The organism is Singulisphaera rosea (assembly GCF_054877945.1).
Genome location: NZ_JBTYIP020000020.1, coordinates 115,344 through 173,014 on the forward strand (window position 1 = coordinate 115,344; position 57,671 = coordinate 173,014).

The 57,671-nt window shown below is 64.0% G+C and carries 36 protein-coding genes, 1 pseudogene and 1 CRISPR repeat array (2 of these 38 cut by a window edge); of the genes and pseudogenes, 21 read left to right on the plus strand and 16 right to left on the minus strand.

The genetic code is table 11. The annotated features are described in order from the left end of the window. The 5 genes and pseudogenes from ACYOEI_RS27725 to ACYOEI_RS27745 form a co-directional block, all read left to right on the plus strand. On the plus strand, positions 1-112 hold the 3' end of the coding sequence (locus tag ACYOEI_RS27725) for a carboxypeptidase-like regulatory domain-containing protein (RefSeq protein WP_462852897.1). The gene continues 353 nt to the left of window position 1, outside the view; the window shows 112 of its 465 coding nt (coding positions 354-465); its start codon lies beyond the left edge, outside the window; the stop codon is at positions 110-112. An 89-nt stretch (positions 113-201) separates the two neighbouring features. Further along, positions 202-1,278 (plus strand): DUF1559 family PulG-like putative transporter, encoded by a 1,077-nt coding sequence (locus ACYOEI_RS27730; RefSeq protein WP_462852898.1) that lies wholly within the window; start codon positions 202-204, stop codon positions 1,276-1,278. A 133-nt stretch (positions 1,279-1,411) separates the two neighbouring features. Next, positions 1,412-2,515, plus strand: a complete 1,104-nt coding sequence (locus tag ACYOEI_RS27735) for a permease (protein WP_462852899.1) — start codon at positions 1,412-1,414, stop codon at positions 2,513-2,515. A 95-nt stretch (positions 2,516-2,610) separates the two neighbouring features. Continuing rightward, positions 2,611-3,042 (plus strand): annotated as a pseudogene (locus tag ACYOEI_RS27740) (SMI1/KNR4 family protein); the annotation flags it as partial. 212 nt (positions 3,043-3,254) lie between these two features. After that, positions 3,255-3,824 carry a PH domain-containing protein gene (locus ACYOEI_RS27745; protein ID WP_462852900.1) on the plus strand — a complete coding sequence of 190 codons (570 nt, stop codon included), beginning with the start codon at positions 3,255-3,257 and terminating at the stop codon, positions 3,822-3,824. Positions 3,825-3,871: 47 nt separating this feature from the next. Here the strand turns inward: ACYOEI_RS27745 and ACYOEI_RS27750 are convergent, their stop codons facing one another. The 4 genes from ACYOEI_RS27750 to ACYOEI_RS27765 form a co-directional block, all read right to left on the minus strand. Continuing rightward, entirely contained in the window at positions 3,872-4,792 is a 921-nt protein-coding gene (locus ACYOEI_RS27750; RefSeq protein WP_462852901.1) for a nucleotidyl transferase AbiEii/AbiGii toxin family protein, read from the minus strand. Between the two features lie 87 nt (positions 4,793-4,879). After that, positions 4,880-5,503, minus strand: a complete 624-nt coding sequence (locus ACYOEI_RS27755) for a DUF6088 family protein (protein WP_462852902.1) — start codon at positions 5,501-5,503, stop codon at positions 4,880-4,882. A gap of 326 nt (positions 5,504-5,829) precedes the next feature. Next, positions 5,830-6,267, minus strand: a complete 438-nt coding sequence (locus tag ACYOEI_RS27760) for an Hsp20/alpha crystallin family protein (RefSeq protein ID WP_462852903.1) — start codon at positions 6,265-6,267, stop codon at positions 5,830-5,832. A 422-nt stretch (positions 6,268-6,689) separates the two neighbouring features. Further along, positions 6,690-9,152: an ATP-binding protein gene (locus ACYOEI_RS27765; protein WP_462852904.1), complete on the minus strand. Its 2,463-nt coding sequence runs from the start codon at positions 9,150-9,152 to the stop codon at positions 6,690-6,692. 455 nt (positions 9,153-9,607) lie between these two features. Here ACYOEI_RS27765 and ACYOEI_RS27770 point away from each other — a divergent pair, with 455 nt between their 5' ends. The 5 genes from ACYOEI_RS27770 (at position 9,608) to ACYOEI_RS27790 (ending at position 18,645) form a co-directional block, all read left to right on the plus strand. Next, entirely contained in the window at positions 9,608-10,978 is a 1,371-nt protein-coding gene (locus ACYOEI_RS27770; RefSeq protein WP_462852905.1) for a Gfo/Idh/MocA family protein, read from the plus strand. A gap of 277 nt (positions 10,979-11,255) precedes the next feature. Next, positions 11,256-12,911: a dipeptidase gene (locus ACYOEI_RS27775; protein ID WP_462852906.1), complete on the plus strand. Its 1,656-nt coding sequence runs from the start codon at positions 11,256-11,258 to the stop codon at positions 12,909-12,911. Between the two features lie 306 nt (positions 12,912-13,217). Then, entirely contained in the window at positions 13,218-14,240 is a 1,023-nt protein-coding gene (locus ACYOEI_RS27780) for a KpsF/GutQ family sugar-phosphate isomerase (RefSeq protein WP_462852907.1), read from the plus strand. A gap of 8 nt (positions 14,241-14,248) precedes the next feature. Then, positions 14,249-14,788, plus strand: a complete 540-nt coding sequence (locus ACYOEI_RS27785) for a KdsC family phosphatase (protein ID WP_462852908.1) — start codon at positions 14,249-14,251, stop codon at positions 14,786-14,788. A gap of 74 nt (positions 14,789-14,862) precedes the next feature. Further along, positions 14,863-18,645 carry a hypothetical protein gene (locus tag ACYOEI_RS27790; protein WP_462852909.1) on the plus strand — a complete coding sequence of 1,261 codons (3,783 nt, stop codon included), beginning with the start codon at positions 14,863-14,865 and terminating at the stop codon, positions 18,643-18,645. A 151-nt stretch (positions 18,646-18,796) separates the two neighbouring features. Here ACYOEI_RS27790 and lysA read toward each other — a convergent pair whose 3' ends face one another. The 5 genes from lysA to ACYOEI_RS27815 all read right to left on the minus strand — a co-directional run bounded on the left by lysA (position 18,797) and on the right by ACYOEI_RS27815 (position 24,014). Further along, positions 18,797-20,068: a diaminopimelate decarboxylase gene (gene lysA / locus ACYOEI_RS27795; RefSeq protein ID WP_462852910.1), complete on the minus strand. Its 1,272-nt coding sequence runs from the start codon at positions 20,066-20,068 to the stop codon at positions 18,797-18,799. Positions 20,069-20,447: 379 nt separating this feature from the next. Next, positions 20,448-21,578, minus strand: a complete 1,131-nt coding sequence (locus ACYOEI_RS27800) for a tagatose 1,6-diphosphate aldolase (RefSeq protein WP_462852911.1) — start codon at positions 21,576-21,578, stop codon at positions 20,448-20,450. 752 nt (positions 21,579-22,330) lie between these two features. Then, on the minus strand, positions 22,331-22,807 hold the full coding sequence (locus ACYOEI_RS27805; RefSeq protein ID WP_462852912.1) for a hypothetical protein: 477 nt from the start codon (positions 22,805-22,807) through the stop codon (positions 22,331-22,333). Next, complete coding sequence (locus ACYOEI_RS27810; protein ID WP_462852913.1) at positions 22,804-23,370, minus strand: hypothetical protein; 567 nt, start codon at positions 23,368-23,370, stop codon at positions 22,804-22,806. Before ACYOEI_RS27810 ends, ACYOEI_RS27805 begins: the two co-directional genes overlap by 4 nt. Positions 23,371-23,429: 59 nt before the next feature. Further along, complete coding sequence (locus ACYOEI_RS27815) at positions 23,430-24,014, minus strand: RNA polymerase sigma factor (RefSeq protein ID WP_462852914.1); 585 nt, start codon at positions 24,012-24,014, stop codon at positions 23,430-23,432. Positions 24,015-24,508: 494 nt separating this feature from the next. Between ACYOEI_RS27815 and ACYOEI_RS27820 the strand changes: the two genes are divergently transcribed. From ACYOEI_RS27820 to ACYOEI_RS27870, 11 genes are all read left to right on the plus strand, one after another. Further along, positions 24,509-25,186, plus strand: coding sequence for a hypothetical protein (locus tag ACYOEI_RS27820; protein ID WP_462852915.1), 678 nt, complete (start codon positions 24,509-24,511; stop codon positions 25,184-25,186). 295 nt (positions 25,187-25,481) lie between these two features. Continuing rightward, positions 25,482-26,012, plus strand: a complete 531-nt coding sequence (hpt, locus tag ACYOEI_RS27825; RefSeq protein ID WP_462852916.1) for a hypoxanthine phosphoribosyltransferase — start codon at positions 25,482-25,484, stop codon at positions 26,010-26,012. Between the two features lie 252 nt (positions 26,013-26,264). Continuing rightward, positions 26,265-27,449 carry a glycosyltransferase family 4 protein gene (locus ACYOEI_RS27830; RefSeq protein ID WP_462852917.1) on the plus strand — a complete coding sequence of 395 codons (1,185 nt, stop codon included), beginning with the start codon at positions 26,265-26,267 and terminating at the stop codon, positions 27,447-27,449. Positions 27,450-27,548: 99 nt separating this feature from the next. Then, positions 27,549-28,667: a glycosyltransferase gene (locus ACYOEI_RS27835; protein ID WP_462852918.1), complete on the plus strand. Its 1,119-nt coding sequence runs from the start codon at positions 27,549-27,551 to the stop codon at positions 28,665-28,667. Between the two features lie 533 nt (positions 28,668-29,200). Then, entirely contained in the window at positions 29,201-30,145 is a 945-nt protein-coding gene (locus tag ACYOEI_RS27840; protein ID WP_462852919.1) for an alpha/beta hydrolase family protein, read from the plus strand. A 372-nt stretch (positions 30,146-30,517) separates the two neighbouring features. After that, positions 30,518-32,938, plus strand: coding sequence for a beta strand repeat-containing protein (locus tag ACYOEI_RS27845; protein ID WP_462852920.1), 2,421 nt, complete (start codon positions 30,518-30,520; stop codon positions 32,936-32,938). Between the two features lie 295 nt (positions 32,939-33,233). Further along, a complete protein-coding gene (locus ACYOEI_RS27850; RefSeq protein WP_462852921.1) occupies positions 33,234-33,731 on the plus strand; it encodes a DinB family protein in 498 nt (165 codons plus the stop codon). Between the two features lie 407 nt (positions 33,732-34,138). Then, the gene (locus ACYOEI_RS27855; RefSeq protein WP_462852955.1) at positions 34,139-34,354 is read left to right on the plus strand and encodes a VOC family protein; all 216 of its coding nucleotides are present in this window, start codon (positions 34,139-34,141) and stop codon (positions 34,352-34,354) included. A gap of 287 nt (positions 34,355-34,641) precedes the next feature. Continuing rightward, positions 34,642-35,568, plus strand: coding sequence for an FAD binding domain-containing protein (locus ACYOEI_RS27860; RefSeq protein ID WP_462852922.1), 927 nt, complete (start codon positions 34,642-34,644; stop codon positions 35,566-35,568). Between the two features lie 22 nt (positions 35,569-35,590). Beyond that, complete coding sequence (locus tag ACYOEI_RS27865) at positions 35,591-36,091, plus strand: (2Fe-2S)-binding protein (protein WP_462852923.1); 501 nt, start codon at positions 35,591-35,593, stop codon at positions 36,089-36,091. Then, positions 36,088-38,421 carry a xanthine dehydrogenase family protein molybdopterin-binding subunit gene (locus ACYOEI_RS27870; RefSeq protein WP_462852924.1) on the plus strand — a complete coding sequence of 778 codons (2,334 nt, stop codon included), beginning with the start codon at positions 36,088-36,090 and terminating at the stop codon, positions 38,419-38,421. Before ACYOEI_RS27865 ends, ACYOEI_RS27870 begins: the two co-directional genes overlap by 4 nt. A 107-nt stretch (positions 38,422-38,528) precedes the next feature. Further along, positions 38,529-49,086: direct repeats of the CRISPR family, unit length 37 nt; unit sequence GTTTCAATCCTTGTTGTGATGGACCTTTCCGCTCAAC. Positions 49,087-49,259: 173 nt separating this feature from the next. Here ACYOEI_RS27870 and cas4 read toward each other — a convergent pair. The 7 genes from cas4 to ACYOEI_RS27905 form a co-directional block, all read right to left on the minus strand. Further along, positions 49,260-49,853 carry a CRISPR-associated protein Cas4 gene (gene cas4, locus ACYOEI_RS27875; protein ID WP_462852925.1) on the minus strand — a complete coding sequence of 198 codons (594 nt, stop codon included), beginning with the start codon at positions 49,851-49,853 and terminating at the stop codon, positions 49,260-49,262. A gap of 12 nt (positions 49,854-49,865) precedes the next feature. Then, a complete protein-coding gene (gene cas2 / locus ACYOEI_RS27880; RefSeq protein WP_462852926.1) occupies positions 49,866-50,156 on the minus strand; it encodes a CRISPR-associated endonuclease Cas2 in 291 nt (96 codons plus the stop codon). Further along, the gene (gene cas1, locus ACYOEI_RS27885) at positions 50,134-51,291 is read right to left on the minus strand and encodes a CRISPR-associated endonuclease Cas1 (protein WP_462852927.1); all 1,158 of its coding nucleotides are present in this window, start codon (positions 51,289-51,291) and stop codon (positions 50,134-50,136) included. Before cas1 ends, cas2 begins: the two co-directional genes overlap by 23 nt. A 339-nt stretch (positions 51,292-51,630) precedes the next feature. Continuing rightward, entirely contained in the window at positions 51,631-54,171 is a 2,541-nt protein-coding gene (gene cas3, locus ACYOEI_RS27890) for a CRISPR-associated helicase Cas3' (RefSeq protein WP_462852928.1), read from the minus strand. Further along, positions 54,054-54,935, minus strand: a complete 882-nt coding sequence (gene cas5, locus ACYOEI_RS27895; RefSeq protein WP_462852929.1) for a CRISPR-associated protein Cas5 — start codon at positions 54,933-54,935, stop codon at positions 54,054-54,056. Before cas5 ends, cas3 begins: the two co-directional genes overlap by 118 nt. 3 nt (positions 54,936-54,938) lie before the next feature. Beyond that, complete coding sequence (cas7i, locus tag ACYOEI_RS27900; protein ID WP_462852930.1) at positions 54,939-55,844, minus strand: type I-B CRISPR-associated protein Cas7/Cst2/DevR; 906 nt, start codon at positions 55,842-55,844, stop codon at positions 54,939-54,941. Between the two features lie 17 nt (positions 55,845-55,861). Next, positions 55,862-57,671: the 3' portion of a hypothetical protein gene (locus ACYOEI_RS27905; protein WP_462852931.1), read on the minus strand. The gene runs 119 nt beyond the window's last position; the window shows 1,810 of its 1,929 coding nt (coding positions 120-1,929); its start codon lies beyond the right edge, outside the window; it ends in the stop codon at positions 55,862-55,864.

Here is a 57,671-nt window from a genome sequence, read left to right on the forward strand (position 1 = left end):
GCTCATCCCCAAGCTCAAGATTCCCAAGCGATTCATGGACGAAGACACCTCCGGCATCCTCGTCACGATCAAGCCAGGCGTCGAGACGCTCGAACCATTCCGATTGAAGTGATCTCGTGGCCAATCTCATCGAGATGTCCCATCGCCCTCAACGATCCATCCACTCGTCGCATTCCCATCCAACGCAGAAGAGGAAGTCTCATGAAATTCGACCGATTCCGAGGCCGAGGCTGGCGCCCGGGCTTCACCCTGATCGAGCTCCTGGTGGTGATCGCGATCATCGCCGTCCTGATCGCCTTGTTGCTTCCCGCCGTCCAGAGCGCCCGGGAAGCGGCCCGACGAGCCCAATGCACCAACAACCTCAAGCAAATGGGGCTGGCGCTCCACAATTACGAAAGCGGCAACGGCAGCTTCCCCCCCGCGGGGCAGGGCTCGGCCTATGACGGGCCGGTCCCCGGCAACCTCTTCGCCGACGGCGTCGGCCTGATGCCCCGCATCCTCCAGTACATGGAGCAAAAGGCCGTCTTCGAAGCCTTGAACTTCTCGCTCGACTACAACCACGTCTCGGGCGCGAATTTCACCGCCGCCACCACCGTGATCTCGGCGTTCCTCTGCCCCTCCACCGCGCGGCAGGGCGACTCGTTCCGCGACGCCATCGACCCGCTCGATACCATGTCGGTCTCGACCAAGATCGGCTACGCCTATCAGGACTACGGCGCGACCTGCAGCACCGACATCGACCCCCAAGGCCTGACCGGGCAGACCGCCTCTTCGCGGATCACGCCCTATCGGAACCGCCTGACCTGGACCGACGGCCTGCTGAAGGCCCACCTCACCCGCATCGCCGAGGTCACCGACGGCCTCAGCAATACCATCGCCATCGCCGAGGACGCCGGCCGCGACGCCCGATACTGCTCGGGGGCGACCGAAAACTTCTACTCGCCGGCCCTACCCAACGTCCCGCGGAACGTCTTCGGGCCCACCTTCTACCGGAGATTCTGGCGTTGGGCCGACCCCGATGGGGCCTACAACGTCTCCGGCCAGGTCAACAATCGTGGCCTTCCCGCATATGCCACGACCCCCTACGTCTTCCCCAACCCGACCTCGGCCAACAACGCCGGCGCGAACGACGAGATCTTTGCCTACCACCCCGGCGGGGCCAACGTCCTGATGGGCGACGGCTCTGTGCGATTCCTCAAGGACTCGACCAACGTCGTCGTCCTCCGGAAAATCATCACCCTACGTGGGGGCGAAGTCATCTCCTCCGACGCGTACTGATCGTCCGCCCCGTCTCCCGACCGCGACGAATCGAGATCCGTCGGCGTGCGTCTCAAACCCATCGACGTCGCGCCGACGGATCGTACCGACGAGGACAGGACCCACCTCCCCCTTTCGAAGAAATCGAGGCAAGATGGCGACCGCGAGCACGCCCCTTCGCGCTTCCCGGATCCAATGCTACTGGCGGCCAATGATCCTGGGCGTCACGGCCTGTTTGCTCCTCGGCCTGTTCTGGTTCACCTCGCGCTACCCGCAGCTCTTCAAGAAGGCGGAGCACCTCGGCCGACCGGTCGCGAGCATGGCCTTCGGCAGCGCCCTGATCACCGTCGCCCCCGACGCCCCGCTCTGGCGGAAGGTCCCCGCCACCATGATCAACTGGCTCGACGGCATGAAGATCGGCATGTCGTTCGGGGTCGCCTTCGGCGCACTCCTGCACACGACACTCCGCTATTACCCCATGAAGATCGGTAAAAATCTCTATCTAAACTCGATCAAAGGGGCCCTCGTGGGCGTGCCGATGGGCGTCTGCGCCAACTGCGCCGTGCCCGCCGCGTGCGGGCTGACCCGGGGGAACGGCAAGGTCGAGACGGCGCTCGGGTTCCTGTTCAGCTCGCCGAATTTCAACCCAGTCGTCGTGATGATGACGTTCACCGCCTTGCCACTTTCGATGGCCCTGACGAAGTATCTCGTCCTCCTCTTCGTCATCGTCGCGCTCGTCCCGACTTTGATCGCCTGGCTCGAGCGCCGCAAGCCGCTGCCGGTGGTCCTGACGGACGACCCGGGCCTCGCGTGCGCGATCCCGACCGACCCGCCGCCCGACTGCCGCGAGCCGTTCACCTCGGTCCTCAAGGAGTTGACCGGCGACCTCGCGAAGAACGCATGGATGCTGCTGAAGCCGACGCTCACGATCATGGTTCTGGCGAGCTTCGTCTCGGCGGTTCTCCTCACGCTCGTCCCCTGGGACACGCTTCTCTCCCGCGCCACGCCGCTCCACCTGGCGATCGCGAGCGTCCTCTCCGTCTTCATGCCGGTCCCGATCGCGCTCGACGTGATGTTCGCCTCCCAACTCCAGAACCAGGGGGTCCCGCCCGGGTTCGTCATGCTGTTCGCGATGACTCTCGGCACCTACAGCATCGTCCCGAGCCTCTACCTCTGGCGAGACGTCTCCCGACCCCTCGCAGTGCTCCTCTTCCTCTTCTTCGTCCTCTCCGGCTGGCTGCTGGCGATGGCCTTCTAACCCCGACGGAGGGCAGACCGACGGACTGCACCGTTTCGACCGGCTACGATATCGCTTGCCGCAGTTCGTAGACGGAGTGCGTCGGCTGCTCGCCGGATGAGGTGAGGGCAATGGAGTCGCGATACGCGGTCCGGCTCCCCGACACCTATCGGTCTTTCCTCAAGGCCATGGGCCACCGCTCGGGCCGATTGTTCACACATGACCACCTGGCCGTCTCCTACGAACACGTGCTGGCGATGACGGCCGACGAACGGCGGCGATGGTCCGAGGAGCGGGGCGGGCGGCCTCCCGAGTTCGTCCTGCCGCCCGACGCTCTGCTGATTGCCGGCAGGCTCGGGGAGCAGTTCGAGTTCACCCGATGCATTGAGCCGGACGACTCCCCAGTGTGGTACTACAACACCTGGGATTGGCAAGTGAGCCAAACCGAGACGTCGTTCTTGGGATGGCTCGAGAGATGGTGCGAAGAGGCCGAGCACGCCATCGCCGACGGGTACTTCAGCGAGTTCCCCAACGGCACGACGCCGTGAGCGACCCCGACTCGATTTGGCCTCACGACCTGATGACACCCCATGAGGCCGACGACGCAAGGCCCCAATACATAAACATTGACTTATCCGACGAATTGGTAGATCGGATCCTCTCTGGGCATTCCCCCATGGCCGAAGCGTATAATGGACCTTTCGAAGACCAGCCCATGAGTTGGTGATGCGAGGCCTGGCCATCAGCCAGGACATTTCGAATGGACGATTCACCGGAAGACGTGATCCGCCGGGAACTCAGCCCGTCCGAGCGGTTGCTCTGGGCCGGACGACCACCACTCGGGCTTCGGCTCCGCGCTATCGATGCCTTCCTGATCCCATTCAGCCTCCTCTGGGGTGGCTTCGCCATCGTCTGGGAAGGGAGCGTCATCACGATTGGCGCCCCCAAGCTCATGGCCTTGGCGGGGATACCCTTCGTCCTGGTCGGCCTCTATGTCATTTTTGGACGTTTCTGGGTCGACGCACGGCAACGGTCGGCCACGGTCTATGGGATCACGTCGGAGCGGGTCGTGATCGTCTCGGGTGTGTTCTCCCGCAAGATCAAGTCCTTGAATATCGAGACCCTTTCCGACGTCTCGCTCACCGAGCGAACCAACGGCTCGGGCACCATCACATTCGGGCCGACGCCGCCCTGGTATATGACGAATTTCGGTGGCGGATGGCCAAGCCCGGGCCAACCCGTGGTCCCCACGTTGGAGCACTTCGCCAACGCTCGAGATGTCTATGAAATCATCCGCCAGGCCCAGCGAGCAGTGCGACAGCCTGTGTAAACTCGCCGACGGGCGTGGTATTCGCGAGGCACTCTTTGCCGAGGCAGCTACCCGTTGATCCGCTCTTCCAGCGCGGTGAGCCGACCTACGACCTCGTCGAATTTGGGCGGTTCGTATAAATACATGATTCGCATCGTTTGATAGTCCCTCCTAAGCTCTGAGATTCGCTCGATACCGGGGACAAGTCGGAAGGTCCCCGGCTTCGCGAGGTCGTATCTCGCCCAGGAGCTCCCGAAGGAGCGGGCCTTCCATTCGACGACCTGATCCCGGAGCTCGGCCTGATTCAACGCAACATTCGAGTTGGGGTGTACCGCGAGTGCGGCCGTATCTGCGTAGTGACGAGAGAAGCGGTTGGGCATCGACTTCTCGACTGGGCGGTGACACTCGGCGTGGAGGATGGTCGCCTTCTCCCAGAAGGTCCGCTCGGCCTCGAGTGAGACGACCTCGCATGCCCAGTCGGGGAAGGCCTCGCCCAGGATTTCCGCGATCCAAGGCTTCACCAGGTGGCGGCCCACTGGCCGCTGATCGGCGAGCGATCCGAATTCGAGCTTTACGGACCGCTTGAGATACTCAAAGCCCGCCGGCTCGATGGTCGGATAGTGGAATAGGAGCACTGGCGAGTGCGTGGCCGGATCCATGAGGAACTCGAACCACCTTCCCGTCCGATCGCCCAAAACGACCGAGACGAGTTGCTCGAGTTCGGGGGCAATCGTTGTCTCAACGGTTACCCCACACGCGGTCTCTGCCTTCGTCATCCACTTCGCGGCCTGGTTCCGGCTCTTACCTGCGTCCTCGAGCCCAAGGAACCCTGGGGAGAGCGAGAGGTCGATGTCCTCCGAGAATCGATCGATCACCCCGAACACCTTCGAGAGTGATGTACCACCCTTGAACACGAGGTGGTCGGCAAACTTCGAGTGAAAGAGCACCGCGAGTAGCCAGCAGACCCAGAAATCCTTCTCAATGACCACCGGCGACGGGCCGCGTCGGGCCGCAGCCTCTTCGATGTAGAGCCGCCGATTGTCGCTCGAGAGTTCGAGGTTCGAGGAATGAGAGTCTCATGCGTCCTTCGCGACCTGACGGAGGTATGGGTGCATCCAGGCCGGGGCCACGGCGATGTCTTCCAGGAGTTCGCGTCGCTTCTCGGGCGGAATGGTGCGCCTCAAGTGATCGATCTTCTCGGATGTGATGTGCGTTTCCCCGAGGGCGCGGAGAGCCTGGATGACGAGCCCGCTCAGTTTTCCGGCGGTCGCCATGTTCCGCGGCGTCGTGCGCCTGAGCCGAATCGTCGTCTTCCCTACCTGCACCGTCCGGCTTGGGCCGTCTGTCAGGAATTCGGCTCTGGCCGGCACCTGCTCGGAGAGGCCGAGCGCGTTCGCCGCATAGGCTCCGGCCGGTTGGATGCGAGTCCGATCCCGCCCGGCGAGGGCCCTTGCGATCGCCTCCGCAGAAGGGGTCAGGGGCCCAAGAACCGGATGCGCTTTGGGGTAGTCGTAAAGCCCGCGAGCGAGCCTGCGGATCGTACCCTTCTTCTCAAGCCGGTGGAGCGCGACATCGACGGCCTCTCGACTCCCAAGATCCAGGAAATCCCCCGGAACGAGCACAGCACCACGGCCTCGCCCGCGGATTCGAGCAAGGAGCCTGGAATCAACGCTCTGGGTCTTCTCTTTAGTCCTCTCCATGTAAGATTTTTTAGCCAGTTTTTCTTACAAGCTCAATGCAATTCTTGGTGAGCGACCAGGAGGAGTTGCGAAACCTGGTCTCGGGCTGAACCATCTCGGCTCGACTGGAAGGATCCCGAGACCATCGGGGCCTGGTACCGAATTTCAACCCGCGAGAATGCAAGGCAATCGGACAGGAAAGTGACGGCAGTACCTATCCCCGCGCCGTGGAGATGCCGACGCGGGACCAGGATCGACTTCGCTATTCCCTCGAGATGTTTCGCGGCCGGAGGTGGCCGCGATGATGTCCGAACGGGGTTCGGGTACCCAGAAAGAAGTCGAATCCATCAGACCGACTTGATCTCGATCTTTTTGGGCTTGGCTTCGACGGCCTTGGCGAGCTCGATCTGGAGGACGCCGTCCTTCAGGGTCGCCTGCACGGACTCGGGGTTGACCGACTCCGGCAGCTTGACGACGTGCTCGAAGCGGCCATACGCTCGGCTATCGTAGAGATAGCGACGACCTTCCGCCGGCTTACGCTCGCCGCGAACGGAAAGCGTCCCCTTGTGGACGGTCAACTCGAGGTCCTTCTCCGCCACGCCGGGGAGCTCGGCCTCGATCCAGACGTGGTTGTCGTCTTCCCAGACCGCTACCGGGGCACCGGGCCTCGATCGGGCGGCGAAACCACCGTCCTCGCCGAAGACGCGGTCGAAGTGAGTATCGAGCCGATTGAACGAGACCGCAGAGGCGGGGACGAAGCCGTTGTGTCGCAGCACCGGACGCATGTATGAACCACCTCTCAAGAATTCACGGGCAACCATTGCGAAGATATTTGTCAGCTCAAGCGAGAGAGGTCCTGGACGGTGGCCCGTGGATCACCGGCCGAGGTGACCTTCGCGTTTCCAGGGAAATGCAAGGCTCGGGCCAATTCAATTCAGAATCCGCAATCCCAATACAGAAAACAGTTTACACACAGCCTCCGGAATTGGACGGCGTCCGTCCTGCCAAAATGGCGTCTCTTGCGAACTTCCGAAAAATGCCAAAATGGCATCCCGGTCAGATTCGCGGTTTCACGGAGAAGGCTTGGTAGATTCAGGTCGTCGCTCCATCCACGACGCGGCAGTGGTCGAGGGAACAAGATGAGCGACGTTGATGGTCTGCCGCCTGCGGAAACGTCTCGACGGCACCGGCGTCCCGGGCCGGTCGTTCATTTCCAGGCGGGGAGGGACGTGCCGTCGGGGAGGGTCCAGGAGGGGGCCCAGACGAGGGCAACGAGCTTGGGGGTGATGTTGGTCTTCTTCGGGCGGAGGACGACGGGCTCGAGGGCTTCGGTCAGGGGGTCGTTGGTGCGTTCGACGCGCTGGGACTCGGCCAGGAATTCGGCCTCGAGCGCGGCGTATTCTTGACGGAGCGAGTCGACGGCCTCGCGGGCGCGCGAGACGTCGCCCGTCTCCTTCACGGTCTGGCCGATGTTCCGGAGGGTCGTGCCGGCCTTGTCGATGGTCGAGGCGGAGAGCGTCTTGCGCCCCATGATCGCCCCCATCACGGTCGTCCCGATGCGGATGAGGCTGGAGAAGCCCGAGTCCTGGGCCTGCGCGCGTTCTCGCTCGACTGCCTGCTCGGCGCGTCGGATCCTCGCCTCCAGGGCCGAGAGCTTCGGCGCGTACCGGGCGCGGAGGAGGTCGAGGTCTTTGTCTCGCGACTCCTTGGCCGATTGTTGCAGGCGGAGGCGGAAGTCACGCTCCGACTCTCCGGGGGCCGACCACGCGCCGACGCTCGGGCTCTTCAGGAACTCCAGCGACTCGCCCCGGAAGAGGGCGTCGACCCAGGCCTTGCTCCAGGCGGAATAACTCTTGGCCTTCGCGGCCGAAGGGGGTAACGGTTGGTAGCGGGCCGGCGCCGTGTCCGAGGGCGTGTTGTCGAGCTCGTCGGGCTCAAGGTCGACCTCAACCGCCTCGGACCAGTCGGGGGAGGTCGCCTCGGGGGAGAGCGGAGCGAGTCGTGCCGTCGGCTCGGTGAGAGAGACGCCGGACCTGGTGTCATGGAAGTAGACGTCGCCGGAGCCGAACACCATCGGCTGATAAAGGAGCGTCGCCCCCTCGGGCCGCCTTCCCCGAACCGGGAGGAAGTGCTGGGAGATTTCGGGAGGGAGCAGGGGAGGCCCCTCGGTCGTGTCCGTCGGGGTGATGGGAGCCTGGGCCGGGGCCGGGGACGGCCCTTGAGGCGCAGGGGAGGCGGCGGCACGAAGCGAGGAGGCAGAGGACTCGGCCGTCTTGAGCGGGTCCATGAGGGTCTTGATCTGTTGGCGAGTCAAGGGGCCTCGGAGGTACGAGAGGACCCAGCGGGACTGGAAGACCTGGGGATGGTCTTCGTGGACGTTGTGCATCAGGAAGGTCCGCTTGGCCAGGCCGGAGAGGAGCGTATCCATCCGCGAACGGTCAAACGCCGCCGATTGGCTCGCCGAGGCCCCTTCCAGCCCTTCGAGTACGCGGAGCTTGTCCCGCTCGGCCTGGAGCCGGCCGATGAACCACGTCCCCGTGTTCGAGAGCCCCTTGTAGTCGAGGTCGGCCGGGTTCTGGGTGGCGAGCACGACCCCGAGGCCGTAGGCGCGGGCCTGTTTCAAGAGGGTCAGGAGCGGGCGCTTCGACGGCGGGGTCGCGACGGGAGGGAAGTAACCGAAGATCTCGTCCATGTAGAGCAGGGCACGCAGACTGCTCGTGCCCGACTGGGCCCGGACCCAGCCGAGAACCTCGTTGAGCAGGAGCGAGACGAAGAACATCCGCTCGGATTCTTCGAGGTGGGCAATCGAGATGATCGAGACCCGAGGCTTACCGTCGGGGGCGTTCAGGAGCGAGGCGACGTCGAGCGGCTCTCCCTGGAGCCACGCCCCGAACTTCGGGGACGCCAGGAGGTTGTTCAGGCGCATCGCCAGCGCAAAGCGGTCCTTGGCGGGGAAGAACGACTCGAGGTCGACGACGCCCACGCGGCGGAAGGGCGGGTTCTGGATCGTCGGGATGAGCGACGAGACGTCGAGGTCCACGCCGGCTTTCCAGGACTCGGCGAGGAGGTTGGCGAGCAGGATGTGCTCCCGGCTCGTCAACGGGTCGGCGTCGACCCCGAGCAAGCCCAGGAGGCTGGTCGCCGTCGTCCCGGCCCGCTCGGCGATCGCCTCGGGGTCGTCCCTGATCGCCTCCGGCGGGGCGGCGAAGGACTTGAGGATCGAGAGGGGGAGCCCCGCAGAACTCCCGGGCGTGTAGATGCGGAACTCGGCCGCTTCGCGGAGCCGCTCGATCCGGGCCCCGTCCTGGCCCCAGTCGGCGAGCCCCTTCCTCCAGAGGTCGGCCTGGGCCTCGGCGAATTCGGCCGTGGAGAGCCCCGCCTTGCGGGCTTCCCCCTCGTCGACCCACGGGGCAAAGTCCTCTCCTCGCAACTTCGGGAAGGTCAGCAGCAGGTCCGCGATATCCCCTTTCGGGTCGATCGCGATCGCCGGGACGTGGTCGATCGCCGCCTCCTCGAGCAGCCCGAGGCACAGCCCCGTCTTGCCGCTCCCCGTCATCCCCACGCAAACGGCATGCGTGACCAGGTCGCGCGAGTCGTACAGGACCAGGTCCCCGCCGTCCTCATCCGACCGGCCGAGATAGAACAGGCCGAGCTTTTCGAAGTCTTGCATGGTCGCTCCGGGCGATGAATGGAAATAGCTTCGGATGTCCTGGGCACGGATGGAAGAGACTCGAGATCATTTTAGCCACGGATGGAGCACGGATTAAATCAATATTTTTAATGAAATCCCATATAAATACAATTAAATCTTAACCTCCCGTTCACCCTCGCTTTCTCTTATCCGTGTTCCAACCGTGGCTAAAAAATCCCCCCGAATCCATCCGTCAAAATCGCCACAATCTCCAATGCGGCCATAATCCTCCAGGAGACCGTGGTTGAGCCATCCTGCCGACATGCTATGCTGGAAGTAACGGCCATGACGGCTGGCGCACGGGGCAGGCGCACAAGTGGGTCAGGCAAGACCCGGACCGTCGGTGTTCGCGCGAAGTGGGCTGGATATCCAGGCTTCTTCACCCGACGGGAATCCCTCCGAAGCAGACTCTCCCCTCAGAAGGAGCCGATTTCATGACCGAGTCGAAGACCGGCGCAACGCGACGAGACTTCCTGAAGACGACCGGGCAGGTGGCCACGGCCTCGGCCTTGTCGGGGATCGCCATCCCGGCGGTGCACGCGGCCGAGGACAACACGATCCGGGTCGCGCTGGTGGGCTGCGGCGGCCGCGGCACCGGGGCGGCGGGCGACGCGCTGGTGACCAAGAGCGGTCCGATCAAGCTCGTCGCCATGGCCGACGTGTTCAAGGATCGGCTCGACGGCAGCTACGACGAGTTGTCCAAGGCGTTTGCCGACAAGGTTGAGGTCCCCGACGACCGCAAGTTCGTCGGCTTCGACGCCTACCAGAAGGCCATCGACTGCCTGAAGCCGGGCGACGTCGTGATCTTCGCGACCCCGCCGGCCTTCCGCTGGGTCCACTTCGGGTACGCGATCCAGAAGGGGATCCACACCTTCATGGAGAAGCCCCTCACCGTCGACGGGCCAAGCACGAAGAAGATGATCGCCCTCGGCGAAGAGGCCAAGAAGAAGAACCTGAAGGTCGGCGTCGGCCTGATGTGCCGCCACTGCGAGGCCCGCGAAGAGCTCCACAAACGGATCGAGGACGGCCAGCTCGGCGAGATCCTCATGCTCCGGGCCTACCGGCAGACCGGCCCGGTCGGCTGGGCGCTCACCGAGCCCAAGCCCAACGACGTCAGCGAGCTCGCCTACCAGATCCAGCGGTTCCACGGGTTCCTCTGGGCCAGCGGCGGGTGCTTCAGCGACTTCCTCATCCACAACATCGACGAGTCGTGCTGGATGAAGAATGCCTGGCCCGTCAAGGCCCAGGCCACCGGGGCCCGCACCTATCGCGGCAACTACATCGACCAGAACTTCGACACCTACTCGGTCGAGTACACATTCGCCGACGGCGCCAAGATGTTCCTGGAAGGCCGGAACATCGAAGGCTGCAATCAGGAGTTCGCCAGCTACGTCCACGGCACGAAGGGCTCGGCGGTCATCTCGTCGAACTCGCACACCCCGGCCAGGTGCCGGATCTACTCGGGCCAGAACATGTCGAAGAAGAACCAGACCTGGGCCTTCCCGCAGCCCGAGGCCAACCCCTACCAGCTCGAGTGGGAGCACCTGATCAACGCCATCCGCAAGGACAAGATCTACAACGAAGTCCAGCGCGGGGCCGAGGCGAGCCTGGTCACCTCCATGGGCCGCATGGCCGCCCACACCGGGCAGGTCATCACGTTCGACGACATGCTCAACTGCACCCACGAGTTCGCGCCGACCGTCGACAAGCTGACGATGGAGAGCCCCGCCCCGCTGCAAATCGACCCCGCCCTCGGGCACTACCCGTACCCGCAGCCGGGCATCCTCCGCGACCGCGAGTTCTGAGCCTGTCCGTCTCTCTTCCACGATCACCCCAACCGGCGGCCCGGGTCCTCGACCCGGGCCGCCGTCGCGTTTGGCTCGACTCTCGCGAGGCCCTTTAAGGCCGGGGAACCTCCATCGGCCCCGTGGTGCATCCGCGGGCGTCGAGACGTATGATGAGAGCGACGAGCCCCCCCCCTCACGGACGACGTCTCGAAGGCCGAGCGTCGAGGTCCGACCCTCGAACGACCCAGCCCCTCGCGTCTCGAATCACCTCGCCGAGAAAGGATCCAACTCCGCCATGAGTGCGTTTGGCCTGAAGAGTGTCGCTCGCCTCTGTGTCCTGGTCGTGCCGTTGGGGACGGCCCACGCCTGCACCAGCATCCTGGTCAGCCGAGGGGCCTCGGCGGACGGCTCCGTGATGAACACCTACTCGGCCGACGCCCCCTTCATGCCCAGGCTCCTGAGGGTCTCGGGGGGGACGCATCCGGAAGGGGCCATGGCGGACGTCCGGGGCTGGGAGGATGACAGCGTCCGAGGCAAGATCCGCCAGGTGCCGAAGACGTACAGCGTGGTCGGCATGATCAACGAGCACCAGCTCGCGCTCGGGGAAACGACGACCGAAGGGCGCGGGGAGCTCGTCAACCCGCAAGGCCTGCTCGACTACGACGCCCTGATGTTCCTCACCCTGCAGCGGGCCAAGACGGCGCGAGAGGCGATCCAGGTCATCGACGACCTGACCCGCGAGCACGGCTACTCCAGCAGCGGCGAGAGCTTCTCGATCTCCGACAAGAATGAAGCCTGGTTGATGGAGCTGATCGGCAAGGGCCCGGGGGTCAAGGGGATCGTCTGGGTCGCGGCCCGGGTCCCCGAAGGGGCGATCACGGTGCACGCCAACCAGAGCCGGATCACCACGTTCCCGCTCGACGACCTGGAGAACTGGAAATACTCCCCCGACGTCGTCAGCTTCGCGGTCGAGAAGGGGTTCTATCGCAAGGATTCGGGCAAGCCGTTCAGCTTCCGGGCGGCCTATCACCCGAACGACGACGTCTTCCACCGACGCGCCAGCGGCGGCCGGGTCTGGAGCGTCTGCCGACGGGCCGCGCCGAGTCGAGGATTCTCGGACGACTATTTCCGGGGGGTCGAGGGGTCGACCGACTACCCCCTCTTCGTGAAGCCGGACAAGCCCCTGACGGTCCACGACGTCATGGCCTTGATGCGCGACCACTACGAAGGGACACCCTACGACATGACCAAGGGGATCGACGCCGGCCCCTTCGGCAGCCCGCTCCGCGCCCGAGGCCTTCGATGGTCGCTCGACGGCAAGAACTACGCCTGGGAGCGGCCGATCTCGACCCAGCAGGCGGGCTTCGTCACCGTGACTCAGAGCCGGAGCTCGCTCCCCGACCCGGTCGGAGGCGTCCTCTGGTTCACGCCCGACGAAGCCTATACCTCGTGCTTCACCCCGCTGTACTGCGGGATCAACGCCTTGCCCGAACCCTACGCGAAGGGGGACTACAAGAAGTTCTCGAGGGACTCGGCCTGGTGGGTCTTCAACGTCGTCTCGAACCTGACCTACGACCGCTGGTCCCGGGTCCTCCCCGACGTCCAGAAGGCCCAGTCGGAGCAGGAGCAGGCGCTCTTCCAGATGCAGCCGGTCATCGAGGAGGCCGCGACGAAGCTCGGGAACAGCGACGAGGCCTTGATGCGTACCTTCCTCACCAACTACTCGGTCTCGACCGCCGAGTCGGTCTTCCGCCGCTGGCGTGACCTGTCGGAGGCGATCGTCACCAAGCACGTCGACGGGTATGTCAACACCCCGGGCGGCTCGGCCGAGGCCGGCTATCCCCAGGAGTGGCTCCGCAAGGTCATCGCCGAGAAGCCCGACCAGTTCCGGCTCGACAAGGGGGCCGGCAAGACGAAGTCGACTACCCCCACCGACCCGCCTCCGTTCTGACCATCTCACCTCGACGAGAACGGCCGGGGCACCTCGCGCGGGTGCCCTCCGGTCGCCAAACTCCGTCCTCCCGACAACCCGCACACTTTACCCATTATTCCCCACTTTCACCAATCTCACCGATCAGAGATTGCCGAGATAGGAATAATGGGTGAGGTCCCCATCCTGCAAAGGAATTGGGGGCTGGAAGTGGTCGAGGCTTGCGTTGACGAGGAGGGGGGGATGGGCTATGGTGCGATCCCCAAATCGTTCAGCAGCGTCGGACCCTATCTTTCGACGACTCGCGGCGGGCATGGAGGCCCAACGATGGCGATGACCACGGATGCGCCCCTGGCGCTCGAGACGGAGGCCGAAGGCCTGGCCTTCGCCCGAGAGGTTTTGCGCATCGAGGCCAAAGCCCTCGAACGGGTCCGCGACCGGCTCGGCGTCTCGATCGCGAGGGCGGCCGACCTGGTCTTCCGATGCCCGGGGAGCGTGATCGTTACCGGGATGGGCAAGGCCGGTTTGGTCGGCCAGAAACTCGCCGCGACCCTGGCCTCGACGGGCACACGTGCCTTCCCGCTCCACCCCGCCGAGGCGATCCACGGCGACCTCGGGCGGATCCGGGCCGGCGACGTGGTCATCGCACTGTCGCAGAGCGGCGAGACCGACGAGGTTCTCCGGCTCCTCCCCGCGCTCCGGCAGCTCGGCGCCAGGCTGATCGCGATCACGGAACGGGCCGCCAGCACGCTCGGCCAGGCGGCCGACCTGTGCATCGCCCTCGGGCCGATCGAAGAGGCGTGCCCCCTGGGACTCGCCCCCTCGGCGAGCACCACCGCGTTGATGGCCGTCGGCGACGCCCTGGCCTTGCTGGTCAGCCGGCTCCGCGACTTCCGCCCCGAGGACTTCGCCCTCTATCACCCCGGAGGGAGCCTCGGACGCAAGCTCGCCCGGGTCGAGGACGTCATGCGGACCGGCGAGCAGATCCGCCGCGCCCATCCCAAGGAAACGGTCCGCGAGGTCTTCGTCCGACTCGCCGGCCCCAGGCGACGCTCGGGGGCGATCCTCATCGTCGACGACGAGCAAGTTCTCATGGGCATCTTCACCGACAGCGACCTGGCCCGCCTGTTCGAGCGTCGCAAGGAGTCCGACCTGGACCGACCGATCGGCGAGGTGATGACCGCCGAACCGAGCCGGATCGCCGTTGGCGCGACGATCGCGGATGCGGTCGAAGCCCTCAAGGCCCGGAAGATCAGCGAGCTCCCGGTCGTCGACCGGGGAGGCCGGCTGGTCGGCCTGATCGACCTTACGGACCTGATCGGCCTGGTCCCCGCCGAGACCGAGGAGTGAGCCCCCCCATGAGCCCCCCTCCCGACCTCGCCGCCCGCTGCGGACCGGTCGAGCTCCTGCTGGTCGACGTCGACGGGGTCCTCACCGACGGCGTCATCGCCGTCGACGACCTCGGGGTCGAGACCAAGCATTTCCACGTCCGCGACGGGGCCGGCTTCGACCTCTGGCACAAGGCGGGCAAGCGTTCGGCGATCCTCTCCGGCCGCAAGGCCGAGGCGGTGGACCGTCGGGCGAGGGAGTTGGGGATCGCGCCGGTGATCCAGGGGGCGTCGCGAAAGGCCGAGCCGTTCCGGGCCCTGATCGCCGAGCTCGGATTGGACGCGAGCCAGGTTTGCTACGTGGGGGACGACCTGGCCGACCTCCCCGTGCTCGCGGCCGTCGGCCTGGCCGCCTGCCCCTCGGACGCTGCCGACGAGGTACGCCAGGTCGCCCATCTCGTAACCCGGGCCGCCGGAGGGCGGGGGGCCGTCCGCGAGATCATTGAAGTTATCTTGAAACAGAAGGGCGTCTGGGACGGCCTCGTCGCCCGATACCAGATACCGGCCTGAAAAACGTCGCGTCGAGCCGATGGACCTCGGACCGGCCCCGACCGGTCTTCTTCCCCGAACAACGGATATCGACCGTGTTCAAGAAACTGCTCCAGGTCGTGACGGCATTCAGCCTCCTCATGGCGGGGTATGTCGGCTACGTCCGGGGCTTCGCGATCCTGGCCGTGCACCTCGCCCCGAAGGAGCGTCCCAAGCTCGTCCGGTGGACCCGAGAGAAGTCGTCGAGCGAACTGGGGGCGGTGGACCTCGCGATCAAGGCGTTCGGCAAGGACCATTGGACCGCCGACAAAGAACTGCCGCAGCGCTACTACAATAATGAGCACGGCTATTGGATCTACACCAAATCCAGCGAGAAGAGCAAGGATGGCAAGCAGTTGACGATGAAACCGTTCGCCCTCATCTGGAGGTCGAAGGGCAAGGTCGACGAGTTCAAGGTCGTGACCAGCGACGAGGCGGTGATCGACCTCGATCGTCCCCTCGGCCTGGCGTCCAGCAAGCAAGGGTCGTTACGCGTGGTCCACGCCAGGATCCAGGGGAACGTCCGGATCCGCGACAACAAGGGCACCCTGAAGAACACCGATGACGACCTCGTCATGGGCCCCATGCCCTACCTCGAGTACGACGAGGCGACCCTTCAGGTTAAGAGCGAATCCGACGTCGTGATCAAAGATCGCGACATGAAAATTACCGGATTCGGCCTCCAGATTGACCTCCGGCCCAAGAACGAGTCCGGCATTCCCGGCGGCCCTTCGGGCTTCGAAGGGGCGAAGACCGCGATCCTGAAAAAGAATGTCCACCTGATCATGAACAACGCCGGGTCCGCCGGGCCCCTTCCGGGCAAGGCGGCGGCCTCGAAGAAGGGTGAGAAGTCGAACGGCCCGCTCGACGTGCGCTGCGTCGGGCCGATGCAGGTCGACTTGCCCAAGCCGAAGGAAGCTGTCAAAGTCGGGCCGCCGGCCCCGGCCTCGCCGACGATGGTGTATTTCTCGCGCGACGTGGTCGTCCTCCAGATCAAGCCGGCGCTCCCTCCCGACCAGTTGAACTGCGACAATCTGCGGCTCACCCTCGTCTCGGCGTCCAAGCCCCCCGTCCCGGCCGCAGGGCAGGGGCAAGGACAGTCCTCGGGCGGCAAGGCGGGCGCGGCCGAACTGAAGCCGGCGCAACCCAAAGCGCAGGTGAAGGAGCAAGCCAAGGCCGAAACGGGCGAGGCGCTGGCGGACGCCGATCAAGAACCGGCCGCCGAGGGGGGCCCGGGCTCCGAGTTGACGCTCCGCGAGGCCATGGCCACCGGCCACGCCGTCTGGCTCCAGTCGAAGTCCCAGGGCCTGACGGTACGCGGGAACGAGCTGATCCACTCCAAGCTCCTGTCCCGGGGAGAGTCCGACAAGACGTTCATCCGCAGCGACCCGACGACCCAGCTCTGGATCGAGAAGATCGACAAGTATCAGGACGGCCCCAAGAAGGGGGAGATCCAGGCGGTCAACGTCATCAGGGCCCCCGACGCGACGATCTTCGACGACGGGAAGGGGACGGAATACGCCCTCGTCGTCACGCGAGGCCCCGGCATCCTGGAGACCCGCTCGGGCCGCGACCAGCCGGTCGAGCGCAGGGCGACCTGGAACGACTCGCTGGTGATGGAAACGAACGAAGCCCCGAAGAACCTGCTCCAGCGCGTCATCACGTTGAAAGGCCGTCCCAAGCTCTTCGACATCAAGCAGGAGACGACCCTCGACGCCCGCACCACGATCGTCGCCTTCCTCAAGCCGAAAGAGGCGAAGGCCGAAGCCGGTGCTGCGGCCAAGCCCGCGCCCGCCAAGGGAGCGTCGGGCTCCGAGGCCCCGTCCCCCGCTTCGGGGGGCTTCCAGATCGAGAAGCTCATCGCCCTGGAAGACGTCAATTTGAAGTCGCCCGGCAAGGTCATGTATGGGCGTGACCGGCTCGACGTGGACTTCGTCGCCCCGCCGCCGCTCGCGATAGCCAAGTCCGACTCCCAACCCTCGGCGCCCCAAGCGGTCGCCTCCTCAGCGAAACCCGCGAACACCGTCGCGAGCACGGATGCGGCCCCCAACGGAGGGTCGGAGACGAAAGCCGACGCCAAGACGCCGGCCAAGCCCACGGACCCCGATATTCGTGTCCGCGCGAACCGCGTCTGGGCGTTGATCGCGCAGCGGCCGGCGAACGGAGCCGTCCAGCCCAAGGGCGACGGGACGAGCGGGGCCGACGTCAAGGAAGTCCGCCTTCGAGGCGGGGTCGACTTCCATCAAGATCCCGCCCCCGGGAAGACCCAGGGGACCGACGTCGTGGGCGAGGCCCTCGACCTGGTCAACCTCGGCAACGGCAAGTCGAAGTTCCAGGTCCACGACCGCGAAGACTCCGCGTCCCCGTACCCTCGCGAGTTGGCCTCGGCCATCCCCCCCGCGAAGGTCACGACCGAGGACATGACCATCGTCGGCCCGAGGATCAGCCTCGACCAGTCGACCGACTACGCCACCGTCATCGGGCCGGGCTCGCTGCTCCAGATGGCCGAGCGAGGCCTCTTCACCGACAAGGGGCTCGGCGAGGAGAAGCCTGCCGCCAAGGATCCGAAGGCCCCCTCGACGAAGCGACCGCTCACGATCACCTGGAAGAAGGAGATGCGGTTCTACGGGCACTCGGTCAACCCGAACAAGGAAGCCGTCGCGAAGGCCGAGTTCTTCGAGGACGTCCGGGCGACCATGGAGGACGCCTACCTCGAGTGCGAGGAGAAGATGGAGGCCTTCATGGACCGGACCGTCGCGCTCGCCCGCCCCAAGCGCGACGACAAGGCCAAGGCCGCGGACGCGGAAGGCAGCGAGCCTCCCGCCGAGCCGAAGCCTCAGATCGCTTTGATCATCGCCTACAAGAAGGTGCTGGTCGTCACGCGGAAGGTCGACCCGACCAATCCTCGCTGGCTCTTGCAACAGCAGCAGATCGAGGGCGAGAAGCTCGCCTATGAGAAGGCGTCGGGCGACTTCTTCGTGGAGAGCGCAGGCCGGGTCCACCTCTGGAACCGCGAGGGTGAGGACGAAACAGGCACCGCACCGGCCGCTGGCGCCCCAGGGGTCGCCCGGAGGACGGTGACTCCGACCTCGAACGTGGTGCCAGGCCCTCGAGGAGCCGGGGCGAGGGCCCCGCAGGTGGTCGGCCGGGCCGGGAACCCGAACCAGGTGCCGAAGGCCAACGCCCGTCCCGGCGCGAAGGTGAAGGGCCCAGCCCCGCTGAAGCTCACCGTCATCGAGTTCAGCAAGTCGATGAAGGGCCGATACATCGCGGGCAAGGACGCCGACAAGGTCGAGCCGCGCTGGGCCGACTTCGAAGGCGACGTCCAGACGCTCAACGCCAAGGTCGCCGACGAGAAGGTCCGGCTCGATTTCGACCGCCCCCCCGAAGACGGCATGTTCCTGACGGCCAATACCTTGCGGGTCATCAGCGAGCCGACCATGGACCCCGCGAGCCCGACGCGCAACTTCCTCAAGGCCCGCGAGAACGCCCAGGCCAAGACCCGGACCGAGGTCATCCAGGGCGACGTGATCACATACGACTCTCTGAAAATGCTCTTCTACGCTTATAGCGACGAGGGCCGAGACGTCGTCGTGGCCCACACCCCAGGCCCCGGCCAGCCCGCGTCGAACACGAACGCTCGGGCCGTCCAGTTCAACCGCAAGACGGGCGAGTCGCAGATCATCGACCCCGAGAAGTTCCTGCTCGTGGACGACAACACCGGCTCTCGCCCGGGCCTCGTGAAGGAAGGCCCGCTCAAGCCGTATAAGCCGCAGCGGGCTCCGCTCCGCCTGCCAGGCCGCAGCGTCACCGAGCGTCGCGGGATGAACGGGCGGTAATCGCGCAGGGCTTTGATACTGGCCCGAAGCGCCAGCGAGTGAATCTCTTCACAGTCAATCAAAAGAGATTCACTCGCTGGCGCTTCGGGCTTGTAAAAAGCCATTCACTGAGCAATCTGGGCGTGAACCGCTCCAGGAGCGGCGATTCCGATCAGTCGCGCTTCGGGATCGACTCACCGCGGACCAGGTCGTCGAACGTCTGGCGCCGCCGCACCAGATGAGGTTGGCCGTCGACGATGAGCACCTCGGCCGCCAACGGCTTGGAGTTGTAGTTCGAACCCATCGCGAACCCGTAGGCGCCGGCGCAACCGATGATCAAAAGGTCGCCGACACCCGCCTCGGGCAGCTCTCGGGTGCAGACGAAGCCCCCCTCGTCCTGGGTGAAGATGTCTCCGCTCTCGCAGAGCGGGCCGCCGACCGCGACCGCACGGAGGGGACGGTCCGTCGCGCCATCGGCCGGGACGACCGACATCGGGTGGTAGGAGCCGTAGAGGATGGGTCGGGCGAGGTTGTTGAACCCGGCGTCCACCAGATAGAAGGTGTTGCCGCCCATGCGCTTGACGGCGCGGACTTCGGCGATGAGGAAGCCGCTCTCGGCCACGAGGTAGCGACCCGGCTCGATCTCCAGGCGGAGCGGGTGTCCGGCCGCCGCCTCGAGCCGCTTCCGCGTCGAGTCCCAGAGGCGGACGTAGGCGTCGATGTCGACCCGGCCGTCGGTCGGCCGGTACGGGGTCGGCAGGCCGCCACCGGCGCTGATGGTGTCGAGGGTGGGGGCGACTTCCCGGGCGACGCGCTCCATCGCACCGCAGACCTGGGAGAGGTGCTCCAGGTCCGTGCCGGAGCCGATGTGCATGTGCAGCCCGGTGATCTTCAGGTTGTGCCGGGCGGCCCGGGAGAGGCAGTCGCCGAGTTGGTCGTGCCAGATGCCGTGCTTCGACGACTCGCCGCCCGTGTTCGTCTTCTGGCTATGGCCGTGGCCGAAGCCGGGATTGATCCGCAGGGTGATCGACCCGCCGGGAACCCGCTCCCCGTACTGGTCGATCATGTCGGGGGAGCCGCAGTTGACGTGGAGACCCTTCTCGACGACCAGGTCGAGCGACTCGCGGTCGAAGATATCGGCCGTGTACACGATCGGATGCGGGTCGCCATCGGGCCGGTAGCCCGCGGCCAGGGCGCGGCCGATCTCCCCGGCGCTGACGGCATCGACCAGGACGCCGTGGCGTCGGACCAAATCGAGGATGGCGAGGTTGGAGTTCGCCTTCTGCGCGTATCGGATCGCGTCGAACGGCTTGAGGTCGCCGATTCGCTCGACGATCGTCGCGGCGTCGTAGACGTACGCGGGGGTCCCGAATCGGTCGGCAAGGTCGCGGACGGGGACACCGGCGATGGTGGTCCGCAGGTCAACTGGGGTGGTGGCCTTCATTTGTCGAGGTCCGGAGTGTTGGATCATGGAGGCCGGCCCGGGGATCGGCCGGCGTGTCGTCCAGGCTGCCGGCGCCCCCGGGAGATTCGGCTACGGGAGCGAGGGCCTGGCGTGGATTACGGCGCTCAAGGGCTTCATCAGGACCTCGGAGCAGGCGGTCCTCCCCTGGGCCGGCTCTTGGTCTTGCGGTGCCGGCCAGGCCTTCTCGATGTCGCGAGGACCGGCCTTCCGCGCCAATCCTCGCGGAGACGGCGCGTCGGCCGTGCGCTTATACAAGGCACGAAGAGGAGTGCATCCCGGGGGACGCCTCCTCTTCGTGTTCGTGCCTTGTCGGGTTCACCGGGAGGGTTCAAGGTTCACACCTTGTGCCTCCCTTGGATCAATAGACCTCGCCGGCGCGGACGACGTGGCCGCCGGCGCCGCCGGCCGAGGCGGCGTACGGGGCATAGCGGGCGTGCCAGCCTTCGCTGGCGCGGACGGTGGCGAGGTCTTCACGGCTGAGCCCGTACTTCGCGAACCAGGGGGTGCCCCCCTTGCGGACGACGTCGTCGACGTCGGCGACCCGCTTCAGGCCGGTCGTGGCGGCGAACTTGGTCCGCGCCTCGTCGCCCTCCTGGAGGAAGTACTCTTTCCAGAAGGCCCGCCCGCCCAGGACGCCCGCACAGCCGCACTCCATGGCCATGCCGACCTGCTTCAGGTAGTCGGGGTAGTCGACGCCGGCCGACAGGAGCACCCAGGGGCGCTCGCTGGCTTCGCTCAAGGCGTGCAGGTTGTCGACGAGCTGCTCGTCGGAGCCGTGGCCGAGGGTGCCGGGGAACTCCGCCTTGTAGACGTCGCAGTACCGGCTGAGCTGCCGGGCCGACTCGATCGTCGTCTCGGCCTTGCGGTCGAGGAAGCTCGCGTCGGTCTTCTTCTCGCCGTTGAAGGGGAAAGCGACCGGCTCGAGCAGGAAGAGGATGTCGTACTTGCGGCAGTCGTTGGCGACTTCCTCGATGAACGCGAGCTGGTGCTCGGCCGAGATCGGCTCGCCGGGCTCGAACGGGGCGAGGAGCTTGACGGCGTCGGCCCCCATGAGCTTGATCTTCTCGACGCTCCAGCCGGGCTCGTACTCGCCCATCGGGCCGCCGGCCTTGTTCTTGGGGCTCCCCGACTTCTCGACGCGGACGAGCATCCCCTTGTCCGCCGGGATCGCGTCGGACGCGATCGCCGACCAGGCGCCATAGTAGGAGTCGATCAGGACCCCCGAGGCCGCCGGCGACATCTGCCGCATCATGTCGAGCTTGGCCTCGACGATCTCTTCATAGGTCGGCTCGCGGTCCAGGCCCTTGCCCCGGAGAGCCTTGTTGGCCATCTCGATCATCGAGCTGTTCTGATCGAGCGCCAGCATCGTCAGCGTCCCGTTCGGATTGCTGATCCGTTGCAGCCCGCGGAGCTTGCCAGGGGTGAGCCCTTTGCTCAGGAGGACCGTGGCGCTCAGGTGTCGGGTCGTGGTCGTGTTGGCGACAGCCATCGGAAAAGACTCTCCCAAAATGTCTTGAGGAGCGAGGGACGATCCGGATGAAGACGGGACGGACATCAACGTCAGTCGGGGGGGAGCCCGGAGTCGTCGATCGCAGGGCTACCGCCCGGAGACAGAAGTCCACAAAGGGGCGCCGAGCACCAAACACCAGATTTTAACGACCACTCCCGAGTTTGCAAGAAAGCGCCCGAGGGCCGCAGGGTCGTTTCCACTCGTCAACATTCCTGGGCGATCCTCGTATGTTCTCCATCTCACCCCGTCAACACCGGCTGCGAGGAAAACGGCGGCCGATCTCGACGAATCCCGCGACCATCCTCCCCGCGCGAGGAATCGTTGCAGTCGGCCCCTTCGAGTTGCCGATAAAACCTGTGTCGGATGGATAACCGACCCCACCAAGGATGGTTGGGTATCGGCCCCGATCAAGTGGTCGCCTCCAAGGAAGGATTGGCGACCCGAGGGCCGGGGGGCCATGGATTCGGCCCCTTCGATCTCGAAAATTCATCGCGGCGTCCGGGACTGCTCGTCCCTTCGTCGACCGATACCCTCGGTCGTCGTCGGGTCTGCTCTCCGGCGTGACGTCGCGGTCAGCCGTCGTCCCGTGCACGGAACCTCGTTCGGCGAGGTTCGATCCCGCCGGGCGACGGCTGTCTTTATTTCGAACGCATCGACACGACGCCATCACCCCGAAATACCGTCATTCGTCCACGTCTTACGAACGAACAAATCTCCCTATCATCCCAACGTCAGCGGGCTCCGATGCCGATCAGCAGGCGAGTGCCGTCGGGCAGGGGCTTGTCGCAGAAGAAGAGTTGATTGGGCGGCGTGGCGACGACCGTCTCGACCTGGCTCACCTCGTCGCAGAGGATCTCGCAACGAAGCCGGACCTTGCCGTCGTCGTCCGAGGGCCGGATCATGGTCGTCTCGGCGATGTAGCCTTTCCCCAGCTTACAAGACATGGCCTTGCCGGCCATGAGCCGCTTGCTCTTCACGTCGAGGAGCTTGAAGCCGTGGTTGGGGAAGAGTTTGCGAAGCTGCGGGGCGACCAGCTTGAGCCTCGGGTCCATGTCCTGGCTGTCGGGTTTCGCCGCGATGGCGAACATCGTGACCTGCCACGACGAATTCGCCTGGGCACTCGCCTCGCGCAACGTGGGCGCGAAGGACGCCAGGGCCAGGCCCGACGCGACCAGCACCAGCCAGCCCTTAGAGATGGCGTGGGTCATCGCAATGAGGCCATCGCCTCGTCCGTGGCCTCGGCCCGATTCCAAAAGCGGACGAAGTCGTCGACGCCGTTCGAATCCTCGGACAGCGCGACGTTCCGGCGCCGGACTGTACCGATCCCGAGCTCGATCAGTACGGTTTGTTCCTGCTCGATCGTGACAAGGGGAATCTCGGGTGACGCGACCGCCATGGTTGACACGGCCTGAGCCACCGGGTTCGGCGTCTCGAGCTTCCAAAGCAGGGTGACGCCGATGAGGACGGCCGCAGCCTGGGCGATGATGAGGGTCGGGACCGCGAACCGTCGCCAATTTAGGGGCGAGGGCAGGGGGGCGGGGATCGGCGTGGTGGGGCGGTCGAGCTTGTCGGAGATATTGGCCCAGATCCGTTCCCAGGCGAACTCCGAGAGCTCGGGCGGGCGCGTGGCTTCCCAGAGTCGGCCGAGGCGGGCATCGCGGCGGGCCCAGGCGGCGCACTGCGGGCAACGGTCCAGGTGCGCGGCCAGGGGGGCCGATTCGGGATCACCGGTCGGGGTCGAGAGTTCGCGAATCACGTCCACGCAACGCATATGACACCTCCCCGAATCGACCGCAATCCGTCAAAGGTTCGCCCCGCCGAAGGATCGACTCAAAGGCCTTCGATCCCATCGAGGTCCAGGGACGACTGGAGCTTCTGCCGAGCCTGGTGCAGCCGGCTCATCACGGTGCCGATCGGGACATTTTGGACTTCAGCAATTTGTTTATAACTCAGCCCCGCCTCGGCGTACAGGACAAAGGTCGTGCGGATCAGGGGGGAGAGGCGACCGAGGGCGGTGTCGAGGATTCGTCGGAGATCTTGTTGGTGCAAACCTCGTGCCGGGTCATCGCCGACGGCCGGTTCCACGCCCTGGGTTTCACCGTCCGCCAGGGCCAGGGTCGGCCGTCGCTTTCGTCTCCTCCCCGAGTCGAGCGCCGCGTTGGTCACGATCCGCAGCAGCCAGGTCCGGAACCCGCTCCGGCCGTCGAAGTCGTCCAGGTGGGCGAGTGCCTTGAGGAAGCCATCCTGGACCGCGTCCTGGGCGTCTTGCTCGTGCCCGAGGAGGCGGTAGGCCACGCTGTACGCGACCCCGCGATGGCGGAAAAACAGCTCCTCACGAGCGGGGCGGTCTCCCCGACGCGCGAGATCGATCAGGGTCTCGTCGGGCGTCAACACGCCGATGGCCACCTCAGGCATAGGCTCACCTGAGTAAGGCAGACGTCCTTCGCCTCGTCATTATTCGGTCGACCCGCATTTTGACAAAGGGGGCGGCCTGGGAAAATTTCGACCGACGAGGCGGGACACGCCCCTCCTCCGAGAACCATGGTCGCGATCATGGCTGGCCTCCAAGGCTTCGGGAACGGGCACCGATCGTGCGTTTAGAATTCGGAAGAATCGGCCTTGACCCTTTTGGTCCTCCCGAGCAGAATCCCGCCGTCAACCCATGAACCCCTCGCCACCGGCCTATTCGACACCACCCCACTCGCTCCGCAATCGCTGGCGAATCGAGGGTTCTCAAGGGTTGCTTCACGCCCGAGGACGTCGGCCGAGCCACAAGGGATGTGGCATCGCCGGAGACCGTCCTCGGGGATCGCGCCTCTCCGTCCGGCCTGAATGGCCCAGGACGGCGGGTCCGGGATCTGCGCAGTTTCTCAGGTCTCCTTTCTCCGTTCATGGAGGAGCAAGTCGTGATGCGGCTTCGTCCCACCTGCTTGGCCGTATTCACGGCCGTCTTTGTCCTGGGCACCCAAGCCCTCCTGGTGCGTGCGGACAATATCGATCCGAGTGACCTGGTCACCCTGGAATACAAGATGACGCTCGACTCGGGCGTCACGATCCCGAATCCGGGGACGAAGCCGAGCGACAACACCGACCTGGGCAACGTCGTCCTCAGCGGCATCCAGTCGGGGATCTTCCCCCAGGTCAAGGCCGACATCAGCGCGCCGGGGAGCGTGGTCTCTCCCTCGTCGGACAACTCCCAAAGCCCGCTGACGGTCCTCAGCACCTCGCAAGGGCTCGACCAGTCCGGCGTCGTCAACGCGCTCAGCTCTGACAACTCGCAGCTCGGCCTGATCTTCTTCAACCAGGGGGTCGCCGCCGGCGGCGAGCTCGACTTCACCTTGAGCGTGAATAAGGCCGTCTCGACCGACCCGGTCCTGACTTCGTTAACCCCCGGCGTCACGTTCAGCGGCCCGATCGCCACGACCTCGACGCCGACCACGCCGACCACGGGAGGTTCGACCCCGGACCCGACCAGCGGCACCACCACGATCCCCGAGCCCCTCTCGGTCTTCGTCTGGTCCATCCTGGCGGGCCTCGGCCTCATCCGGGCCAGGACCGTCCGCCGCTCCCGGCTCATCCCCGGCTGAGCGGAGCGGTCCCTCGTCAAACCAAGGTGGGTATCGGCGGGGCCAACGGGCCCCGCTGCTTGCGTCTGGCCACCGGAGAAATCGGGTGGACAAGGCGCCAGGGCGACCGCCCGTTGCGCAGAATCGGCCGCGACACGGCCCGATCTCTTGGCAGCGACCGCACGGTTCGGACATGATGGGACGAGGACGCGTCGGGCGTTCGGCGGACCTCGAGAGTCACCTCGCCCGGCGGCCCCTCTTGCGGAGGGCGACCCGAACGTCGCCCGACGCCCCAACCGATAGGGCTCCTCGCCACGTGGACGTCTTGCTCAACCAGGCCGAGATCCAGGATCGGGTCCGCGAGCTCGGGCGGCAGATCGAGGCCGACTACCAGGGCCACCCCCTGACGATCGTCGCCGTCCTGACCGGAAGCCTGATCTTCCTCGCCGACCTGATCCGGCAGATCCAGCTCCCGCTCCGCGTCGCACTCCTGCAAGCCAGCAGCTACCGGGGGACGACGACCGTCGCCGGGAGCCTGACGATCAACGAGTCGTTCGTCCTCGACGTCGCCGGCCGCCACGTCCTGCTGCTCGACGACATCCTCGACACCGGCCACACCCTGGCCACCCTCGTGGAGCGGATGTCCGAGCGAGGCGCCTTGAGCGTCCGGACCGCCGTCTTGCTGCGGAAGATCGGCCGCCAGGAGGTCCACCTCGAGCCCGACTACTGCGGGTTCCCCATCCCGGACGCTTTCGTCGTCGGCTACGGCCTGGACTACAACGACGACTACCGACACCTCCCCCACGTCGCGATCCTCCCTTCGGGGGACGAAGGCCATTCGCCGTAGAACGATTCGCAGATGTTTGCCCCCTCTCGCGGGGCACTCCTGCCCCGCGAGAGAAGGCAGGGAGAGGACACACCGTCGAGACAGAGCCCGTCTGCAAGCCGGCCGCAACCCGCTCTAGCCACTCCGTGATCCCGGCCGACCGGGCCTTCGCCCCGGTCAATGATCCGCCGACACGACCGGAACCGAGCCCTTTTGAGGATTGAGGACCAGCCCCGTGAATACCTCCGACCACGGCCGACTGCCGTCGCCGTCATGAGGCTGGCCCTGGTCACCCGGCGCTTCCCGCCGCTCATCGGGGGGGCCGAGAAGGTCCTGAGCTATCTCGCCCCGGCCCTGGCCGCCGAAGGGGCCGAGGTCTCGGTGTTGACCTCACACGCCCCCGGCCTCGACCTCCCCGAGCTCGAGGAGGTCTCCGTCCCGGCAGGGCGGCTCGAGATCGTCCGCCTGGCGACCTCGTCGCTCCGCTTCGCCGGCACCTGGCTCTACATGCGGAACCTCCGCCGCTGGTTCGCGCGACACCCGACCGACCTGGCGTACGTCTCGATGCTCAAGCACGACGCGTACGTCGCCGTCGGGGCCGGGCGGAGCTTCGGCTTCCCGGTGGTGCTCCGCCCCGAGGGGGCCGGAGAGACCGGCGACCTCGCCTGGCAGTCCTGGGGCCGTTTCGGCCGCTCGATCGGCCGGCGCTGCCAGAGGTCCGACGCGGTCGTCTCGATCTCGAGGGCGATCACCGCCGAGCTCCTCGCCGCCGGCTACGACGCGAGCCGGATCCACGAGCTCCCCAACGGGGTCCCGATCCCCAAAACCCCCTGGCGGCCCCGTCCCGACTGGCGCGAGGCCCCGCGTGCCGTCTTCCTTGGCCGGCTCGCCCCCGAAAAAAGCCTGCACACCCTGGTCGAGGCCTGGCCCGACGTCCGCGCCCAGCATCCCGGGGCCCGCCTGACGCTCGTGGGCGAAGGCCCCGAGCGCCCCGCCCTCGAAGCCCTCGTCGCCCGCCTCGGCCTGGGCTCCGACGGTGCCGTCACGATGCCGGGCGCGTCTTCCGACCCGCTCAGCGTCCTCCGCGACGCGGACCTCTTCATCCTCCCCTCGCACGAGGAAGGGATGAGCATCGCCCTGCTCGAGGCGATGGCCCTGGGCATGCCCCTCGTCGCCTCGTCGATCCCCGGCAACCGCCGCCTCGTCCCCGACTACGTCCGGGGCCGCCTCACCCCCCCCGACCACCCCCGCGTCCTCGCCCGCACCATCCTCGAACAATGGGCCGACCCCGACCGCGCCATCCACATGGCCCGCGCCGCCCGACGACACGTCGAACAACACTACTCCATCGCGGCGATCGCCAGGCGACACCTGGAGCTCTTTCGCTCGGTGGCGGGGAAAACGGGGGGAGTGTTCACCACGAACGCACAAAGACACAAAGGAAAACAACAAGATTAAAATGGTTAAAAATTACGAAATCAATCTCCTCTCTTGTTTTCCTTTGTATCTTTGTGCCTTCGTGGTGAACACCCCTTCCTCTCCCTGAGCCCCCGAATCATGCTAAACGTCCTCCAAATCATCCCCACCCTGGATCGTTCGGGGGCCGAGAAGCAGATGGTGTTGTTGGCCAAAGGGCTGCCTCGGGACCGGTTCCGGGTCGAGGTGGCGGCGTTGACGCGGCTCGGGCCGTTGGAGGGCGAGCTGCGTGAGGCGGGGATCCCGGTATTTCGGATCGGCAAGCGCTGGAAGCTCGACCCATTCGCGATCGGCCGGCTTATCAAGTTCATGAAGGCGAAGCGGTTCGACGTGGTGCAGACCTGGATCTTCGCCGCCAACACCTACGGCCGGATCGCGGCGAAGGCGGCCGGAGTGCCGGTCGTGGTGACGGCCGAGATGGCCGTCGACTTGTGGAAGGGCAGGGGCCAGCTGGAGGTCGACCGGCGCCTCGCCCGTTGGACCGACCGAGTCGTGGGGAACTCGCAGGCGGTCGTCGACTTCTATCGCAAGGCGGGCCTGCCCGAGTCGTGCCTGGCGATGATCCCCTCGGGGATCGCCGTGGAGGACCCGCCGACGGTCGACCCGGCCGCGATCCGGGTCGAATTGGGCCTCGCCCCCGACGCCCCGCTCGTCCTCTTCGCCGGCCGGCTCGCCCCCCAGAAAGGCGTGGCCGACCTGCTCGCGGCGCTCGACCTGCTCCAGCACGTCCGGCCCGACATCCAGACCCTGATCGTGGGCGACGGCCCGCTCCGCGACCAGCTCGAGGAAACCGCCGAGGCGTTCGACCTCACGCGCCGGGTCCATTTCCTCGGCCACCGCGACGACGTCCCCCGCCTCCTCGCCGCCGCCGACCTCCTCGTCCTGCCCAGCCTATATGAGGGCCTGCCGAACGTCGTGCTCGAGGCGATGTGTTATTCCAAGCCCGTCGTCGCCACCGCCGCGCCTGGCACGACCGAGGTCGTCGCCGACGGCCGGACGGGCCTCCTCGTCCCCCTCCGCAACGCCCCCGCCCTCGCGCAAGCGATCCGGACCGTCCTCGAAGACCCGGCTCTCGCCCAACGCCTCGGCGCCGCCGGCCGCGACCGCGTCGTCTCCGAGTTCCCGGTCGACACCATGATCGACCGCTTCGCCACCCTCTACGAACAACTCGCCGCCGCCAAGCACTCCACAGCGTCATAACGATATCCCGAAACCAAATTGGCTCATGGGGCGAGATTGGTGCCGAAGCCATCCCGTGGGGTGGGCATTGCCCACCGGGCTTTCCCGGTGACGATCGAGAGCAGGAAAGTCATCAACCCGCTCTGCCCGCAATCCGATGGCGAGTGACGCCTACTGGGCCTCCCGTAATGCTGGTGGGCAGTGCCCACCCTACAAGGAGCTCAGCACGGATTTCGCGTGTGGGCGAGACCCGGCCGACGACGTCAGGCTCGGGCGTAGGGCTCGTCGATGACAGTTCTGACAGCCCGTGCTGGGATCCGCTTCCGACCTGGTATCGAGGCATCGGGCCAGGCCCGGTCCGCACATGATCCGAAGACGGAACCCGTCACGCCCATGCACAAGCCTTCAACATCAATGAGTCACCAGGAGCCAACCCGGAGTCGGAGGAACCAGGAGCCGAAGCCGAACACGGACGGACAGGCGCGGGCTTCGCTTGCATTTGATATCGTAGGAGTCGCCGTTCGATCGAGACAGGGCAGTGGCAGGGGGGTCTTGTGAAACAGCTCATCGCGATCTCAATGGTCTGGATCCTACTTGGACTTGCCGGCTGCGGTCGGAACTCGGCCTCCGAAGGGTCGGCCGCGAAAGGCTCCACGCTGGTCGAGGCCCGTCAGGGCCACCGGACCGAGCCATCCGCGCAGCAGTCCAAGGCCGGGCCGGTGCCGACGCCGCCGGCCGAGGTCTTCCGAGCGATCCGCTACGACACCCCGGCCGGCAAGCTCGCCGCGTACCTCTCGCCGGACCCGGGCGACGGCAAGAAACACCCGGCGATCGTCTGGATCACCGGGGGAGACTGCAACTCCATCGGCGAGGTCTGGGAGGACGCGCCGAAGGAGAACGACCAGACCGCCGGCGCCTACCGCAAGGCCGGCATCGTGATGATGCTCCCCTCGCTCCGCGGGGGTAATGATAACCCCGGCCTGCGCGAGGGCTTCTTCGGCGAGGTTGACGACGTGATCGCCGCCGCGGAGTACCTCACCCATGAGCCCTACGTCGACGCGAGCCGGATCTACCTCGGCGGCCACAGCACCGGCGGGACCCTGGCGATGCTCGTCGCCGAGTCCAGCGAACGCTTCCGCGCCGTCTTCGCGTTCGGCCCCGCCGCCGACGTGGGGAGCTACGAGCCCGTCTTCCTCCCCTTCAACGTCTCCGACCCCAAAGAGCTCGCGCTGCGGTCCCCAGGCCGCTGGCTCGATTCGGTGCGCCGGCCCTTGTTCGTGATCGAGGGGACCGATTCGCCCAGCAACCTGTCGGCGCTCCAGACGATGGAACGGATCTCGACGAACCCCCTGGTCCATTTCGTGTCCGTCCACAACACCAGCCACTTCAGCGTCCTCGCCCCCGTGAATGAGGTCCTCGCGTCCAAGATCCTCCGCGACGAAGGCCTCGACTCGAAGCTCTCGCTCACCGAGTCCGACCTCCCGACCGTCCAACCCTGACCGCACGCCCCGAGGCTTCCAAGCAAGGCCTTCGCCCTCCCTTGAACCCGGCGACGCGTCGTCCCGCGTCCCGTCGCCCGGCTCCCTTCCAGGCCCCGCGCCCTCGCCGGCCACCAAGCACATTCGGCCACGCGCGAAAGGGCAAGGATCGCAAGGCCACATCCATATTCGTGCCGCCGGAAACTCGTGATGTGGGCTCGCCCGCCATTCCCGTCACGCAGGAAATCGCCGTGACCTCGAATCCGTCACATGACGCAAGTTAACGAATTCCCTAAATTTATCCATTTTTCCACTTGCGTAAAATTTCGGTGCTAGGCTTGCCCCGCAGGGTCGTGTCAAACGCTAACGATTTATCCTCGTAAGAGATCTCCAATGTTCAAGCCGACGTGCCATCGCACCGTCTCCGATCGGCGTTCGCATATGAGTAGCCGCCGCGCGACGCGAGCGAGCAAGGCGCGGCCCTCCATCGAGTCGATGGAGGCGCGATTGGTCCTGTCGACGTTCACGGTGACGAACCTGAACGACGCCGGCGCAGGATCGCTTCGCGCGGCCATCACGGGCGCCAACGGCGCCGCCGGCGCCGACGTGATCAACTTCAGCGTGGCGGGCACGATCTCGCTGACGACCGGCGCCCTGCCCGCGATCACCGGCCAGGTGAACATCGACGGCACCTCGGCCCCGGGCTTCGCCGGCCGGCCGGTGGTGGAGGTCGATTACAACAACTTCGCCGGCCTCGAGTTCGACTCCGGCTCGGCCGGGTCCGCGTTGCGATCGCTGTCGCTGGTGGATGCCTCGGGCGCGGGGGTGACCCTGAATGACCGCAGCAACCTGATCGTCGGCAACACCATCGGCCTCGGGCTGGACGGCTCGACCGTGATCGGCAACCGGGGGGATGGCCTGGTCATCAACTCCACCTCCGACCACAACGTCATCGGCACCACCTCGACACTCGTCCCCGGCATCACGACCAACGCCATCTCCGTCGCCTCGAACGTGATCTCGGGCAACGCTGGTAACGGCATCGCCGTCCACGGCTCGAACAGCAACCTGATCGTCGCCAACTACGTCGGGACCGACGCGACCGGGACGCTCGCCCGCGGCAACGCCGGCAGCGGGATCGTGCTGGACGGCGCGTCCGGCCTGAACGCGATCGGCGGCACGATCACCTTCAACAACGCGAGCGGGACCGTGCCCGACTCGAACCTGGTCTCCGGCAACGGCGGCAACGGGATCCTCCTCACCGGCCTGGGCACGACCGGGAACCTCATCGCCTCCAACTTCGTCGGCACGACGGTCACCGGCACCGCGGCCCTGGGCAACACCCAGGACGGCGTGGCAATCCTCAACGGCGCCAACGGCAACCTCGTGGCCGGCACCACCCTGGGCCAGGACCCGTTCGTCTTCGCCAACGTCATCAGCGGCAATGGCGGGAACGGGATCCGCATCAGCAATGCAAACAACAATACGGTCCATGCCAACTACCTCGGCGTGGGCATCGACAACAAGACGCCCATCGGCAATACCCTCGACGGCATCCTCGTCGCGGGGACGTCGGCCAACACCCAGTTCGGCGGCGTGATCCCGCTCGGCAACGTGAGCGCGGCCAACGGGCAGAACGGCGTCGAGATCCGCGACTCGGCCAGCGGCACGGTGGTCTTTAACACCTTCGGCGGCCTGGCCGCGTTCCAGAACTACACCAACCTCGGCAACGGCAACGACGGGGTGCTGATCACCTCGACCGGATCGGGCAACGTCATCCGGACGAACGTCCTCGCCAACAACCACAACAACGGCCTCGAGATCACCGGCAACGCCCAGGGCGTGCAGGTCACCGAGGACATCATCGGCCTGAACACGAGCGGCCAGTCCGCCATGCCGAACGGGAACAACGGCATCCTGATCGGCGGGAACGCCCACGACAACGTGATCGGCGGGTTCCAGCCCTCCGTCATCCCGCGCAGCACCATCTCGGGGAACCTGGGCAACGGCATCGCCATCGTCGACAATGCCCACGACAACCGGATCCTCCACACCGACGTCGGCACGAACGTCCTGGGGACGGTCGCCATCCCCAACGGTGGCACCGGGATCTACCTGGGCGGAAACTCGTACAACACCACGATCGGCGGGACCGACCAGGTCCTGGCCGTCCTGGTCAGCGGCAACACCGGCAACGGCATCGAGCTGGGCGCCGGGACGCACGGCAACACCGTGACCGGCAACATGATCGGCACCGACCGGACCGGCACGGTCGCCCTCAAGAACGGCGGCAACGGCATCTACGTCGCCGGCAGCTCCAACAACGTGATCGGCGGCCTCGGCACCGGCGCGGGCAACGTCATCGCCTTCAACACCGGCGCCGGCGTCTTCATCGCCTCCGGGACGGGCGACGCGATCCTCGGGAATTCGATCGACAAGAACCAGGGGGCCGGCATCGTCCTCCAGCCGGGGGCCAACAACAACCAGGCCGCCCCGCTGCTGACCCACATCAGGCGGGGACGCCGACTGACGACGATCGCCGGCAGGCTCTTCAGCACGCCGAACTCGATCTTCCACCTCGAATTCTTCGCCAACGGCGCCTTGAGCACCTTGGGACGCCCCCAAGGCCATACCTTCCTCGGCTCGTTGAGCGTCATGACCAACGCCCGAGGCGTCGCGCGGATCCGGTTCTCCCTGGCGACCCCCCAACAACTGGCCCTCTACACCGCGACCGCGACCGATGCGGCCAACAACACGTCGACGTTCTCGGAAGGGGTCCCGGTGCGATTCCTCAAGCCGGCCTCGACCCGATAAGCTCGCACTCGGCCGTCGGGGACACCCGGCGGGACCCTCCGCCCGAGCGGCCCGTCCCCGCCGTCACAAGTCCAAAGGGCCTCCCGACCGCGGCGTCGGGAGGCCCATCCCCACTCCCACCCCGCCGGCTCCTGCGCCCACCTCAAGGGCCACCCGCCCCGAAGCAGATCGCCCGCTCCCGGAAAGTCCAAACATCCTTCCCGAAAATAGTGTACAGACGTTGACAATCGGCCGATACTTGGTTTCAATCCACGGTCGCGGTCCGAGGATCTCGTCACTGTTCCGGGAGAATGCCATGACGCACGCCGAAATCTTGCTATCCGACTTCGATCAAGAGGCTGCGAACACGCGTAAGGTGCTCGAGCGGATCCCCGCCGACAAGCTCGAATGGAAGGCGCTTCCGAAGTCGCACACGATCGGCTGGAACGCCAACCACATGGCGGACATCCCCCACTGGCTCGTCGAGATCCTGACGAAGCCGTCGCTGGACATCGCCCCGGTCGGGGGCACGCCCTATGCGTCGCCGGTGCTGACCAGCCCCGAGGAAATCGTCGCTCTGTTCGACCGCAACATCGAGGACGCCCGCAAGGCCATCGCGGGGGCCAAGGACGAAGAGATGAGCGACCCGTGGACGCTCTCGCACGGCGGCCACCCGGTCTTCACTCATCCGCGATCCTCCGTAGCCCGTTCGATCTTGAACCACCTGATGCACCACCGCGCCCACCTCCTGGTCTACCTCCGCATGAACGACGTCCCGGTCCCCGGCATGTACGGCCCTTCGGGCGACGAGTAACCCCAAATCGCGGGCGGCCGAGCCAAGAAGTCCAAAGGGCTTCACTCCCTCCCCGCGGCCGCCCCTCCCTTTTTCTCACGATCAAAGCCCCCCTCCACGGAGCGACCGATGCCGATCCATCGGTTGGGATGCACACGGAAGGTCGTCTCCGTCACTCGAGAGCGGAGGCGAAAACGGGGACTGGCTCCGCAGCGCAGGTGCCAGTCCCCGTTTTCGCCGTGTCCCCGTTTTCGCCGCAGCGGACGGCGACGGCCCGGAAAATGGGGACAGGCACCCGGCCTCGAGGTCCCTCCGCGAAGAGCCCAGCCTGATCCTGCCGGGAGCCAGTCCCCGTTTTCCTCCGACGTGCGCAACGCATGTGAGATCCGCTCTATGTCTCCCCCACCGACCCCAAGGCCCAGCTCACCATCCTCCGGGCCGACGAAACCGCCCCCCTCCAACCCGCCGTCTCCATCGAAGTCGACGACGTCGACCGCCTCCACGCCCACGCCGCCACCCCCGGCCTCCGCGTCGTCTACCCCGTCACCGACGAACCCTGGGGCGTCCGCCGATTCTGGGTCGAAGACCCGAACGGCGTGGTCATCAATATCCTGGGCCACCAGCCCAGCTCCGACGACGAGTAACCGACCCTGCCCGAACGACCGCCTGTCATCTCTCGGTAAGGGAACCAAACGCTACAAAGCCCAAGACACTCATTTAATCAACTTCTATATTTCATTTTATTAATTATCCGTGTTTCATCCGTGGCTGATTCCAGCCCGTTCGCGAGTCGCTCCCCCGAGTTTCCAGTGTCTCGCGCGATCCGACTGCCGGCTTGCCCGCTTGGCTCCGGCCGTGTTTCTTATTAAGAGAGATTGCGTCGGCCCAGGGCGCGACCTTGAAGTCAGAGCCGCCGGATTGAGGCATTCCGATGCAATCCCGACGAGACTTTCTACGCATCAGCGGAGTCGCAGCGACGCTGGCCAATGGCGCGAGTTATGGCGGCGAAGCGAACGACGAGATCGACTGGAACCTCGGTTTCTTCCAGCCAGGACGACTCGAAACGGCCCTGGCGATCCGGGAACGGCTGGGCGGGGAAGTCATCCCGGTTGCGGGCGGAACCCTCGTCGGTCGCCTGCTGCAGTCGGGAGAGCTCGGCGGCCGCCGCTTGCTGGACCTCACTCGAATCGACGGTATTTCGTCGATAACAAAGCAAGAAGACACCTATACCATCTTCCCAGGAGTCTCGTTCCGGACGCTCGAGGAGGAAGCTCCTCTCGGCGCCCTTGCCAAGGCCGCCCGCGGCGTGGGCGGCCCGGCGATTCGCAATCGTGCGACGCTGGGGGGCAACCTGGTCGCGGCGAGCCCGGAGGGAGACGGTTGCGTCGCGACCCTCGCGATCCCGAGCCGGGTCGAGCTGCGCAGCCTGACGCACGGGCCCCGGATGGTGACCATCGATGACTTCTTCGGCGCCGAGGAGGGGAAGACCGTGCTCGGCTCGGACGAGCTCTTGACGAAGATCGTCGTGCCAAAAGGCTGGAGGAGCGTGTGGTCCGAGGTCGGGATCCGCACGGGGGCGAGCCATAGCCTCGTGTGCTCGGCCATCGGCCAGGCCCCGAGCGGGGAAGTCAGGATCGCCCTGGGGGGAGCCGGCCCAAGCGTACGACGTGCGAAGGGGGCCGAGGCGGAAATCGCCAGGGGCGAATTGGGCGACGCGGCGATCAAGCGCGCCACCGACGCCCTCGCCTCCGAGATCCATCCCGTCGACGACTGGCGGGCCTCCGCCGACTACCGACGGGCGATGTGCGTAGTCATGGTCCGGCGACTCTTGCTCAGTCTGCGGGCGAAGAATGCGTGATGGCTTCCTGCCGGAGACCACGATGGCCACCAAGTCGTTCGCCAAGACCGCCACGGTTTCTCTCACGATCAACACGCACGCGTATCATCTGGAAGTCCGGTATGACGAGACCTTGCTCTCGGTGATCCGAGACCGCCTCCTGCTGACCGGGACCAAGGCCGCCTGCTTGCAGGGCGAGTGCGGATCATGTGCGGTCCTCGTCGACGGCAAGCTGACCAACACCTGCCTCGTCCCCGCACTCCAGGCCGAGGGCTGGAGCATGGAGACCGTCGAAGGCTTCGCCTCCGACCCTCTCGGCAAGGCCACCCAGGACGCCTTCCTCGCCGAGGGCGCCTGCCAGTGCGGATATTGCATCCCGGGGATGCTCGCCGCGGCCCGTTCGATCCTCGCGGGCACACCGTCTCCGTCATCGGATCGCATCCGCGACGACCTGGAAGGGAACCTGTGTCGATGTACCGGATACACGGCCATCCGCCGCGCCATCGAGTCGGCCCGTAACGCCCCACAGGAAAAACCCTCGTGAGCGACGATCGCACCCCGCCCCAGCCCCCCGCCGTGGAGCCTCTCGAAACCCCGTTCCGAGAGGTCCTCCAGGGACCGGTCGGCGCGTCGGTCATCCGCGTCGACGGGCCGGCGAAGGTGACCGGCGCGGCCCTCTACGGCGGGGACCTGATCACCCAGCGTGCCGACGTGTTCGTGAGCGTCGTGAGATCGGCCGAGCCCCACGCGGCCTTGACGGGTATCGACACTTCGGCGGCCTTGAAGAGCCCCGGAGTCCTCGGAGTCTACACCGCGGCCGACGTCAAAGGGACGAATCGACAAGGGTTGATCATCCGCGATCAGCCCGTCCTGGCCACCGACACAGTCAAGTACCGAGGCGACGCCGTCGCCCTCGTGACGGCCACGACCGAGAACGCGGCACGGGCGGCCGTTGCCCTGGTCAAAGTGGGCTACAAGCCCCTCCCGGTCGTCACCAACATCGACGAGGCGCTCGCTCCCGGAGCCCCCCCGGTCCACGAGAACGGCAACCTGGTTGGTGGGAAGCGCATCCGCCGAGGCAACGCCGAGGCGGAGCTCCAGACATGCCCGATCGTGATCCGGGAGACGTTCCACACCCAGACGGTCGATCACGCCTTCCTCGATCTCGAAGCCGGCACGGCGCTCTGGGACGGAAGTGTCCTCACCCTCCGCACCTCGGGCCAGTGGGTCCACGAAGAGCAGAGGTTGACGGCCCTCGCCCTCGGGCTCCCGATCGAGGCCGTACGAATCATCGCGCCGGCGACCGGTGGGGCCTTCGGCGGCCGCGAAGACCTCGGGATCCAGACCCTGCTCGGCCTGGCGGCCCTCTGCCACCCCGATCGCGTCGTGGCCCTTCGCCTCACCCGGGAAGAATCGATGCGATCCCGCCATAAGAGACATCCGATCCGAATCGACTACACCCTCGGCTCGAGCGCCGATGGACGGATTCGCGCCGCGAAGATTGTGATCTTTTCGGAGGAGGGGCCTTACGCTTCCACCGGGATGGCCGTGATGCGGAAGGCGGCCAGCCATTGCACCGGCCCTTACCTCGTGCCGAACGTGCATTGCGACGTCTTCGGTGTTTATACGAACAACAATCCGAAGGGCGCGATGCGAGGGTTCGGGGCGGTGCAGATGGCCGTCGCCTACGAGGGGATGCTCGACCGCCTCGCCCGGAAGGTCGGGGTGAGCAAGCAGGAGATCCGTCAGCGCAACCTCATCCGGGACGGCGATCCGGTCACGACCGGCCAGAGGGTCGGCGTGAGCTCCGCGCGCGAGTGCCTCGCCGCGGCCATCGACCGCCTCCATGCGCCGGAAGCGCCGGCGGCTCGTCCGCTGGAGCCTCACGAGAGCCGGGGTGTCGGCATCAGCACGATCTGCTTCGGCCTCGGCTATGGGGACGGCTTTCCGGACGCAAGCCGGGCCCGGGTGGCCGTCGAGGCCGACGACCGAGTCCGGGTGTACACGGGGGCGATCGATTACGGCCAGGGGATCATGACGGCCGCCGCCCAGATCGTCGCCGAGGAGCTTGGCCTGGAGATCGGGAGGGTCGACGTCGTGAGTGCCGACACCGCCCGGACCCCCGAAGCGGGCTCGACCTCGGCCTCGCGGCAGACCTACTTCACGGGCAACGCCATCCGCCTCGCCGCGGCGGAACTGCGGTCGACGCTCCTCGACGTGGCCGGCGCGATCGTCCGTCACCATCCGAATGAGTTGCGCCTGACGGCCGGCTTTTTGGTCGGTCGCTATAACGCCAACGTCAAAGTCCCGCTTCGCGACCTCTTCACGGAAGCCCGAAAACGAGGATACAAGTTGGAGGGCTACGGGGTGTTCAAGCCCCGAACGGTCTGCGAAGACTTCTCGAACGGCCAATCCCCGCTCGCCTTCGCCACCTACCTCTTTGCCGCCCATATCTGCCAGGTCGTCGTGGACCGCGAAACCGGCCAGACCACGGTCGAGCGTCTGATCGCCTGCCACGACGTCGGCAAGGCGATCAACCCCCAAACCGTCCACGGCCAGATCAGCGGCGGTGCCGCCCAGGGCGTCGGAATGGCCCTCATGGAAGAGGTCGTCATGAACCGCGGCGTCATGCAGTCGACCAACTTCCGCGACTACCTCCTCCCGACGGCCCGGGATCTCCCCATGATCGAGTCGATCCTGATCGAGCGCGATGACCCGACCGGCCCATTCGGCGCCCACGGCGTGGGCGAACCCCCCGTCATCGCGTCCGTGCCGGCTGTCCTCTCCGCCATCGAAGATGCCATCGACGTCGCGCCGGCCTCGACCCCGTGTACTCCGGAAAGTGTCTGGCGGTTGATTCGCTCGAAGGCATAAGGTCGCCGACAACTCCGTCAAAGCTGTCATAATTTCGGTCAGAGTCGTATTGAACCCTTCCGCTCAACTCCCGAACGCGATCGCCGCGGGGCGGCGTCAGCACTCGGGCCTCATTCCTTGTTGTGATGGACCCTTCCGCTCAACATGAGGCCCTTGCAACGCGGGCACTGGCGGGCGGCGTGTTTCAATCCTTGTTGTGATGGACCTTTCCGCTCAACAAGACCACAAGGTCGACGTCGCCGCGTTCAAAGAAGGTTTCAATCCTTGTTGTGATGGACCTTTCCGCTCAACAGGTTTGCTCGGAATGCGGAGCGCCATCCCCCGGATCGCTCGAGATGATTTCAATCCTTGTTGTGATGGACCTTTCCGCTCAACGACCTGGCCGCGTTCGAGGACCTCGAGCGAGTTTGTGTTTCAATCCTTGTTGTGATGGACCTTTCTGCTCAACTGGATGAAGGCGAGGCTGCGGGATACGGACTCGAGCCGGTTTCAATCCTTGTTGTGATGGACCTTTCCGCTCAACCCCGGCCTCGGACGCGATCCCCGGCTGGACGACGACGTTTCAATCCTTGTTGTGATGGACCTTTCCGCTCAACTTGGAAACCCGAGGTCGCCGATTCCTTGTCACCTGAGTTTCAATCCTTGTTGTGATGGACCTTTACGCTCAACCTCGGCGTCGACCTGGTCGTCAGCAAGAGGCGGGCGGGTTTCAATCCTTGTTGTGATGGACCTTTCCGCTCAACGCGGGACTTACACCCAGTATTGGTCAGCCCGGATCGTGTTTCAATCCTTGTTGTGATGGACTTTTCCGCTCAACCCCATGACGCCAGAGCTGACCGAGTGCCATCCACACCGTTTCAATCCTTGTTGTGATGGACCTTTCCGCTCAACCAGGACGCCGTCATCGTCGCCTTCGAAGGTCACATCTCGTTTCAATCCTTGTTGTGATGGACCTTTCCGCTCAACTTCGCAAGAATCTTCCCGCCCCAATCTTCACACTTATGTTTCAATCCTTGTTGTGATGGACCTTTCCGCTCAACGTTTGGGCCTTTCGATGTTCCCCGCATTGCTCCTAGGTTTCAATCCTTGTTGTGATGGACCTTTCCGCTCAACACCGTGGCGGTCCCGGCTTATGATCTGGCCGTCACGAAGTTTCAATCCTTGTTGTGATGGACCTTTCCGCTCAACCTTATAAGGTGTGGGTTCGCTGGGTGGGTGCAGATGTTTCAATCCTTGTTGTGATGGACCTTTCCGCTCAACTATCGAAGGCCATCGCGAGAGGGTACGCCTCGGGGGGGGGGTTCGATCCTTGTTGTGATGGACCTTTCCGCTCAACCCGTCCAGGGGCCTCGGCGCTTCTGGCCTGGAAACACCGTTTCAATCCTTGTTGTGATGGACCTTTCCGCTCAAAAGGGGATCCAAGAGAAGAAACCGGGGTTGTTATTATGTTTCAATCCTTGTTGTGATGGACCTTTCCGCTCAACAGGAAGGAGAGGATCTATGCTCGTGCGAGCTGACGAAGTTTCAATCCTTGTTGTGATGGCCCTTTCCGCTCAACCCGAATCGCCACCGATCTCGAGGCCGCATGCTAGGCGTTTCAATCCTTGTTGTGATGGACCTTTCCGCTCAACGCTTACGGCCTTGACGGCGAGGGTTCGGCCGCCGAGCTGTTTCAATCCTTGTTGTGATGGACCTTTCCGCTCAACTTCTCGGTGATCCGGAATCCCATCAAGAAGCAAATCTAGTTTCAATTCTTGTTGTGATGGACCTTTCCGCTCAACCAGTCGGCCGACGGCTCGACCACGTCGTTCAACGACTTGTTTCAATCCTTGTTGTGATGGACCTTTCCGCTCAACCTGGTCGGGTCGCTCGACTGGCGGTTCCCCTCCGGCGCGTTTCAATCCTTGTTGTGATGGACCTTTCCGCTCAACGATGTCCGAAATCACCGCCTACCTGCCGCGTCACGTGTTTCAATCCTTGTTGTGATGGACCTTTCCGCTCAACACCAGGGGACGAACCTGAACTTCTCGAAGGTCACGTTGTTTCAATCCTTGTTGTGATGGACCTTTCCGCTCAACTAGCTCGGTGGCCGTGTGCTCCCCGATGATCTTCGGGTTTCAATCCTTGTTGTGATGGACCTTTCCGCTCAACGGGATACTTCGCGAATCCCCTTTCGGCGGACGTCACGTTTCAATCCTTGTTGTGATGGACCTTTCCGCTCAACCTCTGGGACGTCGATGGGACGACGCTTCCTGAGAAGGTTTCAATCCTTGTTGTGATGGACCTTTCCGCTCAACCCCGCAGAGGCATCCCATGTATCGAAGCCGAACTCGGTTTCAATCCTTGTTGTGATGGACCTTTCCGCTCAACAAGATCATCACGGTGCCGGTCGGCTCGTGATAGGCGCGGGTTTCAATCCTTGTTGTGATGGACCTTTCCGCTCAACCCACATAGGTTGCCCGGAACCCTTGGGACTTGAAGAAGTTTCAATCCTTGTTGTGATGGACCTTTCCGCTCAACATCGCGAGCCGCCGCTTGGCCTCGTGGGGCGGGAGGTTTCAATCCTTGTTGTGATGGACCTTTCCGTTCAACGTGGTCGCTCCTGTGACGCCCGCCGCCGGCTCGTTTCTGTTTCAATCCTTGTTGTGATGGACCTTTCCGCTCAACCGTTGGGCCCATCCTGATCCACGCGGGCGCCTCCCGGTTTCAATCCTTGTTGTGATGGACCTTTCCGCTCAACATGTTCGCCATCCTCTAAATGTCGTCTGGCCACAGGGTTTCAATCCTTGTTGTGATGGACCTTTCCGCTCAACGATCGGGCTCGTTCTCGTTGGCCTGAAAGATGGCGGGTTTCAATCCTTGTTGTGATGGACCTTTCCGCTCAACCATCGTGATCGCGAGCGTTAAGATAGCCCCCCAAATGTTTCAATCCTTGTTGTGATGGACCTTTCCGCTCAACCACATCCCGCCCACCACCTCCCATCCCCAAGGCACGTGTTTCAATCCTTGTTGTGATGGACCTTTCCGCTCAACTTCCTCTCGGGGTGCGACGCCGTCACGGCGGCCAGGCTGTTTCAATCCTTGTTGTGATGGACCTTTCCGCTCAACCTGGCCGCGCTCGGCATCGACTTCCGCCAGGAGCAGGAGTTTCAATCCTTGTTGTGATGGACCTTTCCGCTCAACGGCGAAGCCCCACTCGCGGGTCATGTCGGCGAGGCGGTGTTTCAATCCTTGTTGTGATGGACCTTTCCGCTCAACTCCCGCGCGGCCCGCGACTACCTCCGCGGCACGTGTTTCAATCCTTGTTGTGATGGACCTTTCCGCTCAACTCGTCCCCGAAGACGGCGCATTGCACGAACTCACGGTGTTTCAATCCTTGTTGTGATGGACCTTTCCGCTCAACACGACAACGACTCGATCGTCGATGCCGATGCGGTCGCGTTTCAATCCTTGTTGTGATGGACCTTTCCGCTCAACATCCTACTCGGCGTCATCGCCGTCATCTTGGTGATGTTTCAATCCTTGTTGTGATGGACCTTTCCGCTCAACTAGCACGGGGGCCACCGTCTACCAGATGAAGAGTTTGTTTCAATCCTTGTTGTGATGGACCTTTCCGCTCAACCCTCAACCGGGCCTTTCCTGTACCGCGTGATCACGGAGTTTCAATCCTTGTTGTGATGGACCTTTCCGCTCAACGCTTTACCCCCCGATCGGTGCCCCCCCGAACGGTGGGGTTTCAATCCTTGTTGTGATGGACCTTTCCGCTCAACCCGGGGACCTCATCGCGAATTCGTGCGGGATCCCCTTGTTTCAATCCTTGTTGTGATGGACCTTTCCGCTCAACCACGTCAAGGGCAGCGACCGTTTCGACCGGATCTTGTTTCAATCCTTGTTGTGATGGACCTTTCCGCTCAACACGTCACGACCCCCGGCGCGTTCCCGCTCGCGATGTTTCAATCCTTGTTGTGATGGACCTTTCCGCTCAACGGGATCGGCGGGCGCGCCGTCAGCTTCGCGGCGATGTTTCAATCCTTGTTGTGATGGACCTTTCCGCTCAACCGGAGCCAGTCGCATCCGCACAGGAACAATCAACGCGTTTCAATCCTTGTTGTGATGGACCTTTCCGCTCAACCGCCGTCATCGGGGACCACGCCGAGTACTCCTCGATGTTTCAATCCTTGTTGTGATGGACCTTTCCGCTCAACGGCCACGGCGACGACGTACTACGTCGGGAAGACGGGGTTTCAACCCTTGTTGTGATGGACCTTTCCGCTCAACAGGTCCCGGTCCCGGCCGTCACCCCCCCGGCCCCCGCGGTTTCAATCCTTGTTGTGATGGACCTTTCCGCTCAACAGCTTGGTGAAGAGCTTGGCGGGATCTTCGAGGATGCGTTTCAATCCTTGTTGTGATGGACCTTTCCGCTCAACCTGCGTGATCTCGTCGATCTTGGCGAACGGGATGTAGTTTCAATCCTTGTTGTGATGGACCTTTCCGCTCAACGGGCCATCCTTGGCGCGGCATCGCCCTCCCCACATACAGTTTCAATCCTTGTTGTGATGGACCTTTCCGCTCAACCAGTTCGAAGCGAGTGGCCGCAACCGCAGCGATGATGTTTCAATCCTTGTTGTGATGGACCTTTCCGCTCAACGCCGATGGTCGATCTCCATCCGGAAGAACGGATACGTGTTTCAATCCTTGTTGTGATGGACCTTTCCGCTCAACATCCGCCCAGGCCGACGAGCCGCCGAGTAGTGCAGCGTTTCAATCCTTGTTGTGATGGACCTTTCCGCTCAACCTTGCCCCGTTTCCTCTTCGGCCATGCCCGGATCTTGTTTCAATCCTTGTTGTGATGGACCTTTCCGCTCAACCGTTTCCCCCACCCCCCTTATACTGGTTCATGCCATGTTTCAATCCTTGTTGTGATGGACCTTTCCGCTCAACTCCCGCTCAGCGGGGCCAAGACCTACCTCGCGGGTGGTTTCAATCCTTGTTGTGATGGACCTTTCCGCTCAACCTGACGGTTCTTCCGGTCGACCTCGTCGAGGTCGCGGGGTTTCAATCCTTGTTGTGATGGACCTTTCCGCTCAACCACGCCAGCATCGCGATCGGAGCCGATAGGCAGCTTCGTTTCAATCCTTGTTGTGATGGACCTTTCCGCTCAACAACTTCCAGGTATACGGGTCCGGCGGTGTCGCCAACGTTTCAATCCTTGTTGTGATGGACCTTTCCGCTCAACGCTTCCTCCTGATCGGCGGATGGTGCAAAGCCTACCGGTTTCAATCCTTGTTGTGATGGACCTTTCCGCTCAACGAGGCCTCGCCGGCGACCGGCGGCCTCACGCTGAAGGTTTCAATCCTTGTTGTGATGGACCTTTCCGCTCAACCCCTCCAGATCACCGTGCCGTCGTGTCCGTCTGGGGCGTGGTTTCAATCCTTGTTGTGATGGACCTTTCCGCTCAACGCGAGCTGGGAATTTGGCGGGGCAAGGCTTGGCGGGGGTTTCAATCCTTGTTGTGATGGACCTTTCCGCTCAACTTGGTGTAAAAAGATAGGCTCGGGAAACTGAGAGAGTTTCAATCCTTGTTGTGATGGACCTTTCCGCTCAACGCGGTCCGGTTCGCCTCGGCCGCGTCGACGCCCTTGGCAAGGTTTCAATCCTTGTTGTGATGGACCTTTCCGCTCAACACGTGATTGAGACTCTGGGTCGTCTCACCTCAAGCCAGGTTTCAATCCTTGTTGTGATGGACCTTTCCGCTCAACCCGCCGACCTCCGCGGGAGCACGGCGGGGGGTAACGTCGACATGTTTCAATCCTTGTTGTGATGGACCTTTCCGCTCAACCACACCGGGTTGTCGTCGACCAGATATCCCCCTTGGAGTTTCAATCCTTGTTGTGATGGACCTTTCCGCTCAACCTCGACTGGCTCCCCTACATCTACGGGAAGTCGATGTTTCAATCCTTGTTGTGATGGACCTTTCCGCTCAACGTCGAACATGTTCTTGATCGTGATGGCGAAGTTGTGTTTCAATCCTTGTTGTGATGGACCTTTCCGCTCAACCCCTCGGCCTGGACGGCGGAGGGAGGGGTGGGATGATTGTTTCAATCCTTGTTGTGATGGACCTTTCCGCTCAACCGGTCTCACCGCTCAGGATGTCGGCGAGCGTGACGCCGTTTCAATCCTTGTTGTGATGGACCTTTCCGCTCAACATGTTGGCCCGATGGGGACGCTTCGGTCCGGGAACGGGTTTCAATCCTTGTTGTGATGGACCTTTCCGCTCAACATGTCGACGATACGCTCCATGCTTGCTCCCCTAACAGTTTCAATCCTTGTTGTGATGGACCTTTCCGCTCAACTTCGTCTCGACGCCGAGGGTAGGGACCGCGCCGCGGTTTCAATCCTTGTTGTGATGGACCTTTCCGCTCAACCGTCACAATCGACGCTCCGACGCCGGGGAGCCATTGCAGTTTCAATCCTTGTTGTGATGGACCTTTCCGCTCAACACGGCGAGCCAGCCGTTCACGTCTGTCCTTGTCGCGAGGTTTCAATCCTTGTTGTGATGGACCTTTCCGCTCAACTCGCTCGGCCCATCGGCGGAGATGCCGTGGCTCGATGCCGCAGAGCTTGGGTTTCAATCCTTGTTGTGATGGACCTTTCCGCTCAACTGGAGCGGCCGAGCATCTCGACGCCATTCTCGAGGAGTTTCAATCCTTGTTGTGATGGACCTTTCCGCTCAACCTGGCTGAACTTGGCCTCGACCACCAGCCGCATCCGGGGTTTCAATCCTTGTTGTGATGGACCTTTCCGCTCAACTCCTTTTGACATCTGTCTCCTCGCGTTCTCGAGGGGTGTTTCAATCCTTGTTGTGATGGACCTTTCCGCTCAACCCCCGATGGTCGGGGGTCTGAGCCCAGGCGAGCGACGGCATGTTTCAATCCTTGTTGTGATGGACCTTTCCGCTCAACCGGATCACCCAGAGGGCCGTCGACCGGCTCAATCAGGTGTTTCAATCCTTGTTGTGATGGACCTTTCCGCTCAACTCCAGGCCAGGGCCGGCCGTGACGTTGAGGGCTTGCTGTTTCAATCCTTGTTGTGATGGACCTTTCCGCTCAACATAACTACTTCCTGCCGTGGCCCCAGTACATCCCAGGGTTTCAATCCTTGTTGTGATGGACCTTTCCGCTCAACCGGAGTGGAAGGACCTGCCCCGCCGCATCGTGCCGGGGTTTCAATCCTTGTTGTGATGGACCTTTCCGCTCAACGGCAGGTCGGACACTCGCTCGTCCCGATCACCCCGGGGTTTCAATCCTTGTTGTGATGGACCTTTCCGCTCAACTTGAGGGGCACGTGATCCGAAGGGGGGCTGGACTATGTTTCAATCCTTGTTGTGATGGACCTTTCCGCTCAACATCGTGGCCGTCCCCCTTGCCCCGGTTCCTGAACCTGGTTTCAATCCTTGTTGTGATGGACCTTTCCGCTCAACCGACAGCTCGAGCTGTGGGGGCACCAGGCATGACGATGTTTCAATCCTTGTTGTGATGGACCTTTCCGCTCAACCGGGCCAAGATCCTCGAGGAGGCTGAGACTGCGGTTGGGGTTTCAATCCTTGTTGTGATGGACCTTTCCGCTCAACTCTCGGGGACCTGCCCGGTCTCGAACATCCTCCTGAGGTTTCAATCCTTGTTGTGATGGACCTTTCCGCTCAACTCGTGTCCGTCGTCCGGTTCGATCACATCATCAGGATGTTTCAATCCTTGTTGTGATGGACCTTTCCGCTCAACGCGTGAAGTGCTCCAGCATCTCGGCGTCTCGCATCTAGTTTCAATCCTTGTTGTGATGGACCTTTCCGCTCAACCACCGCCTGACGAGGAGCTCCGATGGCCGACCTACTGTTTCAATCCTTGTTGTGATGGACCTTTCCGCTCAACAAGTTCCAGCACAACTCGGTCTCGGCCTCGGCCGACGCGTTTCAATCCTTGTTGTGATGGACCTTTCCGCTCAACGACCTTCGCCCTCGAGCCGATCATGCTCGACGAGGCGTTTCAATCCTTGTTGTGATGGACCTTTCCGCTCAACAACAGTCGCTCGGGGGCGCCTTCCAACCCGCGATTGAGTTTCAATCCTTGTTGTGATGGACCTTTCCGCTCAACGACTTCATGCCGGGACGACGGACGGCGACCGCCAAGGTTTCAATCCTTGTTGTGATGGACCTTTCCGCTCAACACCTCGACCTGTCCGGCTACAACGCCCCGATCCTGTTTCAATCCTTGTTGTGATGGACCTTTCCGCTCAACCCGCACGTCCCCCATCGGGGGCAGGCGTGCCCGGTGTGGTTTCAATCCTTGTTGTGATGGACCTTTCCGCTCAACCGGTCCCAACTCCAGGGTCTCCGCTACACCCAAGGCCCGTTTCAATCCTTGTTGTGATGGACCTTTCCGCTCAACAAGAAGCCCTCCGTCGAGTGTTGAGTCACGCATGACGGTTTCAATCCTTGTTGTGATGGACCTTTCCGCTCAACTACATCGCCGATTACCTCGAAGCCTTCGGGGCCACCCAGTTTCAATCCTTGTTGTGATGGACCTTTCCGCTCAACGAACCAACGCCTGCTCGGCGAGGCCACCCGGAAGAAGCTGTTTCAATCCTTGTTGTGATGGACCTTTCCGCTCAACCCAAGCATCTCCCGGTCAGTGTCCCCCAGCGGCAATGTTTCAATCCTTGTTGTGATGGACCTTTCCGCTCAACCCGTGCGGCGGGTTGGCCCTCGACGGAACGCAGACCTGGGTTTCAATCCTTGTTGTGATGGACCTTTCCGCTCAACCGGGGCGTGGCGCCCGTCCCGCCGCCGCTCGTGATGTGTTTCAATCCTTGTTGTGATGGACCTTTCCGCTCAACACGCCTGGAAGGAAGCGATCGGCAAGGACCTCCAGGAGTTTCAATCCTTGTTGTGATGGACCTTTCCGCTCAACTTCCGTGAAGACGGCTGTTGCCTCCGTGCCTCCGAAGTTTCAATCCTTGTTGTGATGGACCTTTCCGCTCAACAGGTTCAGGAAGACGACCCCCCAAACCAGCGACACCATGTTTCAATCCTTGTTGTGATGGACCTTTCCGCTCAACGAAGGCGTGGAATACGCTCCCGTCCACGATCCCCGGGTTTCAATCCTTGTTGTGATGGACCTTTCCGCTCAACTCGTCGATCGAGGAGGAGGATCCTTCGGTGAGAAAGGGTTTCAATCCTTGTTGTGATGGACCTTTCCGCTCAACCGTCGATCGAGGAGGAGGATCCTTCGGTGAGAAAGGGTTTCAATCCTTGTTGTGATGGACCTTTCCGCTCAACAGCGAGGCCTACCTCAGCGGGGCCGACCTCAGCGAGGCGTTTCAATCCTTGTTGTGATGGACCTTTCCGCTCAACGTCGAAGGGGATGCCGCTCTCGAGCGGAATGTCCCGTTTCAATCCTTGTTGTGATGGACCTTTCCGCTCAACGAGGCTCCACTCCTTCAGCTATCAGCAGGACAGGCTGTTTCAATCCTTGTTGTGATGGACCTTTCCGCTCAACTCCTGGACGAACTGAAGAACTTCCACAAGGAGGCGATGTTTCAATCCTTGTTGTGATGGACCTTTCCGCTCAACAGCAGCCAGCGGGTTCAGCTCGACCGACGGCTTCTAGTTTCAATCCTTGTTGTGATGGACCTTTCCGCTCAACACGCCGAAGAAGGCGGCCCCGAATGCCTCGGTGGCAAGGCGTTTCAATCCTTGTTGTGATGGACCTTTCCGCTCAACGGCGCGATCCAGGAAGCCGAGGTCTTGAAGCCCGATGGGTTTCAATCCTTGTTGTGATGGACCTTTCCGCTCAACCTGATCTTCAGTGGGTACTTGAACGGGCTCTATATGTTTCAATCCTTGTTGTGATGGACCTTTCCGCTCAACGTCGACCAGTGGCCGCGGGGCAGCCGGCCGAAATGGGGTTTCAATCCTTGTTGTGATGGACCTTTCCGCTCAACTGGACGAGCGCTACACCAAGCCCCAGGCCGGCGACATGTTTCAATCCTTGTTGTGATGGACCTTTCCGCTCAACGACGATGCGGATCGTGTTGGAGAGAGGGCAGGCACTGTTTCAATCCTTGTTGTGATGGACCTTTCCGCTCAACCCAAGGCGACTTGGCTCTCGGACAGAGACGAGGCGATGTTTCAATCCTTGTTGTGATGGACCTTTCCGCTCAACCCCGCGACCTCGACAAGATCCGCTGGCCTTCCGAGGAGGTTTCAATCCTTGTTGTGATGGACCTTTCCGCTCAACTCGAACGGGGTTGCCCCCGCCCACCCCGGCATCGTGGGGTTTCAATCCTTGTTGTGATGGACCTTTCCGCTCAACGAGGAGTTGGCGAAGTGCAAGCCGGACCCGGCGAGGTTGTTTCAATCCTTGTTGTGATGGACCTTTCCGCTCAACGTCATACGCCTAAACGAAAGCACTACTAGAGTTTAAGTTTCAATCCTTGTTGTGATGGACCTTTCCGCTCAACCCGCCCGGCGATCCCGACGACTTGACCCAGGCCGAAATGTTTCAATCCTTGTTGTGATGGACCTTTCCGCTCAACAAGCGGATCGTCGGCAACAACGGGATCCACGTCTCGGTGTTTCAATCCTTGTTGTGATGGACCTTTCCGCTCAACCGCTCCAGGGGCTTAAACCTTGGTTTTCTCGGTAGTTACGCCGAAATCGCTCGGGATCGAACGGTCTCGACGAGGGATCGCTTCCCGCAGGATTCGATCACGTTTGAGCGGGATTTGCATCGATCCGCAACTCGTAACCTGTGCACGAGTCACGGATTATAACCGGCGAGCGGTCAGACGCAAATAAATCGGTAGCAGCAATCCGCGCAACGGCTGGGGGAGGCGCGGCGCGGGAGGGTACCTCGTTGGACGACGTCGAGGATCTCGCGAACGGCACGGCCGACCTGGCGGAAGTCTTCGCGGGTGTAGGTGATTTCGACGACGCGGTTGCGGCTGCGAGTGTAGACGAGATAGCCCCGACGGACCGGGAGGCCGAGATGCTCTTGGATCAGGAGTGCGTAGATGGTCGACTGGAGGCGGAGGGTCGTGTAGATCCGGCCGGGGTCCTTGGCGAACTTGTAGTCGAGCGGGCCGGCGGTGCCGTCTTCGAAGATCAGGAGTTCGTCGAGCCGGCCGCGGAGGTAGTGGCGGGGGCTGACCAGGGTCACGTCGATCTGTTTGTCCTTCACCCCGAGTCGTTTCCGGAGATAGGCGCGATTGGTCGCCTCTCGTACGGCGTGCAGGGCACGTCCGCGACGGACCTTCTCGCGCCTCTCCTGGAACTCCGGGAGCCTGAGGTGACGCTCGAAGTAGGTGAATCGGCCGCAGAACAGATGCTCAAGGATGTCGCTCGGCGTCAGGAGGACGTCGTGGAAGTCCAGATCCATGGGGGAGAGCCCTCATATCAAGAGCGTGCGTAACTCATCCGTCACCAGTTTCTCGTCGAAGGCCTGGCCCAGGAGATTCGTCTTGCTGAAGTCCGGCCGGCACATCGGGAAGATGTACACCGAGTCGCAGGCGGGGTTGATCAGCGACTCCAGGCGGATGACCAATTCATCGCGCCGATTGTCCTCGAGCGTGCCGAGGAAGACGCTCTTCTGGACCCGGTAGAGTCCGCTTTGCAAGCAGGCCTTGGCCGCCTTATCGCGCGTCCGGTCGACGACGATGTCATAGAGGACCCAGGTCAGCACGGGCTCCTCCTTCGCCTTCGGCGTGCGGAGCTTCGGGGGAAGGGCCAGGCGCGTCCGCCCCGGGGGCGTCGGTCGCCTCGGTCGGACTGGTGGATGAGGATGCCGAGGTCTCGAAGGCCAGGTCGAAGACGTCGAGGTTGATTTCCCGGTCGTCGTCGAGCCCGTGGAGGAGTCGGCCGGCGAGCCGCTGGCATTCATAGACAATGGTGTCGCGGATCTTCAGCCGGCGTCTCCCGTGGAGCTTCACCCGGTCGAGGTATTCGTTGAGATCGCCGAGCAGGACCCCACGGCCCTCGGCATTCAGGCGGAAGCCCTTGTCCTTCTGGTCGAACAGTTCTTGCTTGACGCGTCTGGAGGCGAAGAGGTTGACGACGACGCGTTCGGCGTGGACCCGGAAGAGCTCGATCAGGTCGAAGACGAGCGAGCGTTTGTTGTAGTTGTCGGTGTGGAGGAGCCCGATGCAGGGGTCGAGCCCCGAAAGGAGGCAGCCCCGTTCGACGAGCGAATAGAGGACGCCGTACGAGTAGTTCAGCAGGCAGTTGAATTCGTCTCGGGCGGGCGAGCGGCTGCGTCCCTGGAACCGGAACCGCTCCGGGAGGGCCAGGCTCAAGGCGGCGAAGTATTCGCGCCCGGCGACCCCTTCCAGGCCCATGAGCGAACCTCGGAGCTCGTCGAGTGAAGGGCCCCGGGCCTGCTGCTCGACGACCGTCGCCAGCTTATCGAGCTTCAGGGCCGCCCCTTCGAGCTCGGCGAGCCGGTCGGGGCGAGTCCGGGCGAGGTCGCGGAGCAGGTCGGCTTGGTGGCCGATCTTGGTTCGGACCCACTCCCGGGCCAGCCGCGTCCCGTCCTCGGTCTCGGCGACCTCGAGGAGCCGCCGACGCAGCAAGTTGGTCGAGCCCAGCCGGGTATGCCAGAACCGCCCGTACGGCTCGCCGTGCTTGTCGAGCAGTGCGATATCCACGTGGTGCTCGAGCGCCAGTCGGATGGCGTCCGTCGAGAGATGCACGCCCGTCGCCAGCCAAATCGTCTGGACCTTCCGGGGCGACATCGTGATCTTCCGCTCGCCCGACTTGATCAGGAACATGTCGTCCTTCTTGCGCAGGCTCGCGCCGAAGGTGTTGACGATGAGTTGCATCCTCGCGATCCTCTTGTTGAAGAGAAGAAGGGTAAGGCGACATCCATGACCCGGGGCTTACGCCACTCGGCTACACTCCTTCGCCCCTCCGGAGCTTAAAATCAAGCCGGAGTCCGTCTTGCATGACAATAAGATATTGGGTCAAGCCGCGAGATCGACGGTGAGCGACCCTGACCCGGGTGCCACGGGTTGGTACTCCACCCCGTGAGCCAAATCACTCGGCCGACGCACACGGGGTGGAGTACCAACCCGTGGCACCCGGAACCTCTGTTCCGCCACCGATTTTGAGGCTTGAGTCAATCCGATTCGTCAAAAGGAACCGGGCGCCGGCGCGGGCCATCAGAAGATTTCGTGACCTGGTTCCGGGTGCTCGGGGGCGGAGAGTAGTTCCGCGCCGAACTCGGGAGAGTACAACATCGGGCAGAGGGGCAAGATTTTATTCAAGGGTTTTCCCCGTTCTTCTTCCCAGTACCGCAAAGTCGCTTTCCGCGTATACCAGGCCGGGACCTTCAACTCGAAGCGTTTACGATCTCTGGGATGACAACAGAGGGCCTGCGCCTCGAAAACCTCGGGGATCACGCTCACCTGCACGTAGTCTTCTTTCCGAGTCTGCAACAATGCGTTTTCCTCGGCAGGTTTGGGCGCGTCGAGGACGCCTGCAAGGCGGTGCTGGATCCCTTGAGTGACTCGCTGGATGGCCGAGAAATCGTTGCCCTCCATCAAGGCATGACCGGCATACACTCGGTCGACCATCGCGATCAGTTCGCGCTCGGTCGGCGGCGTCTGGATTTCACGACAGGCGTTCCAGGTGGCTTCCAGGACGCCCCGGGGAAGCCCGTAGACATTCTCACTCCCTTCCTCCGGGGGGTGGACGACGACCTCGCCCAACTTCGGGCGTCGGGCCCGGTTCACCCGCCCGGCCCGCTGGACGAGGGCATCGATCGGGGCACATTCGGTGATCAGCACGTCATAATCAATATCCAATGAGACCTCGACGACCTGGGTGGCGACCAGCAACCGGGGCGGGGTTTCGTTGATCCGGCGTTCCTTGGCACGGCGGTCGTCGAAGATGAACTTGGAGTGGTAGCAGATCAGGTCGAAGCCGAATTCTCGGAGGGCTTTCGCGAGCTCCTGGCAACGTTTCACGGTGTTGACGACGATCAGGATCTTGAGGGGTTCACCCCGTTCGTTGCGGCGCTTCCAGAGTTGGAGGAAGTCGTCGGAGGGGACGCGCCGGCCCGCATCGTCCTCGGAGAAGAGCCATTTCGTCAGGGGGACGTCGCAGGTACGCCACAGGTTGCGGGCCGAGTCGAGCAGGTCGGCATCCTCGACGACGGTCACGCCCGGGGCGTCGGGGGCCCGGGAGGAGAGGGCCTTGCGGAGGCCTGTTTTGAGGGCCTCGGGCATCGTCGCGCTCATGATCATGAAGCGGGTGCCGAGGGGGGCGAGTTGCTCGATCATCAGGGCGATGAGGCCGAGGGTGTGGGGGTCGTAGGCGTGGATCTCGTCGATGACGACGGCGGCGTCGGCGGCGGCCATCGTTTTCATTGCCCAGCGGCCGGCGTGGAACAGGGGGACGAGCAGTTGGTCGACCGTGCCGACCGTGACGGGCCGGAAGAGGTGCGACTCGGCGAGGTGGTCGCCGCGGACGTCGGCGCGGTCGGCCTCGTCGTCGCCGTCGCCGGAGGAGGTCGATCCTTTGAGCAAGTCGGACGTCGAATGAACGAGTCCGACGCGGTGCTCATGCTCGTGCATGAAGGCGTCGAGGCGGTCGTGGATCGCGTTGGCCGTCACCATCGTCGGGAGCAGCACGAGGATCTTGCGGACATGCCTCCGCTCGACCTGGCCCAGGGCCCAGAGCCAGGACGCCTCGGTCTTTCCGCTGCCGGTGGGGGCGATCGCGATCAGGTGCCCCTGGGCGGCCCCGCAGGCGTCCTGGAACGGCGTGAACCCTTGGAAGTCCTCCAGGGCCAGTTCCGGGCGCTCGCGACGGCGACGCTCGACGCGAACGCCGACATGCTTCCTGAGAGGACCCGGGCCGACTCGGACGACCCCTCGGCTCGCGTCGAGGGCCTCCTCACGCCCCTTGGCGCCGCTGGCCATCCAGTCGGCGGTCATCAGCAGGCCTTTGAGGAGCATGAATAGGTCGCGGAGCCGACCTATTCGGGCCTCGCCAAGACAGCTAATATCTTCCTTTGATTTCATGAGCCACTCGTAGGGCTCATTGCGATGACCTTCCCCTCGGTAATTCAGCTTAACCTCGAGGTCGCGGGGAGTGAACCTGGGATTCGGAGGCTCCCAACCCTGGTGTCGAAACATCTCGGCGGCGAGACGCATCGCAGCCTTGACCGCGGGGATCGTCCCTCCTTTCCAGGCAAGTGTGTTCGAAAACCGATTCCTTAAAAACAAGTGTTCGTCTGCCAGGTATTTATGATGTCCGGCGACGGCAAGTGTCTCCAGGAGGCCACCGCCGGGAAATATCCCGGCGTGTGTCATCAGGCTTTCGGCCGCCTTCGAGACGAGCCAGAGGGCGGCGACCTCGTGGCGGTAGTTCAGGCCGACGGCCGCCTTGTAGGCGGCCTCGTCCTCGGCGCCCATCATGTTCTGGAAGTTGGCGGAGAGCTTGCCGACGTCGTGAAGGGCGACGCAGAGGAGGCTCGACTGGAGGACCCGGTCGACGGTCAGGCCGTATTTCGCGGCGACTCGGGCGATCAGGTCCTCGTGGACCTTGATGAGGCCGAGCCAGGCGACGTAAACGTCGGTCACGTGTCCCCAGTACGACTGCTCTTCTTGCCCCCCCTTGGCGTCTTTCCGCTTGGCGAGGGCGACGTTGACGAGATGGTCGTCGGGGAGTCGTAGCGATGCACGGGGATCGTCCATGGCAACCCTTCCTCGAGGATGGGGTAGACCTCGCTTCCCAGCAGCGAACGGGACCGGGGGACGATGGGGTAGCCGGAGATCGGCTCGACGTCGGGGTCGAGCTCGATCGGGTCGGCGACGAAGGTGACGAGCTCCCGGCCGATCAGACGTCGGGGCTGGTCGGGCTCGAACGCGAAACCGACCGGGAGGCGTTCGACGGACGGGGCCCGGATCGATCGACTGAGCGGGATCTCGTCCCAGGCGCCGGCGAGCGTGTACCGGGGCGGGACCTCGCCGAAGACCTGGGCGAAGGCGAGTCGTCGGGTGGCGTGGGGTGCGTTCTCTTCGACGCGGACATCCACCGCCTTCATGAGGGAATCGCTCGGGCCGGCGGTCAGGGGGAAGGCCGGGGCGCGGAACGCCTCGGCGACCCGGCCGGCGGCCGAGGCGTCGGGCGCCTCGACCACCAGGGCAAGACGGACCTCGGTCCAGAATTCGCGGAGCAGGACGTCGGTCTTGATGTCCTTCCCCTCGCCGATCGACTCGAGCTTCTGGTACTTCCAGAGGTCTCGCCCGTGCCCCTCGTGCCAGCCCCCCACGCCCAGGCGTAGGGCGTGGTCGGAGACATACCGATAGGCGTCCGGCAAGCCGAGCCCGAGGGCGGCGCCGAGCATCCCGACGAGGGTGGTATACGGGGGCAGGGGGAGCGTGCGGTGGTACGTGAGGGCCTCCGGCGACCGCCAACTGGCCGCCGGCGCCACCGCCTCGATCACGACGATGGCCATGGCTCAGGCTCCGTAGTAGGCATCCACCCAGCCCCGGACCCGGTCGAAGGCCTCGCCGACCGTGAGGCACCCCTCCGGCAAGGCGCCGAACAGGCCCGCTCGGGCCCCGAAGCAGTGGTCCGCGGTAATCGCCTTGGCGTCCGCGACCGCCTGAGTCAGGGCCTCCAGATCGATCCCATCACCCTTGCGCTGGACCGACTCGAGGAACAGCGGGACCTTCGCCGTGGTCGCCGCCGCCGCGATGAACTTCGGGCTGATGTCGGCGAGGAACCGCGACTGCCGGCCGGTCGACCAGAGGTGCTGGAGCGCGATCAGCAAAGCGACGACCCGCTCGGCTTTCTGCTTGGGCTTGAGTTCCCACCCGACCTTCTTCTCGGCGGAGGCCCATTCACCGTCCCGACTCTTGCCGACCGCGTCGAGCTCGACGAGGATCGTGCCCCGGTAGAGCCCCCCGTGGATCTCGGTCTCGAAGATGTTCGGCGTCCCGCCGGCCTCGACGCTCATGTAGTTCGTGCCGAAGTCGAGGTCTCCCTCGTAGGGGTCGATCGCCAACAAAGGCGCGACCCTCACCGGACTCGTGCGTTTGTGGGTTCCCCCTTTGGACGCGTCCATGAAGCCGAACAGGTCATCATCGATATACATCTCGGGCAGGCACTTGGTGATCGCCGCCCCCTTCTTCTCCTTCGCGGCGACCCCTTCGGAGAGGTCGTGATTCAGTACGCCGAGTTGATCCCTCAGCGCCCGCCGGAGAGCCTGGCTCGACGCATAAGGATACGTCTTGGAGCCCCGGGTTAGCTTCTTGATGCTGCTGACGTTATCCGCCTCCTTGTCGCTACCATTGAGCGAGCCGAGGGAGACGGGGGTCAGGAACGTGATCGTCAGCGACTTGGCTTCGGTGATCTCGGGCATCGGTGGATCTCCGTTCGTTACTGGGAAGACTTGGAGGGGGCGTTCTTTTCGCGGGTGCCGTACAGGAAGCGGTTCAGCGCGGCGACGACGCAGAAGCCGCGGAACTCCTCGAAGCGGTCCGGGGTGAGGGTCCGGCCGTCGAGGACATCCTTCGGGACGTCGATCCCGTAGCGGACCTGGAGCCGGGCCAACTCGTTCATGAAGTCGGCCGTGGTCCGGGTCTTGCGGAGCCGGAAGAGGGCCCCCTTGGCTCGCCCTCGGGACTCGCCGTCCTTGGGGCTGTTGACCGCGTCGGCGACGGCCTGGCCGATCTTCTCGCCGAGCCAGGTCGAAGTTTTGACCATAGCCTCAAACGATTCACTCATTGGCGTCCCCTTTCGGAGTTCGACCTCGTAGAGCTGCGCGAAATCACGGAGCGGGCCGACCGGGCTGGACTTGCCCGAGCCGGAATGGAGATTGGCGTGGAAGGCGTGCCGCTCGATCAGGTGGAGCGCCGACTGCCGACGCAGGATGGCGTCGCAGACGCGATCGCGGAGCAGGGTGCGGCTCTCGTCGGCGGCCTCGCGATCGACGAGGGCCTTGAGCAGATGCCCCGGCGAGCACTCCATGCGGACCTTCCCCGTACGGAGCGTGATCGGGCGCTGCATCCGGTCGAAGAGGCGGGCCAGGTAGACGACGTCCTGGAAAGTCCAGAAGTCCCGGGCCATCCAGACATTTCCCTTCTTGGTCGCCGAGACGACCGTGAACCCGACCGCACCGCCGAGTTGGGTCGCTTCGAAGACGGCCTGGGCGGAGATCACCGGCTCGGTAACGGCTTCGGAGGGCGAGGCCGCATTCTCTCCCGCCGCGTCATCCTCGTCGTCATCGAGCAGGGAGATCGTTTCCTCCGAGGGGGGTCGCAGGTCGTCCGCCCTGGCATGCTCGGCGCTTCGGGTCTCGCTGAGCTTGACGAAGACGCGGTGGAGGAATGCCAGGGCGACCTCCGACCGCTTCGAGAAGTAGCCGCCGACCCCCTGGAAATCGAAGTTTCGGAAGAGGTTCGGGTCGAGGTTCACCATCGGGGCGAGGGAGTCGGCCATCTTGTCGATACGTCGGAGGTCGTTCGCGTTGGGGAAGAAGAGGTGGATGTCGTCTCCCTGGACGTAGAAGAACGAGAGGGCCGGGACGAACTTGCCGACGAAATCGGCCTTCCAGCCGAGCCTCGGCCAATTCGCACTCCCGCTGACGAACGACCGGCTCCCCCCCAGGAGGGGGAAAGCCGTCTCCTTAGCCTCGACGGCCGCCGACGCAGGGTCACCCGAGAGGAAGCAGACCGAGCGGGCGTCGGCCGGGGCGACGCGGATCTCGACCTTGGGTCGGACCTGGTTCGGCCCGTCGATCAGGAGCCCCGCGGGCGGCCCCGGTTTGAGACCTTCTCCGGCGAGGAAGGCGTCGAGGTCATGCTGGAGGTGGGCATGCGAATCCGGCAATCGCCCGGCCTCGCGTTTCCCGTCGGACCCGGCCCCCCAGCCGACCTGCGAGCCCGAGGGCCTCGCGGCCTTGTCGAAGAGCAGCGAGGCCGCCCCCGCGGCCTTCTTCTTGGGAAACGTCACGAAGCGGCTTTCCGCCGTGTCATAGAAGAAGTTGTAACTCCCGCGTTCGTCGCGCTGCTTCCGGCTGGAGACGTTGAAGTACGTGGAGACCAGCCGTTCATAGGCCCATTCCAGCCGGGCTTGGACCAATTCGACGGGCCCCGTCACGACGAGCCGGTCGGCCTGGAGTTCCCACCCGACTGCGGACGACCCGGGGGGCTCGACCTCCTCGGCGGAGTCGTCGACATACGCCGGG

Coding starts and splice junctions, on each gene's coding strand:
- ACYOEI_RS27860 (WP_462852922.1), top strand. CDS start 34,642: ATGCAATCCCGACGAGACTTTCTACGCATCAGCGGAGTCGCAGCGACG.
- ACYOEI_RS27755 (WP_462852902.1), bottom strand. CDS start 5,503: ATGGAGAGGACTAAAGAGAAGACCCAGAGCGTTGATTCCAGGCTCCTT.
- ACYOEI_RS27770 (WP_462852905.1), top strand. CDS start 9,608: ATGACCGAGTCGAAGACCGGCGCAACGCGACGAGACTTCCTGAAGACG.
- ACYOEI_RS27745 (WP_462852900.1), top strand. CDS start 3,255: ATGGACGATTCACCGGAAGACGTGATCCGCCGGGAACTCAGCCCGTCC.
- cas4 (WP_462852925.1), bottom strand. CDS start 49,853: ATGGATCTGGACTTCCACGACGTCCTCCTGACGCCGAGCGACATCCTT.
- ACYOEI_RS27865 (WP_462852923.1), top strand. CDS start 35,591: ATGGCCACCAAGTCGTTCGCCAAGACCGCCACGGTTTCTCTCACGATC.
- cas1 (WP_462852927.1), bottom strand. CDS start 51,291: ATGCAACTCATCGTCAACACCTTCGGCGCGAGCCTGCGCAAGAAGGAC.
- ACYOEI_RS27785 (WP_462852908.1), top strand. CDS start 14,249: ATGAGCCCCCCTCCCGACCTCGCCGCCCGCTGCGGACCGGTCGAGCTC.
- cas7i (WP_462852930.1), bottom strand. CDS start 55,844: ATGCCCGAGATCACCGAAGCCAAGTCGCTGACGATCACGTTCCTGACC.
- ACYOEI_RS27820 (WP_462852915.1), top strand. CDS start 24,509: ATGCGGCTTCGTCCCACCTGCTTGGCCGTATTCACGGCCGTCTTTGTC.
- cas5 (WP_462852929.1), bottom strand. CDS start 54,935: ATGGCCATCGTCGTGATCGAGGCGGTGGCGCCGGCGGCCAGTTGGCGG.
- ACYOEI_RS27780 (WP_462852907.1), top strand. CDS start 13,218: ATGGCGATGACCACGGATGCGCCCCTGGCGCTCGAGACGGAGGCCGAA.
- ACYOEI_RS27835 (WP_462852918.1), top strand. CDS start 27,549: ATGCTAAACGTCCTCCAAATCATCCCCACCCTGGATCGTTCGGGGGCC.
- cas3 (WP_462852928.1), bottom strand. CDS start 54,171: ATGGACGATCCCCGTGCATCGCTACGACTCCCCGACGACCATCTCGTC.
- ACYOEI_RS27735 (WP_462852899.1), top strand. CDS start 1,412: ATGGCGACCGCGAGCACGCCCCTTCGCGCTTCCCGGATCCAATGCTAC.
- ACYOEI_RS27830 (WP_462852917.1), top strand. CDS start 26,265: ATGAGGCTGGCCCTGGTCACCCGGCGCTTCCCGCCGCTCATCGGGGGG.
- ACYOEI_RS27845 (WP_462852920.1), top strand. CDS start 30,518: ATGTTCAAGCCGACGTGCCATCGCACCGTCTCCGATCGGCGTTCGCAT.
- ACYOEI_RS27775 (WP_462852906.1), top strand. CDS start 11,256: ATGAGTGCGTTTGGCCTGAAGAGTGTCGCTCGCCTCTGTGTCCTGGTC.
- ACYOEI_RS27760 (WP_462852903.1), bottom strand. CDS start 6,267: ATGCGTCCGGTGCTGCGACACAACGGCTTCGTCCCCGCCTCTGCGGTC.
- ACYOEI_RS27765 (WP_462852904.1), bottom strand. CDS start 9,152: ATGCAAGACTTCGAAAAGCTCGGCCTGTTCTATCTCGGCCGGTCGGAT.
- ACYOEI_RS27850 (WP_462852921.1), top strand. CDS start 33,234: ATGACGCACGCCGAAATCTTGCTATCCGACTTCGATCAAGAGGCTGCG.
- ACYOEI_RS27730 (WP_462852898.1), top strand. CDS start 202: ATGAAATTCGACCGATTCCGAGGCCGAGGCTGGCGCCCGGGCTTCACC.
- ACYOEI_RS27815 (WP_462852914.1), bottom strand. CDS start 24,014: ATGCCTGAGGTGGCCATCGGCGTGTTGACGCCCGACGAGACCCTGATC.
- ACYOEI_RS27805 (WP_462852912.1), bottom strand. CDS start 22,807: ATGACCCACGCCATCTCTAAGGGCTGGCTGGTGCTGGTCGCGTCGGGC.
- ACYOEI_RS27800 (WP_462852911.1), bottom strand. CDS start 21,578: ATGGCTGTCGCCAACACGACCACGACCCGACACCTGAGCGCCACGGTC.
- ACYOEI_RS27810 (WP_462852913.1), bottom strand. CDS start 23,370: ATGCGTTGCGTGGACGTGATTCGCGAACTCTCGACCCCGACCGGTGAT.
- lysA (WP_462852910.1), bottom strand. CDS start 20,068: ATGAAGGCCACCACCCCAGTTGACCTGCGGACCACCATCGCCGGTGTC.